Below are 57,671 nucleotides of genomic sequence, written 5' to 3' on the forward strand. Positions count from 1 at the left end.
TGGACGCGGTGGAAGCCGCCAACGACGCGCAGAAGCTGCGCCTGGTGGAGAAGGCTGTGGCGCGCTTCGGCGAGGACCTGTCCGGATGCCGCTTCGCGCTGTGGGGGCTGGCCTTCAAGCCCAACACCGACGACATGCGCGAGGCGCCGAGCCGGGTGATCGTGGCCGAGTTGACGCGCCGTGGCGCCGAAGTGGTGGCGTACGACCCGGTCGCCGTCGAGGAGGCGCGCCGCGTCATGGGCGACAATCCGCGTCTGCGCTTCGCCGAGGACATGATGAGCCCGCTCGACGGGGCCGACGCCCTGCTGATTGTCACCGAGTGGAAGATGTTCCGCGCACCGGACTTCGAGGCGATCCGCGCTGCGCTCAAGGCCCCGGTGATCATCGACGGGCGCAATATGTACGATCCGGCCTGGCTGCGGAACCAGGATTTTGAATATTTGGCTATTGGTCGTTGACACCCTCCTAGCTGACCCGCTGCCAGTATCCTTGAGGGAACAGCCGCCGGACCCTACAACCTCCTCAACATCATTTGCTGGTCGGAAGATCTACGGAACTGAAACAATAGTCCCCGACTGCTAAGTTGTTGAATTAAAATTATTAATTGACAAATATATTTACAAAGCCAATATGCGCGAAAAAGTATCAATATACATCCCAACAAAGAACAGAATTTCATTATTAAAAAGAGCCATTGAATCCGTCCATAGGCAAACCTATAAGAATATTGAACTAATAGTTGTTGATGATGGATCGAATGACGGAACAAGAAAATATCTACTCGAAGCACAAAAAAACAACCGGCTTAAGGCGATACTACAGCCTGAAAGTTTTGGGGCTTGCGTAGCTCGAAATACAGCAATAAACAACAGTACCGGTCACTTCATAACGGGCCTTGACGATGACGATTACTTCTTATCAAAGGACAGAATAACCACTTTTGTTGAACAATGGCATTTGCTCACAAAAGGAGAATCAAAAATTGCCGGCCTTTATGACAGCGCCAAAATAAATACGCCTCAAGGTATAATTGATAGCCATACTGACGAAACTTCAAGCTATAAAAAATTACGACAAAAAAACAATATAGGCAATCAAGTTTTTGCTCCAAAATCCCACTATATTAAATCTGGGAATTTTGATCCCTCCATGCCAGCATGGCAGGATTGGGACCTATGGTTAAGAATGTCGAACATGTTTGGCGAATTTATCAATATCAACCATTTCAGCTACATGGTGGACGAAACGCATGAATTCAATAGAATAACCCAAAAAAGCGAAGACAAAATAAGAATCGCATTAATGCGCATTCACTCAAAAATGGGAAATGTTTCACTACGCGAAAAGTCATCCTTGCTCGCGGCCGCCCTCGCCTACCCTCAAGTACAGCCGCGTCTGAGCGATTTAGTTATATTGATTATTACTGGCCGATTATATACTGCTATCAAAGCAACCAAAAAAATAATAACGCCATCAATATGAAATCATTGATTATTTCCCAATCGGACAACTCTGGCGGTGCCGCCCGAGCAGCCTACCGCCTGCACCGAGCCCTGCTGCAATCCTGTATTGAGTCGCACATGCTAGTGCGAATAAAAAAAACCGATGACTGGACAGTAAATGGCCCAGCCAGCAAAGTAGCTAAAGCGCTTGGCATGCTACGCATGCCTATGGGTTTACAATTCAACCGGTTGCAAAACAGTGCAAACGGCAACCTGCACAGCGGCAATTGGCTATCCTCGCATTGGAGCTCTCGACTCAACACCTGTCACGCCGATGTAGTAAATCTACATTGGGTAGCAGGTGAAACAATGTCCATTGAAGATATCGGTCGGATTCAAAAACCAATAGTCTGGACACTTCATGACATGTGGGCGTTCTGCGGTGCAGAGCATGTCACCTCTGATGATAAACATGCTCGCTGGCGTGCAGGGTATGACCGTAATAATCGCACGCTAGGTGATAGTGGAATCGACCTGAATCGAATAGTCTGGCAACGTAAACGAAAAGCCTGGAAGCACCCCATGCATATCGTCACCCCCAGCACTTGGTTAGCCGATTGCGTTCGTAACAGCGTCCTGTTACGCGACTGGCCTGTGTCAGTGATCCCCAATGTGCTCGACACGGAATGTTACCAGCCACTCAACCAAGCTTTTTGCCGACAAGTCTTGAGGTTGCCGAATGACAAAAAAGTCGTTTTATTTGGGGCAATGGGCGGAGGCAACGATCCAAACAAGGGTTATGACCTTCTACTGGAAGCACTCCAGCGACTAGCCATACAGATCAATCCGGAAGGGATTGCCTGCGTCGTGTTTGGGCAGAGTGAGCCAGAGCAGCCCCCGTCACTTCCATTTCCAACTTACTGGATGGGCCATATCCATGACGACACTACGCTAGCGCTACTGTACAACGCAGCAGATGTGATGGTGGTACCCTCACGGCAGGAAAACCTCCCACAAACCGCGACAGAACCACAGGCCTGTGGTTGTCCGGTTGTTGCATTCGACTGTACTGGCCTCCGCGATGCCATAGAACATCAACAGACCGGCTTCCTCGCGCAAGCCTATGATCCAGCCGATATGGCTAACGGCATTGCCTGGCTCCTACAGAACAAAGAGCACAGGCAGCGTCTTGGCATGGCCGCACGCCAACGCGCAATACAGTTGTGGTCGCCTAAGGTAGTGGTACCACAATACATCAACCTCTACCGACAAGCGATTGAATCGTACAAGGACAGCAGATGAAAAAAGCCCTCATCACCGGTATTACTGGTCAGGATGGTTCCTACCTTGCCGAGTTTCTTTTGGAAAAGGGTTATGAAGTCCACGGCATCAAGCGCCGTGCGTCCTCATTCAACACCCAGCGCGTCGATCATATCTATCAGGACCCGCACATCGAGAATGCCCGCTTCAAGCTGCACTATGGCGATCTGACCGATAGCAGCAACCTGACCCGTATCATCAGCGAAGTGCAACCTGATGAAGTGTATAACCTGGGTGCACAGTCGCATGTAGCTGTCAGTTTCGAATCCCCGGAATACACTGCCGACGTCGATGCCATGGGCACGCTGAGACTGCTGGAAGCGATCCGTTTTCTGGGTTTGGAGAAGAAAACCCGCTTTTATCAGGCATCGACTTCGGAACTGTATGGTCTGGTGCAGGAGATTCCGCAGCGGGAGACGACTCCGTTCTATCCCCGCAGCCCCTATGCGGTAGCCAAGCTGTACGCCTACTGGATCACGGTCAACTACCGCGAAGCCTATGGCATGTATGCCTGTAATGGCATTCTGTTCAACCATGAGTCCCCACGCCGAGGCGAGACCTTCGTCACCCGCAAGATCACCCGCGGCCTGGCCAATATCGCGCAGGGCCTGGAAAGCTGCCTGTACATGGGCAATATGGACGCTTTGCGCGACTGGGGCCATGCAAAAGATTACGTCAAGATGCAGTGGCTAATGCTGCAGCAGGAGCAAGCAGAGGATTTCGTCATCGCCACCGGGGTACAGTACAGTGTGCGCCAATTCATTGAATGGTCCGCTGCCGAGTTGGGCATCTCGCTTCGTTTCGAAGGCCATGGCACGGATGAGGTGGGGATCGTGACGGCTATCCAGGGCAACAATACTCCTGCCTTGAAGGAAGGCGACGTCATCGTTCGCGTCGATCCGCGCTACTTCCGTCCAGCGGAAGTGGAAACCTTGTTGGGCGACCCGACGAAGGCCCGCGAACGGCTGGGGTGGGTGCCTGAAATCACGGTGCAAGAAATGTGCCGTGAAATGGTGGCAACCGACCTGCAAGAAGCCAAGCGCCATGCGCTGCTCAAGAAACATGGCTTCGCAATTCCGGTCAGCACCGAGAATTAAACTCTCCCTTAGCCGCAACACCTTTGAACCTTGCCAAGGCCGGCACAAGCCAGTTGCTTGCACCGGCTGAGACTCACAGACACGTTATGACTACCAATCTCGATGCCCGTATTTTCGTTGCAGGCCACCATGGCATGGTCGGCTCCGCCATCGTTCGCCGTCTTGAACAGAAAGGGTGCCGCAATCTTGTCACCCGCAGCCGGACCGAACTGGATCTTACCTGCCAAACATCCGTTGATCGTTTTTTTGCCGAAGAGAAAATCGATCAGGTCTATCTGGCGGCAGCTCGGGTTGGGGGCATTCATGCCAACAATACCTACCCGGCCGAGTTCATCTATCAGAATCTGATGATCCAAGCCAATGTGATCCATGCCGCCCACACCCACAACGTTCAGAAATTACTGTTTTTAGGCTCAAGCTGTATCTACCCCAAGTTGGCCGAGCAACCGATGGAGGAGTCAGCTCTTCTCACGGGGGCACTTGAGCCCACTAATGAGCCGTACGCCATCGCCAAAATCGCCGGTATCAAATTGTGTGAGAGCTATAACCGTCAGTATGGCCGTGATTACCGCAGCGTGATGCCGACCAATCTGTATGGCCCAGGCGACAACTACCATCCGGAAAATAGCCATGTGATCCCGGCTCTTATCCGTCGTATCCATGAGGCCAAGCAAGACAATGCTCCGGAGGTCCTGGTCTGGGGCAGCGGCATGCCCAAGCGTGAGTTTTTATATGTAGATGACATGGCCAGTGCATCTGTACATGTGATGGAGCTGCCTCCAGAAGTTTGGAAAAAACATGTCTCCCCGATGTGTTCTCATATCAACGTCGGCAGCGGCATAGACTGTACAATTGGAGAACTGGCTCAGACCATTTCTCAAGCTCTTGGCTATAAGGGCGAAATTAAATTTGACATCAGCAAACCAGACGGAACACCTCGGAAGCTTATGGATAACCAACTATTAAATAGCCTTGGGTGGAAAATTGAAATTGATTTAAATCACGGCATCTCTATGGCATATCGTGATTATATGTTGAACAACATCAAAAAATGAGGCCTCTTCATTGTAGATTTCAATTACAGACTTTCAAATACACCTTCCACATGGGATAAATATTTTATCAGAAGCCCAATATTACCGGTAATATCATATACTTACCCTTAAAATCACTTCCGCATAATTTTATTAAGTAAAATATAACCACACTAAGCCAATAGAATATTTTCATCTTGCATAATTAAAAAATTCTCATCATTAGCCATTTTCGTCATATTGCTATATGGCCCAGCATGAAATGCAATCCACATAAAGTAAGGAGGTCAATTCATTGATTAGCATCGTAAGCGTTACTTACAACAATGCAATTGGGCTACATCAAACATTGACAAGCCTAGTAAAATCCAAATGTACCCCACATGAGGTCATCGTGATCGATGGAGGATCACAAGATGCCACATTTACTGTTATCTCCGAATTTTCGGACTTATTACCAATAAAATTTTATTCATCAAAAGACGCTGGAATTTACGATGCCATGAATAAGGGGCTTTCCCTCGTTTCTGGCGATCTCATTCACTATCTTAATGCCGGCGATACCATTCAGGGAAACATTTACAGTAACGTCAAGGGCCCTTGCCGTTTGCCTGTCAGGTTAACAGATGAAACCGGCCAGGATTTGGGCTATGCCACTACTGGCCTTGGCGGCTATGGCTACTGTCATCAGGGGGTTATCTTTCCCGCCAAACACGAGCAGTACCAATTAAACTACTCCATAGCAGCCGATCTCGACCTGCTGATCCGGACTTTTCCCGATGGCGTTTTAAATTTGCCATTAATACGGGGAGGAGAAGTCATTTATGATCTTTGCGGCGTTTCTGCCAAGCGGCGCTGGAGCCGAGACAAACAAATTGGCGAAATACTTTTCAAGCAAAAGAAATATGTCGCGTTCTTCTTGTTTTCATCTGCTGCCGGGGCAAAATATCTGATGTCCAAGTCGATACGTAGGAAAATAAGACAATTATTTTCGAGAAAATGATATGGCACTCGTTTCCATCATCACGCCTGTTTTCAACGCAGAAAAATGGCTACCTGGATTGTTCGCCACCGTACAGGCTCAGAGCATGCATGACTGGGAGCATATCCTGATCGATGATTGTTCTGGTGATGACTCGCTGAACATCATGCGCTCCTATGCCGCGTCCGACTCCCGCATCCGCGTGATTGCAAGTGACCAGAATGGCGGCCCAGCCAGGGCCAGGAATATAGGGATACGTGAGAGCCGAGGGCGTTTTTTGACATTTCTCGATGCGGATGATGAATGGATATCCACCAAACTCGAAAAGCAAATCGGTTGGATGCAGCAAAACCATGTGGGCATGTCTTATCATGATTATCGACACATGTCTGAACAGGGCGACCTGATCGGAAAGGTTGTGAGCGGTCCAGATTCACTTGATTGGCCCACCCTGCATAAACGACGTGGTGTAGGTTGCTTGACCATGGCCTTCGACCGGCGGAGCTGCCCTCTTCCTGTGTTCTCTGAGGATATGGGAAAGTTGATTGCTGAAGACTTCTTGGCGTGGGCTGACATCCTGGCCAAAGGGGTCATTGCTAGACGCTTACCTCTCGACCTTGCTCGCTATCGGGTAATGGCTAGCTCCCGCTCGGGAAGAAAGTGGGATGCCGCCAAGTCTGTCTGGTCCATTTATCGTAACATTGAGAAAATTCCTCCAGCGCTAGCTATGTGGTATTGGGCCAGCTATGTCATTGATGCCTATCGTATCCACAAGCGTGCGAAGCCTATCTATTCAACTAAATCGATAGCCAAACTATGATTCCTGTGATTTTATCTGGCGGATCAGGTAGCCGGTTGTGGCCACTATCGCGCAGCTTATTCCCCAAGCAGTTCTTGCCCCTGATAACGGAAGAAAGCATGCTCCAGCAAACGGTGCTGCGACTGATGGGCATAACGGAGTGCGAACGGCCGATTCTGATTTGTAATGAATCGCATCGATTCATCGTAGCCGAGCAATTGCGACAGATCGATATCAAGGCTGAAGCGATCATCCTCGAATCAGTTGGCCGCAACACCGCCCCCGCAATTGCCATTTCCGCTCTGGCCGCCATGCAGCACGGCAAGGACCCGCTGCTCCTCGTCCTCGCGGCAGACCATGTGATCGCCAACACGGGGGCCTTTCACACCGCCGTAGCTACCGCGCGCAGGGCTGCCGAAACCGGAGCGCTAGTGACATTCGGGATTGTTCCCAGCCATGCTGAAACAGGCTATGGCTATATTGAACAGGGTTCCCATTCCGATTGGCGCACCGGCGGTGATTTGCCACCGGGTGTCCACCCCGTCGCTCGTTTCGTCGAAAAGCCGAATCTCTCGACCGCGCAGTCTTATGTCGAGAGCGGACGCTACCTGTGGAACAGCGGGATGTTCCTGTTCCGCGCCTCCGCGCTGATTGCTGAGCTTGAGCAGCTAGCGCCCCAGATTCTGTCGGCCTGTCGCTCCTCCCTGGCCACAGCCAAGGCAGACCTGGATTTTCTGCGCCTGGACAGCGAAGCATTTGCGTCTTGCCCCGAAGACTCCATCGACTACGCTGTGATGGAAAAGACCGATAAAGCGGTAGTGGTTCCGCTGGATGCGGGGTGGAGCGATGTGGGGTCGTGGAATGCCTTGTGGGAAGTGTCCGAGAAGAATCCCGATGGTAATGTGATCAAAGGTGATGTACTCGTCGTGGACAGCCAGGATAACTATCTACACAGCGCCAATGGCCGCTTGATAGCAGCTGTCGGCATCAGCGACCTGGTCGTAGTGGATACCGAGGATGCGGTCATGGTTGCCCACAAGGGGCAGGTGCAGCAGGTCAAGAAGATTGTCGACCAGCTCAAGGCGGATGGCCGCAAGGAAGCCGCCCAGCACCGCGTGGTATACCGCCCGTGGGGTTGCTACGACAGCATCGACAACGGCGCTCGCTACCAGGTGAAGCGCATTACGGTGAAGCCCGGCGCCAAGTTGTCGGTTCAGATGCATCACCACCGCGCCGAGCACTGGGTGGTGGTATCGGGCACGGCCAAGGTACTCAACGGCGACAAGGAAGTCCTACTCACGGAGAACCAGTCGATCTATATCCCCGTCGGTGTGGTGCATGCCCTGGAAAACCCGGGGAAGATCCCTCTGGAGCTGATCGAGGTGCAATCCGGTGCTTACCTGGGTGAGGATGATATCGTACGCTTCGAGGACAAGTATGGCCGTATATGAGGAGCTAATTAGCCCCATCTAACTTATCCCGACCGATAAAAAAACCCGCCTTGCGGCGGGTTGTAAGCTAGGTCGAACATTCTTTTTCTTACCAAACCTGCAGGTACTCCAGCATGCCTTCGGCGGCCTGACGGCCTTCGAAGACGGCACGGACCACCAGGTCGGCGCCGCGGACCTGGTCGCCGCCGGCAAAGATCTTGGCGTTACTGGTCTGGTACTTGTATTTGGCGCGACCCGAGGCCAGGGTGCGGCCGCGTTCGTCGACAGAGATGGAGTGGCGTTCGAACCAGTCGGCGGCTTCGACCTGGAAGCCGAAGGCGATGACCACGTGGTCGCACTCGATGACCTCTTCGCTGCCCGGCACGATTTCAGCGCTGCGGCGGCCCTTGGCGTCTGGAGCACCGAGGCGGGTTTCCGCCAGCTTAAGGCGCAGGCTGCCGTCGGCGGCTTGCTCGATGCCCAGCGGCTGGCGGTTCCACAGGAACTCGACGCCCTCTTCCTTGGCGTTGCCGACTTCGCGCTTGGAGCCCGGCATGTTGGCTTCGTCACGGCGATAGGCGCAGATCACGCGCTCGGCACCCTGGCGGATGGAGGTGCGGTTGCAGTCCATGGCGGTATCGCCACCGCCCAGCACTACCACACGCTTGCCCTTCACCGAGACGGGGGTTTCATCGGCCGGCAGGGTGCCCAGGTGCTGACGCACGTTGTTGACCAAGAACGGCAGCGCTTCCAGCACGCCCGGCAGGCTTTCGCCATCGAAGCCGCCCTTCATGTACTTGTAGGCACCCATGCCCATGAACACGGCGTCGTACTGTTCCAGCAGCTCTTCGATCTGGATGTCACGGCCGATTTCGGTGTTGAGGCGGAATTCGACGCCCATGCCTTCCATGATCTCGCGACGGCGCTTGACCACGGTTTTTTCCAGCTTGAATTCGGGGATACCGAAGGTGAGCAGGCCGCCGATTTCTTCGTAGCGGTCGAATACCACCGGCTTGACGCCGTTGCGCACCAGTACGTCGGCACAGCCGAGACCAGCGGGGCCGGCACCGATGACGGCGACTTTCTTGTCGGTCCACACCACCTTGGACATGTCAGGGCGCCAACCGGCCTTATAGGCTTCGTCGGTGATGAACTTCTCGATGGAGCCGATGGTCACGCCGCCGAAACCGCCTTGTTCGAGGGTGCAGGCGCCTTCGCACAGGCGGTCTTGCGGACAGACGCGGCCGCAGATTTCCGGCAGGCTGTTGGTCTTGTGGGAGAGTTCCGCCGCTTCGAACAGGCGGCCTTCGTTGACCATCTTCAGCCAGTTGGGAATGAAGTTGTGTACCGGGCATTCCCATTCGCAATAGGGGTTGCCGCAGGACAGGCAGCGCCCGGCCTGTTCGGCTGCATCGGCGCTGTTCAGCGGCCGGTAGATTTCCTTGAATTCGATCTTGCGCACCTCGGCTTGAACCTTGTCGCCGGGGTTGCGCGTGAGCGTCATGAACTGGAATACGTCACCCATGGTGGCTTCCTCTTGCCGGGGCAAGGCGTGCTAACGCACGCCGCCCGCTAACTATCATATCTGTGTGATTCAGTGCAGCTGCCGAAAGGGATGGGGCCTTGCCCCATCCGCGATCAATCCTTCAGCAGGCTATCGAGCTTGGCGGCCTTGGGCTTCACCAGCCAGAAGTAGTCGACGTAATCGTCGAAGTTTTCCAGCATGTTGCGGCCGATATCGGAACCGGTGTATTCGACGTGTTTGGCCAGCTTGTCGAGCAGGAAGGCACGGTACATGCCCATGGCCTCGCCGTTGATCAAGTGGATGTCGATCAGCTCGTTGTTGTAGCGGTAAGCGAAACGCTCGTTGGGGTCGTAGACGAAGGCGAAGCCCCCGGTCATGCCGGCACCAAAGTTGTAGCCGGTTTCGCCCAGCGAGATCACGCAGCCGCCGGTCATGTATTCGCAGCAGTGGTCGCCCGCGCCTTCGATCACTGCCAGCGCGCCGGAGTTACGCACGCCGAAACGCTCGCCGGCGATGCCGGAGGCGTACAGCTGGCCACCGGTGGCGCCGTACAGGCAGGTGTTGCCGATGATGATCGATTCGTGCGACTTGTACGCCGCGCCTTTCGGCGGATAGACCACCACACGGCCACCGGCCATGCCCTTGCCGACGTAGTCGTTGGCGTCGCCTTCCACTTCCAGGTGCAGGCCGGAGGCGTTCCACACACCGAAGCTCTGGCCGGCCGAGCCGGTGAACTTGACGGTCAGGCAGCCTTCCGGCAGGCCGGCGGCCCCGTGCACCTTGGCGATTTCGCCGGACAGGCGGGCACCGATGGAGCGATGGATGTTCTCGATCGGGTATTCCAGACGCAGCATCTGCTTCGAGTGGATCGCAGGCAGGGCATCCTTGAGGATGGCTTCGGCCAGCTCGCCCTTGTCGAACGAGGGGTTGCGGTCATCGATGCAGAAGCGCGGTTCGCTGTCCGGGATGGTGCCCTGATTGAGCAGCGGTGACAGGTCGAGGCGCTGCTGGCGCTCGCTTTCGCCCGGCAGCAGGTCCATCAGGTCCATGCGGCCGATCAGTTCTTCCATGCTGCGCACGCCGAGCTTGGCCATCCATTCGCGGGTTTCGCGGGCGATGAACAGGAAGTAGTTCATCACCATTTCCGGCAGGCCGATGAAGTACTTGGAGCGCAGCTTCATTTCCTGCGTGGCAACGCCGGTAGCACAGTTGTTCAGGTGGCAGATACGCAGGTATTTGCACCCCAGCGCTACCATCGGGCCAGTACCGAAGCCGAACGATTCGGCGCCGAGGATGGCGGCCTTGACCACGTCGAGGCCGGTCTTCAGACCGCCGTCGGTCTGTACCCGCACCCGACCGCGCAGGCCGTTGGCGCGCAGCACCTGCTGGGCTTCGGAGAGCCCCAGCTCCCACGGGGTGCCGGCGTACTTGACCGAGGTCAGCGGACTGGCGCCGGTGCCGCCGTCGTAACCGGAGATGGTGATCAGGTCGGCGTATGCCTTGGCCACACCGGCCGCGATGGTGCCGACACCCGGTTCGGCCACCAGCTTCACCGATACCAGCGCTTCGGGGTTGACCTGCTTGAGGTCGAAGATCAGCTGTGCCAAGTCTTCGATCGAGTAGATGTCATGGTGCGGCGGCGGCGAGATCAGGCTGATACCCGGCTTGGAGTGACGCAGCTTGGCGATCAGCGGCGACACCTTGTCGCCCGGCAGCTGGCCGCCCTCGCCCGGCTTGGCGCCCTGGGCGACCTTGATCTGCAGCACTTCGGCATTGACCAGATAGTGCGGGGTGACACCGAAACGGCCGGATGCCACCTGCTTGATCTTGGACATTTTCTCGGTGCCGTAGCGCGAGTGGTCTTCCCCACCTTCGCCGGAATTGGAGCGGCCGCCGAGTCGGTTCATGGCGGTGGCCAGCGCTTCGTGCGCTTCCGGCGACAGCGCGCCCAGCGACATGCCGGCGGAGTCGAAACGCTTGAGGATGGCCTCGATCGATTCCACTTCGTCGACCGGGATCGGGTTGTCGGCGAGCTTCAGTTCCATCAGGTCGCGGATCATCGCCACCGGGCGCTCGTTGACCAGCTCGGCGTACTTCAGATAGGCGTTGTAGTCGTCGTTCTGCACTGCCTTTTGCAGTTGCATCACCACGTCCGGGTTGTAGGCGTGGTATTCCTCGCCATGGACGTACTTCAACAGACCGCCCTGGGTGATGGAGCGCATCGGGTTGAAGGCCAGGCGAACCAGCTTCTGCTGGTCGTCTTCGAAGTCCTCGAAGTTGGCGCCGGAGACACGGCTCACCGTGCCCTTCAGGCACAGGTCGACGACTTCTTCGTGGATGCCGACGGCTTCGAACAGCTGGGCGCCACGGTAGGAGGCAACGGTCGAAATACCCATCTTCGACAGTACCTTCAAGAGACCCTTGTTGATGCCCTTGCGGTAGTGCTGCAGCGCTTCGTTGGTTTTCAGTGCCACCTCGCCCGACTGCACCAGTTCGGCGATGATCTGGTAGGCCAGGTAGGGGTAGACGGCGGTCGCACCGTAGCCCAGCAAACAGGCGATCTGATGGGCGTCGCGCGCGGTGCCGGTTTCCACCACGATATTGCTCTTGCAACGCAGACCGGCGTCGATCAGCGCGTGGTGCACGGCGCCGGTGGCAAACAGCGCATGGATCGGCAGGCGGCCTTCGCCGAGGGTGCGGTCGGACAGCACCACGACCACGGTGCCTTCACGTACGGCATCGACCACGTGCTGGCAGAGCCGCTCGATGGCCGCCTTCAGGCCTCCCTCGGACGGGTCATAGCAGAGGTCGAAGGAGGTCGACTTGAGGTAGGCTTCCGGGCGCGTGGTGACGCGCACGAATTTCTCGTGGGACAGCACCGGCGAGCGCACTTCGAGACGCTTGGCGTGCTCGGCGCTCTCTTCGAACATGTTACGCTCGGGACCGAACACGGTGTTGAGCGACATCACCACTGCTTCGCGGATCGGGTCGATCGGCGGGTTGGTCACCTGGGCGAACTGCTGGCGCAGGTAGTCGAACGGCGAGCGGACTTTTTGCGACAGCACGGCCATCGGGGTGTCGTCGCCCATCGAGCCGATGGCTTCCTGAGCGTCGTCAGCCAACACGCGCAGCACCTGGTCGCGCTCTTCGAAGCTGACGTTGAACAGCTTCTGGTACTTGAGCAGGTCGTCCTTCGGCATCGCTTCGAGCGAGGAGTCGTCCTCGATCGATAGTTCGAGGTACTTGCCGCTGTCCTTGATCCACTGGCGGTAAGGCTTGGCGCTCTTGAGCTGAGCGTCGATGTCTTCAGGCATCAGCAGTTCGCCGGTGGAGAGGTCGGCTGCGAACAGCTGGCCTGGCTTGACGCGGCCCTTGCGCACGACGTCTTCCGGCTTGTAATCCCACACGCCGACTTCGGAGGCGATGGTAAGGATGTTGTCCTTGGTCAATACCCAGCGCGCCGGACGCAGGCCGTTGCGGTCCAGCAGACAGGCGGCATAGCGGCCGTCGGTCAGCACGATGCCGGCTGGGCCGTCCCACGGCTCCATGTGCATCGAGTTGAATTCGTAGAAGGCGCGCAGGTCCTTGTCGGTGGAATCGACATTCTGCCAGGCCGGCGGCACCAGGAGGCGCAGCGCGCGGAACAGCGGAATGCCGCCCATCAGCAGGCCTTCGAGCATGTTGTCGAGCGACATGGAATCGGAGCCGTCGGTCTGCACGATCGGGCGGATGGCGTCCATATCGAGGTGCGGCGTCGACATGATGCGCTCGCGCGCCTGGGACCAGTAACGGTTGCCCTGGACGGTGTTGATCTCGCCGTTGTGGGCGAGGAAGCGGAACGGCTGAGCCAGCTTCCACTGCGGCCAGGTGTTGGTGGAGAAGCGCTGGTGGAACACCGCCAAGCTGGCTTCGAAGCGTTCGTCCTGCAGATCGAGGAAGAACTTCGGCAGGTTTTCCGGCGTCACCAGGCCTTTGTACGACAGGGTGTGCGGCGACAGGGTCGGCAGGTAGAAATAACCGTCTTCGGCCTTGTTGGCCTTCTCGGCCTGACGGCGCGCCATGTAGAGGCGGCGCTGGAACGTGGTGTCGTCCATGCCGAACGGACAGTTGACGAACACCTGCACGATGGAAGGCAGGGTCTTGATGGCGTACTCGCCACAAGCCGAGACGTCCACCGGCACGGTACGGAAGCCGGTGACTTCGAGCTCCTGCGTTTCGAGGTATTCTTTCAGGCGGCGCAGGCTGCGCTGGCCCTGTTCCTGTTCCGGGTGATGGAACACCAGGCCCGCTGCATAGCTCGCCTTGAGGGCGATGCCGGCCTCGTGGGCGACTTCACGCAGGAAGCCATCGGGTTTACGGAACAACAGGCCGCAACCGTCGCCCGATTTGCCATCGGCAGCCACCGCACCGCGATGGGTCAGTTTGGCGAGCGAGGAGATTGCGGTCTGCACCAGCCAATGGCTCGGTTTGTCCTCCAGTTGGGCGATCAAACCAAAGCCACAGCTATCCTGCTCGAAATCCGGGCGGTACAAGGTGCCCTGCAGCCATTGCTGTCTTTCCATACCATCTACCTGATTATAATGTGAAGCGAATGTCTTTGATTCTAAGGTCAAGGCGCGCCCTCCTGCAACCGCTTTTTGTGCGGCGCATAATTACTTTTAAATCAAAGTGTTACGATATTTTTTTTGACAAAAAAATTGGAAAATCCGGATTTTTTCAAAGAATTATTTTTCATCTTTGTGACACGGATTTTCATATAAACGACACAAAAAGCACCATTTTGGTGCCATGCGTGGTGCAAGTGCATCACCTTGGTTCATACAATGTCTGACAATATACAATCTGGCCATGCCCAGCCCTAAACCCTCCGCCGCCGCCCTGGATTTCGTCCGGCAGTTGGCCGATCAGGCATTCGCCCGATCGGCGGGCGCGCCGCTGATCAATGGCAACACTATTGACCTGCTTTTCGACAGCCGCGAGAACTTCCCGGCCTGGGAGGCGGCACTGTCGGGAGCCTGCGATTCGATCCTGATCGAGATGTACATTTTCGCCGACGACGCCTTCGGCCAACGCGTCAGGGACATCCTGCTCGAGCAAGCCACCAAAGGGGTCCAGGTGCGCCTGCTGGTCGACTGGCTGGGCAGCTGGAAGGCCCACATGCGCGGCTTTTTCAAGCCCTTGCAAGCGGCTGGAGCCGAGGTGCGGCTCTACAACCGCCCCAGCCTGTCGGGCAGCAGCCCACTTGGACGGAACCATCGCAAGCTGATCATTGTGGATGGAGCGGTGGCCTTCATTTCCGGGCTCGGCATCAGCTCACGCTGGGAGGGCAAACCGGCCAAGGGGGAGGAACCCTGGCGCGATACTGGTGCACGGCTCTGCGGGCCGGTGCTGCAGGATGCCATCGACGCCTTCGCCGACAGCTGGGCCAGTTGCGGCGAGGCGCTGGACGAATCGCTGCGCCAGGCGAGCCGCAGCATGATCGGCGGCAGCGTGGCGGCGCGGCTGATCGCCACCACCCCGGCCACCGCCAACCTGATGCGGCTGGACCTCTTGATCGCCAGCTTCGCACGCCGCTCGCTGTGGCTGACCGATGCCTATTTCATGGGCACCAGCACCTACCTGACGGCATTGCAGAACGCGGCCAAGGATGGCGTCGATGTGCGGCTGCTGGTGCCGCGCTCGAGCGATATCGGCTGGATCGCGACGGTCTCGCGCACGCTGTACCGGCCGCTCTTGGAGGCCGGGGTGCGGGTGTTCGAGTGGGACGGACCGATGATCCACGCCAAGACAGCGGTGGCGGACGGACGCTGGGCGCGCCTGGGCTCGTCCAACTTGAACCTGTCGAGCTGGCTTGCCAACCGCGAAATCGACGTGGCCGTGGAGGATGAAGACATCGCCGGCAAGCTCGCCGACAAATTTCTCGACGACCTGGAGCACGCCACCGAGGTGCGGCTGTCGGCTCACCGCCACCGCCCGGTACTGAGCCGCCCACGCCAGCGCGACTACCAAAGCCTGCTGTTGCCCAAACCTGGTGCAGCCGCATTGGGCGCCTCGGCGGCGGCGCGCCAGGCGGCGCGCATCGGCGATGCGCTGGGGGCGGCGGTACGCGGCACGCGCACGGTCGAGGCCAGCGAAGCCAGCTCCTTCCTGACCATCGGCGCGGCGCTGCTGCTGCTGGCCCTGGTCAGCGCCCTGTTCCCCTACCTGATCGCCGGCCCGCTGGCGCTCTTGCTGATGCTCTCGGGCGGGGCGGTGGTGCTGAAGGCGCTGGGACTGTACAGGGCACGGTGGAAAAAAAAGCGACAATCGCCGGGCACCTTGGAGCCTCATCCGGAGTCTGACGATAAACCGCCCCCGGGGGGCTGAAATGCCCGTTGCACGGCCGATTCCGGGCCCCGTGCCGGCCCGGCGCAGAGGGTCTTGGCCAGCCTGATCCGGCGTAGCGGCGAAGCGCGCAAAACCGCGCTTTCCGTAGTGCAACATTGTTCACGATTATCCGCTACACTACGCGCTTTTCTTTCGGGTTGACCTAAGCCGGCTGGCGAAACGATTGCCAAAGGGCGGGTTTAGCGTCGTGCGTCCTCAGTGACAAACCGACGGTGAACGCCCCCCTACCAATCCCATGCGTACCGCGGTGCTAAGCGCCCTTTTCCCAGCGTGCCGGTGACGTTCCGGTACGCCGTGTATGAGGACACAGGCATGCGTTTCCACTTCCCCATCGTCATCATCGACGAAGACTTCCGTTCCGAAAACACCAGCGGCTCCGGCATCCGCGAGCTGGCCGCTGCGATGGAGAAGGAAGGCATGGAAGTCGTGGGTTATACCAGCTACGGCGATCTGACGTCGTTTGCCCAGCAACAGAGCCGCGCCGCCGGTTTCATCCTGTCGATCGATGACGAGGAGTTCGGCTCCGGTACGCCGGAAGAAGCGCTCGACGCGTTGGCCCACCTGCGCAACTTCGTGGCCGAGATCCGCCGCCGCAACCCGGACATCCCGCTCTACCTGTACGGCGAGACGCGCACCGCGCGCCACATCCCGAACGACATCCTGCGCGAGCTGCATGGTTTCATCCACATGCACGAGGACACCCCGGAGTTCGTGGCGCGTCACATCATCCGCGAAGCCAAATCGTATCTGGACACGCTGGCGCCGCCGTTCTTCCGCGCCCTGGTGCATTACGCCCACGACGGTTCCTACTCCTGGCACTGCCCGGGCCACTCCGGCGGCGTGGCGTTCCTGAAGAGCCCGGTGGGCCAGATGTTCCACCAGTTCTTCGGCGAGAACATGCTGCGCGCCGACGTGTGCAACGCGGTGGACGAACTGGGCCAGCTGCTGGACCACACCGGCCCGGTCGCCGCGTCGGAGCGCAATGCGGCGCGCATCTTCAGCGCCGACCACCTGTTCTTTGTCACCAACGGCACCTCGACCTCGAACAAGATCGTCTGGCACAGCACCGTGGCGGCGGGCGACATCGTGCTGGTGGACCGCAACTGTCACAAGTCGAACCTGCACGCCATCATGATGACCGGGGCGATCCCGGTGTTCCTGATGCCGACGCGCAACCACTACGGCATCATCGGCCCGATTCCGAAATCCGAATTCCAGCTCGACAACATCAAGAAGAAGATCCTGGCCAACCCGTTCGCGCGCGAGGCGCTGGAAAAGAACCCGAACGCCAAGCCGCGCATCCTGACCATCACCCAGTCCACCTACGACGGCATCCTGTACAACGTCGAGGAGATCAAGAGCATGCTGGACGGCGAGGTCGACACCCTGCACTTCGATGAAGCCTGGCTGCCGCATGCGAGCTTCCACGATTTCTACGGCGACTTCCACGCCATCGGCGAGGGCCGTCCGCGCTGCAAGGACTCGATGATCTTCTCCACCCAGTCCACCCACAAGCTGTTGGCCGGCATTTCGCAGGCCTCGCAGATCCTGGTGCAGGACCCGCAGAACCGCCAGCTCGACACCGCCTGGTTCAACGAGGCCTACCTGATGCACACCTCGACCAGCCCGCAGTACGCGATCATCGCCAGCTGCGACGTGGCGGCGGCGATGATGGAACAGCCGGGCGGCCAGGCGCTGGTGGAGGAGTCGCTGGTCGAAGCGCTGGACTTCCGCCGCGCCATGCGCAAGGTGGACGAGGAGTACGGCCACGATTGGTGGTTCAAGGTATGGGGCCCGAACGAGCTGTCCGACGACGGCATCTGCGACCCGGCCGACTGGGAACTGGAGCCGGACGAGCGCTGGCACGGCTTTGCCGGCATCGAGGAAGGCTTCAACCTGCTCGACCCGATCAAGGCGACCATCCTGACACCGGGCCTGGACGTGGACGGCAGCTTCGAAGAGATGGGCATCCCGGCCGCCATCGTCACCAAGTACCTGACCGAGCACGGCGTGGTGGTGGAGAAGACCGGCCTGTACAGCTTCTTCATCATGTTCACCATCGGCATCACCAAGGGCCGCTGGAACACGCTGATCTCGCTGTTGCAGCAGTTCAAGGACGATTTCGACAAGAACCAGCCGATGTGGCGCATCATGCCGGAGTTCATCGCCAAGCACCCGCAGTACGAGCGCGTCGGCCTGCGCGACCTGTGCCAGCGCATTCACCAGCTGTACAGCAAGCACGACATCGCCCGCCTGACCACCGAGATCTATCTGTCCGAGATGGAGCCGGCGATGCGTCCGGCCGACGCCTTCGCCAAGATGGCGCACCGCGAGATCGAGCGCGTGCCGGTGGAGGAACTGGAAGGCCGCGTCACCTCGGTGCTGCTGACACCGTACCCGCCGGGCATCCCGCTGCTGATCCCGGGCGAGCGCTTCAACAAGACCATCGTCGACTACCTGCGCTTCGCCCAGGAGTTCAACGGCGAGCTGCCGGGCTTCGAGACCGACGTGCACGGCCTGGTGGCGATGGAAAAGAACGGCAAGAAGGTGTACTGCGTGGATTGTGTGAAGCAGTAAGCCGCGTACTCCCGGAAAACCAACGGCCTCCCCTGCGGGAGGCCGTTTTGTTTTCTTCACAGCACGACGTTATACCAAGACAACCTGTACCGCCTCGGCAATCGCCCAGCTATCCTCAAAGATTTCATAACGTCGGATCAGTCCATCAGCGACGTCGAAACGCATGACGAAACTGCCGTCGTATTCGCTGCCTGTACGATAACGATAGGCAAAGCGGCCTCGCACCAGCACTTCGTTTTCGGCATCGAACCAGCGCAGCGGTTCAAAGCACAACGGTTCCGCCTGGGTTGCAATCAGGGCGAGCACCTCTCGCACCGCGGCGCGCCCTCTTCTCTGCCCGGCCCAGGGCACCCTGGCCGGATCGCCCGGGATGTGCCATTCCACCTCCTCGGCCAGCAGTTCCTCGCGCAGCACGCCCTGCTGCAGCCCTTGCAGAAAGCCCCGCACCACGGCCATTGGGGCGAGCGGAATGGTGGCCTGGACATGCTCACGAAACGCCTCGCGTGCGGTGAACAGCGCGTTGAGCGCCGCCGGGAAGCCGGCATAGAGACACATTTGTTGCAGGGTTTCGAGAATCTCCTCGCGGGTAAGGCCGACGTTCAAGGCAGCGTGCAGGTGCACCTTGAGCTGCGGCTGGGCGTGGCCGATGGCCGCGAGTGCGGCGATTGTCGCCAGTTCGCGCTGGCGCAGGCTGAGGCCAGGGCGGTTGTAGACCTCGCCGAAACCGAACTCGATGATCTGGCGGGCAAAATCGGGGGCGATATCTTGCAGGGCAGCCACCACCGCCTCGCCGGCGGTATCGTCGACCTCGCGCAGGCGCTGCCAGCCACGTTGAAATACTTCGTCATGTCGAGATGCTTGATCGTGCAGGTTCATGCGCTCATTCCTTGTCGAGTTGGTAGGACAACGGCAACGAGGCTTCCCATCCGCGGTAAATGTCGATCTTGCCCTGCAGCAGTTGGAGAGTGGACTGCAATACGGCGATCTCCTCGGCCACCTTGTCGGCATGCGCGGCCAGCAGTTTGCGGCGTAGCGCCAGGCTCTCGGCCGTGTTGCCGACGCGGCGCTGCTCGGCATACGCCAGCATGTCGCGCAGCGGCATGCCGGTCGCCCGCAGGCGCAGCAGGAATTCGAGCCAGCGCAAGTCCTGCTCGCGGTAGCGGCGTTGTCCACCAGGACCGCGTGGCACAGGATCGAGCAGGCCGATCTTTTCGTAGTAGCGCAGGGTGTGTTCGGTCAGGCCGGTCTGGGCGGCGACCGCGCCTATGGTCAGCATCGTCATGGCTCGGGATCATAAAAGTTGGAGTGCACTCCAACGCAAGCGGGAAATGGTAGAAACAGAAGCGCGAGTAAAGTGCGGCCTGTCGCCGCGAACCGCACCTGAACGACTCTAGCGAAAGCAACGCTCGGCAGTTGGGCTGCCGAGGAGAATCGAAGCAGCAGGAAAACCCCCGTTACCAGCCGTTCTCCAGCGCCAGCTGGGCCGGGGCCGACAGCCGGCTCAAGGCATAGCCCATGCTCTTGAGCCGGCGATGGGTGTCTTCCACCATCTGCGGGCTGCCGCAGATCATGATGCGCGAGCGCTCGGGCGACAGCGTCACGCCGGCGGCGCGCTCCAGGCTGCCGTCGGCCAGCATGGCCGGGATGCGTTGCGACAGGGTGCCGGGGAGCGTTTCGCGCGTCACCACCGGCAGGTACTGCAGCTTGTGACCGTGTTCGGCCCACAGCGGGTGCTGCCGCAGCGCCGCGATCTCGGCCTGGTAGCTCAGCTCCGCCGCCTCGCGCACGCTGTGCACCAGCACGATGTGACGGAAGCGCTGCCAGACCGCGGTCTCGTGCAGAATGGAGAGGTAGGGCCCGAGCGCGGTGCCGGTGGCGAGCAGCCACAGGTCTTTGCCGTCGGGGAAGCGATCGGTGGTGAAGAAGCCATTCGGGGTCTTGTCGACCAGGATCTGGTCGCCGACCTCGAGCCGTGCCAAGCGCGGCGTGAACTCCCCTTCTGGCACCACGATGGAATAGAACTCGAGGTAGTCGTCCCAGCTCGCCGAGACGATGGAATAGGCGCGCCAGACGAAACCGGTCTCGGAGATCTGCAGGCCGAGCCGGGCAAACTGGCCGGGGGTGAAGCGGAAGGCGGGATCGCGGCTGAGACGGAAGCTGATCAAGCGGTCGGTCCAGTGGTGTTTCCACAGGATGCGCTCGGCGGTGTACTTCGCGGCGGGAGCTGGCATGGCGGTTCTCCGTAATGTCCGACTATTTTACTCGGATATTACCGCAAGCCACATCCTTATGCCAGCGAGGTTAGCCGAAGGGAGGGGTGGAGCTTAGTCGGCCAGCAGCTCAAGCAGTTGCGGCAGCGCCGCGATCGCCTGCACGCCGGGCGGTGGCGCAACGCCGGCGGCATTGAGCCAGATGGCGCCAAGCCCGGCGGCCTGGGCCGAGTGCACGTCGTTGGCGAGCGAGTCGCCGATCATCCACAGCTCGTGCGGCGCCACCCCCAGCTCGGCCGCGATGCGGCGATAGAACGCCGGGTCGGACTTGGTCAGGCCCAGCTCGCGGCGGCAGAACACCCGCCCGATCAGGTCGTCCAGACCGACCCGTGCCAGCGCGAGGCGCACTTCGTCGGCGCTCGACTCGGCCGCATTGGTGGCGACGTGGCACGGCAAGCGGCCGGCCAGCGTCGCCAGCGTATCGTACGCGCCGGGCATGGCGCGCACCTCGGGCCAGCGCCACATGCTGCCCGCCTGTCCGGGCAGGTCGGCCATCAGCGTATCGCCCCAGTCGAACAGCAGATGGAGGGGACGCTTCATCGCCCACCCCGCTCGCACGCAGATTGGCCGAAGAGCCCGGCACGGGCGCAGCCGGGCCGGTTGCTGCCGCGCGTCCGTTCCCCGGGTGAGGCGCGTCTCCTCTGCGCAGGAGGGCGGTGCGGCACGGATCGATGTCTCCGCTCTCAGGCCAGGGCCTGGGCCAGGTCGGCCAGCAGGTCGTCGATGTCTTCGATGCCGACCGAGAAACGCAGCTGGCCTTCGCGGATGCCCAAGGCGGCCTTCTGTTCCGGCGGCATGCCGCCATGCGACATGGTGTAGGAATGATTGACCAGCGACTCCACCCCGCCCAACGATTCGGCCAGCAGGAAGTACTGCAGGCGCTCGGCCACGCGGCTCGCCGCGGCACGGCTGTCGTCCTTGAGGTAGACCGTGACCACGCCGCCGAAACGTCGCATCTGGCGCCGCGCCAGCTCGTGTTGCGGGTGATCGGCGAGGCCGGGGTAGAACACCTTCTCGATGGCCGGGTGCGTGGCCAGGAAGGCGGCCACGCGCTCGGCGTTGTCGCAGTGGCGCTCCATACGCAGGTGCAGCGTCTTGATGCCGCGCAGCGCCAGGAAGCAGTCCTGCGGACCCGGCACGCCGCCGGTGGCGTTCTGGATGAACTTGATCGACTTGGCCAGTTCGGCGTCCTTCACCGCCACCAGCCCGAGCAGCACATCGGAGTGGCCGCCCAGATACTTGGTGGCGGAGTGCATCACGATGTCGGCGCCCAGATCGAGCGGGTTCTGCAGGTAAGGCGTGGCGAAGGTGTTGTCGACCGCCACCTTGACGCCGTGCCGGTGAGCGCTGGCGGCCAGCGCGGCGATGTCGACCAAGTTGAGCAGCGGGTTGGTCGGCGACTCCAGCCACAGCAGCCGGGTAGCCGGGGTGAGCGCGGCGGTCAGGCTGGCCGGGTCGGTCAGGTCGGCAAAACGCACCGTGATGCCGGCCGGCGCCATGACCTTGGTGAGCAGGCGGTAGGCGCCGCCGTACAGGTCGGCCACCGCCAGCACCTCGTCGCCCGGCTGCAAGGTAGCACGCAGCACAGCGTCGATGGCGGCCATGCCGCTGCCGAAGGCGAAACCGTGCGTGGCGTTTTCCAGCGCCGCAAAGCAGGCTTCCAGCGCCGCGCGCGTCGGCGTGCCGGTGCGCGCGTAGCCGAACTCCAGCGCCTCGCCGACATGGTCGTGAGCGAAGGCCGAGGTCTGGTACACCGGCGGCATCAGCGCGCGGTTGTGCTGGTGGTGGTCGTAGCCGCTGTGGATGGTCTTGGTGGCGAATTTCATGGAGAGCCTGCGCGTATCGCGTCCCGGGATTCTAGAGATGGCCGAGAACTTACCGCCGTACGCCGGCGCGCTTCGCCGGCGACGGCGGGGCAGCCCCGGCGTCGGTATTTTCAGATCGGCAAACCGCCGTCAACGGCGGTAAGCCTGGGCCAGGCGCAGCTCCAGGCGCTTCTGCACCTGTTCGAACAGCGCGCTCATCGCCCAGTAGATGGCCGCCGCCATCAGGTACAGCGGCAAGGGCTGGAAGGTCTGCGCGATCACGTCCTTGGTCGCCATCATCAGCTCGGACACGGTGATCACCGAGACCAGCGAGGTGTCCTTGATCAGCGAGATCAGGCTGTTGGCAAGGCTCGGCACCGCCAGCCGCAGCGCCTGGGGGGCCACCACGAAACGCATGGCCTGCCACCAGTTCAGCCCCAGCGACTGCGCCGCGTCCCACTGTCCGCGCTCGACCCCTGCAATCGCGCCGCGCAGGCTTTCCGACAGGTAGGCCGCCACGTTCAGCGTCAGCGACAGCACCCCGGCGGTGACCGGCTCGAACTCGATGCCGACCGACGGCAGGCCGTAATAGATGACGAAGATCTGCACCAACAGCGGCGTGCCGCGCATCACGCTCACGTAGAGCGCCAACAGCGGCGCCAACAGCGGCACGCGGGCGATGCGAACCAGCGCCACGACAAAGCCCAGCAGCAGGCCCAGCACCATGGTGCTGAGCGCAAAAAACACGGTGTACCCCGTCCCCTTGATCAGTACCGGCAGCGCCTGCCGCGCCAGTTCAAGCCATTCCATCGCTCATCCTCAAAAACAGCGACGCCCCCGCAAGCCGCGGGGGCGTCCAGTGCGACCATCGACGGCCGGAGCGTCACCAGCCCGGCGTCACGCCGCGGCTCAGCGCGCGCCCGGAGCCTTCGACACGTCGATCCCGAACCACTTCACCGAGATTTTCTTGAAGGTGCCGTCCTTGTGCAAGGACGTCAGCGCGCCGTCGATGGCGGCCTTGAATTTCGGGTTGCCCTTGGCGAACGGGATGCCCATCTGCGTGGTCGTGCCCACCGCGGCGCCGGCCTTCAGCGGCAGCTTGGCTTCCTTGATGGCGAACGGGATCAGCAGGCTGTCGTTGATCGCGGCGTCGATACGGCCGGAGGCCAAATCCTGGAAGATTTCCGCGGCCGACGGGTAGAACTTGGACTCGATGCCGCCCTGCGCCTTGACCATATCGGCGTAGTTGCTGCCCTGGGTCACGCCCATCTTCAGGCCCTTCAGGTCGTCCAGCGACTTGAACGTCCGCTTCTCGTTCTTGCGCACGATCAGCTGGGCGCTGGAGATGGTGTACGGCTGCGAGAAGTCGAACACTTCCTTGCGCTTGTCGGTGATCGACACCTGGTTCATCACCACGTCGAACTTGCCGCCCTGCAGACCGGCCAGGAGGCCGCTCCACTCACCGGTGGTGAATTCCGGCTTCACCTTGAGTTTCTGCGCCAGCGCGGTGCCGAGGTCGACCTCGAAGCCGGCCAGCTTCTGGTCCTTGTCCTTGAAGTTGAACGGCGGGTAGGTGCCTTCCAGCGCGATCTTGAGCGTGCCGCGCTGTTGTACGGTATCGAGCAGGTCGGCGGCGAAGGCGTGCGAGGTGGCGCCGATCAGGGCCAGCAGAGCGATCAGTTTCTTCATTTTAATATAACCTTTAGTTTCAAATTAAAGAAACAACATAACACATGGAACTATAACAACCCCCAACGGCATTGCCTAGCCCGCGCCAAGAAAAAAACCGCCACCCAGGGGGATGACGGTCTTCGGCGCATGGCGGGCAACCGCCTCAGACGTTGAACAGGAAGTTCATCACGTCGCCGTCCTTCACCACGTACTCCTTGCCCTCGGAGCGCATCTTGCCGGCTTCCTTGGCCTTGGCTTCGCCGCCGCAGGCGATGAAGTCGTCGTAGGAGATGGTCTGGGCGCGGATGAAGCCGCGTTCGAAGTCGGTGTGGATCACCCCGGCCGCTTGCGGCGCGGTGTCGCCGACGTGGATGGTCCAGGCGCGCACTTCCTTCACCCCGGCGGTGAAGTAGGTCTGCAGGCCGAGGAGCTTGTAGGCGGCGCGGATCAGGCGGTTCAGGCCCGGCTCCTCCAGCCCCATCTCGGCCAGGAATTCGGCCTTGTCGGCGTCGTCGAGCTCGACGATTTCCGATTCGATCGCCGCGCACAGCGCCACCACCGGAGCGCCCTCCTTGTCGGCCAGCGCCTTGAGCTTGTCGAGGTGCGGGTTGTTGTCGAAACCGTCCTCGGCCACGTTGGCGACGTACATCGCCGGCTTGATGGTCAGCAGGCAGAACGGCTTGAGCAGCGCAACCTCTTCCGCGTCGAGGCCCAGCGAACGCGCCGGCAAGCCTTGGTCCAGATGCGCACGCACTTTCTCCAACACGGCGATCAGGCGGATCGCGTCCTTGTCACCCGACTTGGCCTTCTTGCCGTCGCGCTGGATCGCCTTTTCCACCGTGGTCAGATCCGCCAGGGCCAGTTCGGTGCCGATGGTTTCGATATCGGCGATCGGGTCGACCTTGCCGGCGACGTGCACCACGTTGTCGTCGTCGAAGCAGCGCACCACGTTGACGATGGCGTCCGTCTCGCGGATGTTGGCGAGGAACTGGTTGCCGAGGCCTTCGCCCTTGGAGGCGCCCGCCACCAGGCCGGCGATGTCGACGAACTCGACGATGGCCGGCTGGATCTTCTGCGGGTTGATGATCTTGGCCAGCTCGGCCAGACGCGGGTCCGGTACCTCGACGATGCCGACGTTGGGCTCGATGGTGCAGAACGGATAGTTGGCCGCTTCGATGCCGGCCTTGGTCAGCGCATTGAAGAGGGTCGACTTGCCGACGTTGGGCAGGCCGACGATGCCGCACTGGAGACTCATGACTGCGTTCCTCTCGAAAATCTTTGCAAAGGTTGGCCGAAGCAGGCTTGCGGCCGGAAAATTACTTGGCGGCGGTATGCAGGGTTTTCATCGCGCCCGGCATGTCGCCGGCGATGGCCTGCGGCAATACCCGGAGCGCCGCCGCCATGGCGTCCTCGATGGCGCCCTGTTCTTCGCTGCGCGGCTTCTTCAGCACGAAGCCGACCACCTCGCTGCGCTCGCCGGGGTGGCCGATGCCCAGCCGCAGACGCCAGAAGTTCGGCGAGCCAAGGCGGGCGATGATGTCCTTCAGGCCGTTGTGGCCGCCGTGCCCGCCACCCTGCTTGAAACGGGCGGTGCCGGGCTCGAGGTCGAGCTCGTCGTGCACTACCAGGATTTCCTCCGGGGCGATCTTGTAGAAGCGCGCCAGCGCCGCCACCGCCTGGCCGGACAGGTTCATGAAGGTCATCGGCTTCAACAGCCACAGGTCGCTGCCGCCCGGCTGCGGCGCGCGCGCCACTTCGCCGAAGAACTTGCCTTCGCCTCTCAGCGCCGCCTTGTGCTGCCAGGCCAGTTCGTCGACCAGCCAGAAACCGGCATTATGACGGGTTTTCTCGTACTCCGGGCCAGGGTTGCCCAGCCCGACGATCAATCGAATCCCGGACATGATTGCATTCCAATAAAAAAGCCCGTTGCGAGGCCGTCAGGCAACGCAACGAGCTTGATCGTGCACGACCGCGGAATTACTCGGCGGCAGCGGCACCGCTGGCGGAGGCCACAGCCTGGTCGCCACCGCGAGTCAGGGCGGTGATTTCCACGCCTTCCGGCAGCTTCAGGTCGGACAGGTGAATGGTCTGGCCAGCCTGGATGGCGGACAGGTCCACTTCGATGAAGGACGGCAGTTGGGCCGGCAGAGCGCGCACGTCGACTTCGGTCAGCACGTGCGAGATCTTGGCGCCTTGCAGCTTGACGGCTTCGGACGCATCGGCACCGACGAAGTGCAGCGGCACCTTGACGTGCATCTTCTCGTTCAGATCGACGCGCTGGAAGTCCATGTGCAGCACCAGCTGCTTGTACGGGTGCATCTGGTAGTCACGCAGCAGCACGGCCTGCTTCTCGCCGTCGATCACCAGGTTCAGGATGCCGGTGTGGAAGCCTTCTTCCTTCAGCGCGTAGTAAACCGGGTTGTGTTCCAGCACCACGGAAACCGCTTCGGTGTTGGCGCCGTATACCACGGCCGGCAGTTTGCCGGCGTGACGCAGGCGGCGGCTCGCACCCGTACCCAGCTGTTCACGCTTGGCAGCAATCAGTTCGTAAGACATGAGTAAAACTCCAGTTCAAGTGAATGGCACCGTGTGGCCGCGACCAGCCACACGATGTTTACGGCAGGCAGGCGCCCGTCGAAACCAGGTCCTCGTTGAAGAGGTAGGACACCGACTCTTCGTTGTTGATGCGGCGCAGCGTCTCGGCCAAGAGGCCGCCGATGGAGGCCACGCGGATGTTCTGGCAGGCCTTGGCTTGCGCCGACAACGGGATGGTGTCAGTCACCACCACCATGTCGATGTCGGAATTGGCAATGCGATCGATGGCCTGGCCCGAGAAGATGGCGTGGGTGGCGTAGGCCAGCACGCGCTCGGCACCGCGCTCTTTCAGCGCGGAAGCGGCCTTGCACAGGGTATTGGCGGTATCGATCATGTCGTCGACGATCAGGCAGGTACGGCCCTGGACGTCGCCGATGATGTTCATGACTTCGGCCACGTTGGCCTTGGGACGACGCTTGTCGATAATGGCGAGGTCGGTATTCAGCGCTTTGGCCATGGCGCGCGCGCGCACCACGCCGCCGACGTCCGGGCTCACCACGATCAGGTCTTCGATGCGCTGCGAGCGGACATCCTTCAGCAGCACCGGGGTGGCGTAGACGTTATCCACCGGAATGTCGAAGAAGCCCTGGATCTGGTCGGCGTGCAGGTCGACGGTCAGCACGCGGTCGATACCGGCCGACGTCAGCATGTTGGCGACCAGTTTGGCGGAGATCGGCACACGCGCGGAACGCGGGCGGCGATCCTGGCGGGCATAGCCGAAGTACGGGATGGCGGCGGTGATACGACCGGCGGAGGCGCGCTTGAGCGCATCGGCCATGGTCAGGATTTCCATCAGATTGTCGTTGGTCGGGTTGCAGGTGGACTGCAGGATGAACACGTCGCGACCGCGCACGTTTTCCAGCAGCTCTACAGCCACTTCACCGTCGCTGAACTTGCCCACGTCGGCACGGCCGAGCGAGATGTCCAGATGCTTGACCACGTTCTGGGCGAGTTCCGGGTTAGCGGTCCCGGTGAAAACCATCAAACTGTCGTATGCCGCCATAACTCGTTATGCCTTAGCTGAATAAAGAAAAAGCGTGTAAGGGAAACTTACACGCTTTTATTCTCGTTCTCTATATTGTAGAGATTCTTGGCTGGGGAGGTAGGGATCGAACCTACGAATGCCGGAATCAAAATCCGGTGCCTTACCACTTGGCGACTCCCCAGTAACTGGGCTAGATGCTGCCGAACAACGGGTGGACCGAAAGGCCTCTTGCGACAAATCCGTTGTACTTCTGCGACAGCGTCTTATAAACTTTATCGGCTTCGTTTTCCGAATCGCACTCCAGAAAAACACAACTTCCGGAGCCTGTCATCAGCGGCGAACCGTATTTCTCAAGCTCGCTTAACGCTTCGTTTACCGCTGGGTACTTACTCGTCACAACCCGCTGCAAGTCGTTTCGTCGTTGCTGCGTTGTTTCGAGGATTCGCATTATGCTGATACCGGAATCCCTTGTCAACAGTTCTGACGAAAAAATTTCAGCAGTCGGTACATGCACCCCCGGATGCAGCACCACGTACCACTTTTCCGGCAGCTCCAGCTCGGTCAGTTCCTCGCCGATGCCGGTGGCAAAGGCGTTGCGGCCGAAGATGAAGACCGGCACATCGGCCCCCAGCTTCAGGCCCAGCTGCATCAGGGTTTCGCGCGGCACAGCGGTCTGCCACAGCGCGTTGAGCGCCAGCAGCACGGTGGCGGCGTCGGAACTGCCGCCGCCCAGACCGCCGCCCATCGGGATGCGCTTGGTGAGGCGGATCGAGGCGCCCAGCGGGGTGCCGCTGTGCTGTTGCAGCAGGCGTGCCGCGCGCACCGTCAGGTCGCGCTCGGCCGGCACGCCGTCGATCGGGTTCAGCAGCTCGATCACGCCGTCGTCGCGCACCGCCAGTTCGACGGTGTCGCTGTAGTCGATGAAGCGGAACACGGTTTCCAGCAGGTGGTAGCCGTCGGCACGGCGCCCCACCACCTTGAGCATCAGATTGAGTTTGGCCGGAGCCGGATAGGCATGGAAGACGGCGGTCATGTCGGAAGAACTCGAAAACGGAATGTGGAGAAAACTCAGAACCGGTTCAGGCTCTGTCGCGAACAGCTCAACGAAAGGAAAAGCGGCGCAGGAACGCAATGGCCATGGAGTGCATGGAAATCATGGCGGCGCGAATCTCCACCGGAGCCGCGCACGCGCAGAGCGACACATACGCCCCGGGGATCGCGCAGCAAGACCATGGACAGGTTCTCAGCGCCAGGCGTGCACGACCAGGCGGATCGACAGCCGGTCGCGCTCCATTTCGACCCGCTTCGGGTACGGGCCGGGCTGATCGGCGTCGCTGACGAAACGGATGGACCAGCCCTGCTGATGCAGCACACCGTCGGCGGAGACGTTCTGCGGCCAGTCCGGCGCCGCCTGGCCACGAATCCACCAAGCGAGGTTGGAGAGCGGCAGCGGCCAGCCCAGCGTCTTCTCGGTCAGGCTTTCCACGTCCGCCGCCTGGTAGGTCTTGCCGTCGGCCTGCAGCGTCACGCCGTTCGCGTCGCGCTCGACGCGCGCCACGGTGGAACCGATCGGGCTGTTGATCGACAGCTGGTCGCGTACGGCATCGTGATTCCAGTCGAAGTTGGCGACCTGCCCCTTGCCGTCGGCCTTGACTGACAGCCGGCCGGAGATCGAAAACGGGGTATCGCGCGGCAGGGTCGCCTCGGCTTGCGGCCGGAACGCGACGTCGCGCGTGGCGCAGCCGGTCAAGAGCAGGCCGCACAGGCCCAGTGCCAGCCAGCGGCTCATGGCTGCTCCAGGCGGTGCACGGTGTTCTTCAGCATTTCCAGGCTGGATTCGCTGCCGGTGGCCTTCTGCCACACCGCGCGCGCTTCGTCGCGACGGTTGAGCTGCCACAGCACCTCGCCGTAATGTGCCGCGATCTCGGCGTCTGGCGACACCGCGAAGGCACGTTCGAGGTGCTCGCGCGCCGGCTCGAGACGGCCCAGCTTGAACAACACCCAGCCCATGCTGTCGAGCACCATCGGGTTGTCCGGCTCGGCCTGCAGGGCTTTCTGGATCAGGCCCAAGGCTTCCTGATAGCGCGTGGTGCGGTTGGCCAGCGTGTAGCCGAGGGCGTTGAGTCCCTGCGGGTCGTCGGGTTTTTCCTTGAGATAGGCGCGCAGGTCGCTCTCGGCGCCGTCGACGTTGCCCATCAGATCGGCCACCAGGGCCCGTTCGTAGAGCAGCTCCGGGGTGCCCGGGGCTTCTTGCAGCGCCTGGCTCAAGAGGGCGTGCGCCAGGTCGTACCGCTTGGCCTCGCGGGCGATCTGCGACTGCGCCAGCACCACCTGGACGCGGCCGGCGCCGCCGATCTCGAGCTTCTGCAGCCGGGCGATGCCGGCATCGGCGTTGCCGGCGGCGGCGTCCAGCTCGGCCAGGCGCCCCTGCGCCGGCAGGTACTGCGCGCCCTGCCCCACCGCTTCGTACCAGCGCCGGGCGCTGGCGACGTTGTCCTGCTCTTCGGCCAACTGGCCGAGGGTGTAACGGATGAAGTCGCTTTCGGGGTGTTTTTCCGCCAGCGCCGCTTCCAGGTGCTGCTTGGCCACAGGCAGATCACGCTGCTGCAACGCCAGCAGGCCGGCGCCGTACAGCAACTCGGCGTTCTTGGGCTGGGTCCGGAGCAGTGCCTCGAAGGCGCGGCGCGCTTCGTCGAAACGCTTGGCGCCGACCAGCAGGCGCGGATAGGCCATCTTCAGCTCCAGCCCGGCTTCGGGGCGCCGGTCCAGTTCCTTGTTTAGGAAGGAGATTGCGGCGTTGAGATCGCTGCGGCGCAGCCGGTCGGTCTGCCATGCCACCGGCAGATCCCATTTGGGAGCGATGCGCGCCAGGCGGTCGAGTTCCTGCTCGACCACGGTGTCGTTGCCGACCTCCGCCGCCACCGCGAGCACCGCGAAGCGTGCTTCCGGCAGATCGGGGTAACGCTCCGCCAGTTGCTGGATCAGTTGGTAGGCGCCTTGCTTGTCGCCCTGCAGCGCGGTGAGCCGCGCCAACTGCACAAAGACGGCGCCGGCCCGCGCCGGCTCGCGCTTGAGCAGCTCTTCCACCAGGGGCCGGCTTTCGGCCAGCTTTCCTGAGCGCAGCAGGGTGATCAGCAGCTGTTCGCGCGCGGTGTCGGAGTCGGGGTCGAGCTCGACCCACAGTGTCAGCGCCTCGGAGGCGACCTTGAGCTGGCCGGAGAACAGCGCGAACTCGGCGGCACGCTGCGCCAGGCGCGGGTCGCGGGTCTGCCGTGCGAGGTCGAGATAGGTGACCGCCGACGCCCCCGCCGCGCCACGTTGGGCGGCGATCTCGCCGGCCAGCACGCCGAACAGGATGTGGCTGTCGAGTTCGACCTTGGGCAGCTTGGCGTCGGCCGCGGCGGCTTCAGCCTTGGCGGCTTCGACACCGTCACCGTCGTCGTCGGGCGCGTTGTCCGTCGCCTCTGCCTGGGGGATGGCCGGCGCCGCGGTGCGTTCAGGCGGACGAGTCACCGCGCAGGCGGACAGCAGCAGCACCAGGAGGAGGGGAAGGGTTCGGTTTAACGGTTTCATGTGCGTGGAATCTTGACCCGGCGAAAGCGTAGAATACCACGCTCATTGATATTATTGATGGCCGTGGAGCGTGGAATAACATGCCAGAATTACCTGAAGTGGAAACCACCCGGCGCGGGGTCGAACCTCACCTCACCGGCGCCACCGTGACCGACGTCGTGGTACGTGAGGGCCGCCTGCGCTGGCCGGTGCCGCCGGCGCTGGCCGCCACCCTCAGCGGCCTGCCGGTACTGGCGGTGCGCCGCCGCGCCAAGTACCTGCTGCTGGAGTTCGCCAGCGGCACGCTGCTGGTGCACCTTGGCATGTCCGGCAGCCTGCGGCTGGTGGCGGCCGACACGCCGCCGCAAAAACACGACCATATCGATCTCATCCTGGACGGGCGCACGGCGCTGCGCTATCGCGACCCGCGCCGCTTCGGCGCCATGCTGTGGCACGTGGGCCCGGTGGAGTTCCACCCGCTGCTGGCGGAACTGGGACCGGAGCCGCTCGGCGACGCGTTCGACGCCGACACGCTGTACCGCGCCAGCCGCGGGCGCACGACGTCGATCAAGCAGTTGCTGATGGATAATCATGTGGTGGTGGGGGTGGGTAACATTTATGCCAACGAGTCCCTGTTCGAGGCCGGCATCCGTCCCGGGCGTGCCGCACGCCGCCTGACCCATGCCGACTGCGAGCGCCTGGCTGTGGCCATCAAGAGCATCCTGGCACGCGCAATCGAGGCCGGCGGCAGCACGCTGCGCGACTTCGTCGGCGCCAGCGGCCAGCCCGGCTACTTCCAGCAGACCTACGCGGTGTACGGTCGCGCCGAGGAGCCCTGCCACACCTGCGGCTCATTGATACGTCAGATTCGCCAGGGGCAGCGGAGTTCCTACTACTGTCCGCATTGCCAGCCATGGTAGAGTCGGAGCATCGCCTTCCTTCCCCATCCTCGCCGTTGCCAATGCGCCCGACCCGCCCCACTTCGCTACCCACCCGCTGTTTCCGTCTGGCCCGCATGGGATGGCACATCGCCATCGGCCTGGTCATCGTCGCCACCCGCTTCCCACGCCTGGCCTACGCCGAGCGGGCGGTGGTGACGCAACGCTGGTCGCGCCAGTTGCTGAAGATCCTGGGGATAACGGTGGAGGTGGCGGGCGACTCGCCCGGGTTCTACCCGAACAATACCTTGCTGGTGGCCAACCACGTGTCGTGGCTGGATATCTTCGTGCTGAACAGCGCGACGGTGTCGCGCTTTGTCGCCAAGCAGGAGATCCGGCGCTGGCCGGTGGCGGGCTGGCTGGTCGCCAGTGCCGGCACGGTGTTCATCGACCGCAACAGCCGGCGCGATGCCAGCCGCGTCAACCAGCACTTGGCGCGGGCGCTGGAGAACGGTGGCTGCATGGCGGTGTTTCCCGAGGCGACCACCTCGGACGGCAGCGTGCTGCTGCCGTTCAAGCCCTCGCTGTTCGAATCGGTGCGCCAGTCGCGCGGCACGGTGCAGCCGGTGGCGCTCAATTACCGCACGCCGCACGATACGCCGTGCACCGCCGCCGCCTACGCCGGCGACACCACCTTCATGCAGAGCCTGCGCATGATCCTCGCCACCCCGGCGATACGGGTGGAACTGCGCTACGGCAGCCGCATCAGCGCCGACGGTGCCAACGGCAGCGAGCCGACCCGCTTCCAGTTGGCCGAGGCGGCACGTGACGAGATCGTGCGCGGGCTCAGGATAACGCCTGCTCGGCCGGACACGGCAGCGAGAACACCTGCCGATCCTCCAGCCTGAGCGCGGTGAGGCTGCCGCCCCACAGGCAGCCGGTGTCGATGGAGAGGATGTCTTCGGTGACGTAGAGGCCGAGCGCCGACCAGTGGCCGCAGATGATCGGGGTGCCGGCGCTGCGCCGCCCCGGGGCATCGAACCACGGCAGCAGGTTGGCCGGCGCCTTGTCGAGTTCGCCCTTGAACGCGAGGTCGAGCTCGCCGTCGCGCGTCACCAGCCGCATGCGTGTCATCGCGTTGACCACCAGCCGCAGCCGGTCCATCCCCTTGAGCTCGTCACTCCAGCGCGTCGGCTTGTTGCCGTAGAGACGCGACAGGAACTCGCGGTAGCGCGGCCCGGACAGGCTGTCCTCCACCTCTTCAGCCAGGCCCATCGCCCGGTCGACGGTCCATTCCGGCATCAGGCCGGCGTGCACCATGGCAAAGCCCTGCTGTTCGATCATCAGCGGCTGGCAACGCAGCCAGTCGAGCAGCAGCTTGCCGTCGCTGGCGTTGAGGATGTCGAGCAGGGTGTCGTCGGAGCGCACCTTGCCGAAGCCCTCGGCCACCGCCAACAGGTGCAGGTCGTGGTTGCCCAGCACGATCTGCACCTTGTCGCTGTGGCGGAACACCCAGCGCAGCACCTCGAGCGACTCGGGGCCGCGGTTGACCAGGTCGCCGGTCAGCCACAGTGTGTCGCGCCCCGGGTTGAATTCGATCTGGCGCAAGAGCTGCTGGAACGGGCCGAAACAGCCCTGAATGTCGCCGATTGCGTAGGTTGCCATAGTTAACTGTCCTCGATTGGCAGACCAGAAGGGAAAGGCTGTCTGCACAAGCACGATGATACCGCATGCTACAATGCCCGGCCTGCATTACCGATTTGCGACGCGCCCCGCCCTGCCGCGCCCTCAGAGCGGGAGATGAAAATCGTCCCACAGGGATTCCCTGCGGTCATCGCCGCGCCCCCAGGCCGGTTCGAGAAGCACAGCCGTACACGCGGTACGGCGAGCATCACAGGGCCGGAATGGGGGCGCGCAGCAGAGTTATTCACAAACTCTCCGGAAACGTCATGTCCGCACCGCAACTCAATCCGCCGCAGCGCGCGGCCATCCATTACCTCGACGGCCCGCTCCTGGTGCTGGCCGGCGCCGGCTCGGGCAAGACCCGGGTGATCACCTTCAAGATCATGCACCTGATCCGCGAGGCGAAGATGGATGCGCGCAACATCGCCGCCATCACCTTCACCAACAAGGCTGCGCGCGAGATGCTGGAGCGCGTCACCAAGCTGATGACGCCGGCCGAGGTGCGCGGACTGACGGTGTCGACCTTCCACTCGCTGGGCATGCAAATCCTACGCCAGGAAGCACCGCACCTGGGCTACAAGCCGCAGTTCTCGATCCTCGACGCCTACGACGCCGGCAAAATCATCTCCGACCTGCTGCGCACCACCGCCAAGGACGAGGTGCGCAAGGTGCAGAGCCAGATTTCGCTGTGGAAGAACGACTTCAAGAGCGCCGAGGAGGCGCTACAGTTGGCCGAGAACGAGTGGGAGCGCATCTGCGCCACCACCTACCTCGCCTACCAGGACACCCTCACCGCCTACCAGGCGATGGATTTCGACGACCTGATCCGGCTGCCGGTGGAACTGTTCCGCAACAACGAGGAAGTACTGCAGAAGTGGCAGCACAAGCTGCGCTACCTGCTGCTCGACGAATACCAGGACACCAACACCTGCCAGTACCAGTTGGTGAAGCTCCTGACCGGGGTGCGCGGCATGTTCACCGCAGTGGGGGACGACGACCAGAGCATCTACGCCTGGCGCGGCGCCAACATGGAGAACCTGCGGCTGCTGCAGCAGGACTTCCCCAGGCTCAAGATCATCAAGCTCGAGCAGAACTACCGCTCCACCGCGCGCATCCTGCGCGCCGCCAACTCGGTGATCTCGAACAACCCCAAGCTGTTCGAGAAGCAGCTGTGGAGCGAACTGGGCCTGGGCGAGCCGATCCACGTGATCCGCTGCAAGGACGAGGAGCACGAGGCCGAGGTGGTGGTGCAGCGCCTGCTGGCGCACAAGTTCGAGTGCCGCACCGAGTTCAAGGACTACGCCATCCTCTACCGCGGCAACTACCAGGCGCGCATCTTCGAGCAGGCCTTGCGCAACCAGCGTATCCCCTACCAGATGTCCGGCGGCCAGAGCTTCTTCGACAAGGCCGAGGTCAAGGACGTGATCGCCTACATGAAGCTGATCACCAACCCGGACGACGACCCGGCCTTCATCCGCGCCCTGACCACGCCCAAGCGCGGCGTCGGCGCCGGCACGCTGGAGAAGCTCGGCGCCTGGGCCGGCGAGCGCAAGAAGAGCCTGTTCGCCGCCGCGCACGAGGAAGGCTTCCGGCTGCAGGTACAGCACGCCCAGCTGGAACCGCTGACGCAGTTCTGCGACTTCATCAGTCACCTGCAGTACCGCGCGCTGCGCGAACCGGCCGGCGAACTGGCACAGGAGATGCTCAAGGCCATCGGTTACGAGGCCTGGCTGTACGACAGCGAGGACAGCCCACGCGCCGCCGAAACCAAGTGGAAGAACGTGCAGGAGATGGTGGCCTGGCTCGCCAAGAAGGGCGAGGCCGACAACAAGAACCTGATCGAGCTGACCCAGCTGATCGCGCTGATCACCATGCTGGAGGGGCGCGACGAAGGCGAGCTGGACGCCGTGCACATGTCGACGCTGCACGCCTCCAAGGGCCTGGAGTACCCGCACGTGTTCCTGGTGGGCTGCGAGGAAGGCATCCTGCCGCACAGCGAGTCGGTGGAAAACGGCATGATCGAGGAAGAGCGCCGGCTGATGTACGTCGGCATCACCCGCGCCCAGAAGAGCCTGACGCTGACCCACTGCGTCAAGCGCAGGCGCGCCGGCGAGTGGCAGTTCGTCGATCCGTCGCGCTTCATCGACGAGATCAATGGCGACGACCTGCGCCATTTCGGCAAGCCGGGCGCCGAGCCGGTGGTAAGCAAGAGCGAGGGCAAGTCGCGGCTGGCGAGCCTGAGTGCGATGCTGGAAGGCAAGAAAGGCAAGGGCGGCGCCGAATAAGGCACCACCCTTGATAGTGAAGACTTAGCACCGGTTCACGATCTTGCTGCGCGTCCCTGATCGGGGCTCATGTGCACTGCGTGCGAATCTATCGCTGGGCAAATCCCTGCGTGCCGATCTTCGATTGGCTCAGCGAGAGATTTGCACGCAGAGATTCTCCTTAGCGATCGGAAATCCTCATGTACTACTTGTACATGAGGCCCATGGCTGAACGAGTCTCTGCAGGAGACTCGCACGCGCAGAGTACTGCCGGCGCTCAAGATGCACAGGCACAGCCGCCTAATGATAATGAGCTCTCACCAGCGCGCCGGCAGGTGCTCCCTGATGGCCGCAGCATCGAGGTGGGTCAGTTCCTGCGACACCTTGAGCGCCACCATGCGCTCGACCTCCTTGGGCAGACACTCGCCCAACTGGCCGAGGAAGTGCGGCGGCGCCACCAGCACCAGCCGCTCGAAACTGCCGTCGGCGCGCCCCTGCATCAGGGCGTTCGCCAGCTTGCGGGCGAACGCGGCGGCGCCGTGCTCCTGCGGGTCGCTGCGCGTCACCATCGTCCGGTGCCCGCCGCGCGGCGGTTCGGCATGGTTGCCGCCCGCGGCGGCCTCCCCCTCCTCCGCGCTGATTTCCGCCGTTTCCGTCAGCTTGTGCCCGCCGGCCTCGGGCTGGAAAATCCGTGCACGCCGGCTGTCGGCGACGACAATCCATGAAACGTCCATATCGCTCCCTCCACTCAAATTGGCGGTCTTGACGCCCCCTATCGCCAGGCCGCAGCCTGTCGTCCGTATTCGCCGCTGGCCGCCATACTCTCTCCGGCACGGCAAAACAGCGGCTGTTTCTAGGGTTATAGTGCATACATGCCACGCCCCCCGAAGTCCCTCAAGCACTGCGAATTCCGCTTCTATGAGGAGCTGAACGATTTCTTGCCGCCCGCCCGGCGTAAGGTCAGCTTCCGCCATGCCTTCACCGGCAGCCCTACCGTCAAGGACCGCATCCAGGCGCTGGGCATCCCGCACACCGAGGTCGACCTGATCCTGGTGGACGGCGTGTCGGTGGATTTCCAGCACCATCTGCACGGCGGCGAACGGGTAGCGGTCTACCCGACCTTCGAGCGCTTCGACCTCGCCGAGCTGAACCGGCTGCGCCCGGCGCCGCTACGCCACCCCAGCTTCGTGCTCGATGTCCATCTTGGCCGGCTGGCGCGCTACCTGCGCCTGCTCGGGCTCGATACGCTGTACCGCAACGACTGGCCGGACGAGGAGCTGGCGCAGGTCGCGCTGGCCGAGCACCGCATCCTGCTCACGCGCGACATCGGGCTGCTGAAGCGCAATGCCGTGACGCACGGCGCCTTCCTGCGTGCCATCGTGCCGCGCGAGCAGTTGGTCGAAGTGTTGGAGCGCTTCGATCTGTGGCGTCAGTTGCGGCTGTTCAGCCGTTGCTCACACTGCAACGGCGCCATCGAAGCAGTGACGCGCGCCAGCGTCGCCGCCGAGACCCCGCCGCGCGTCTACGCCTACCAGCGCCACTTCTACCGCTGCCAGCGCTGCCGCAAGCTGTACTGGGAGGGAAAGCATTGCGACCGGCTGCGCCACTGGCTGGAGCCGCTGCTGCGGGAACACGGCCTGAGCTGGCCCGGCTCGGAGCAGGCGCCACGCGGCTGAGGCGGCCCACGCTGGTCGGAAGGCTTCGGGCGCGGCGGCGAGGCATAAAAAAACGCGCCTTGAAGGCGCGTTTTTCTTGTATCCGCAAAGCGTTGGCCGGCTTACTTGGAGTTGTTCACCATGTATTCCACGGCGGCCTTGAATTCTTCGTCGCTGCCGGTGAAGCCACCCTTGGGCGGCATGGCGTTCAGACCCTTGGTGGCGATCTTCACCACTTCGTCCAGGCCCGGCTTGAGACGCGGTGCCCAGGCGGCCTTGTCGCCGAACTTCGGCGCACCGGCGGCACCGGTGGAATGGCAGGCGGTACAGACGCTGTCGAAGATCTTCTTGCCGGCCACGTTCGGGTCGAGCGCCGCACCGCCTTCACCGCCGACTTTCGGCTCGGTGAACTTGGCGCCGCCGGCGTTGGCCATGTAGGCCACGGCGCGCTTCACTTCGTCGTCGCTCAGGTCGGCGGCGCCGCCCTTGGCCGGCATGGCGTTGAAGCCACCCAGCGCGTGCTGTACCAGGGTGTCGAAGCCCTTGGCGATACGCGGCGCCCAGGCGCCGGCGTCGCCGAACTTGGGCGAGCCGGCCAGGCCGGTGCCGTGACAGGAAATACAGATGCCCTTGAACACCTGTTCGCCGTTGCGCATGCCCGGGGGCGCGTCGCTGGCGACGGATTCGCCGACCGGTTTCAGGCGAGCGGCTACCGCTTCCTTGGTCATGACTTCGGCATCCACGTTGAAACCACTGGTTGCCAGCTTGGCCAGCAGCCAGATCGCCACGACCAGAAAGACAACGACACCGATCAGGACCTTGACAACCTGTCCCGGGGCCATCCCGTTCCCATTACTCATTCCGAGCCTCGCCTGAAATATTAATGACAATGAAGAAATCAGGGGCATTATACGAGAACCCTCTCGGCATGGCAAAAGCCCCTCACTGGACGTGCCAGGGCAGTTAAGCTATCATCCGCCTGCTCTGCAAAGCACCCGTAGCTCAGTTGGATAGAGTGTCAGCCTCCGAAGCTGAAGGTCGTTGGTTCGATTCCAATCGGGTGCGCCAGGAATTCAAGAGGTTAGCGAGACCAACTCGCTAGCCTCTTTTCATTTTCTCGTCGCCACAGCCCCGCCAGCCAGTCCGGGCTCTCCGTCCACGCCCCCTCCCCGGCAGCTCGATGTTGAGCGTCAGCACGCCTTCGGCAGCGTTGGCGGCGCGTGGCTCAGCCCCTGCAGTGGCGGCCGTCGGCGCGTGGCCGAGCTTCTGGCGGAATGAGCATGGCCCGCCCCCTCACCCCAGATACGCGAAACGTCCCTGCAGCTGCGGCAATACCGGCGCGCCGTCGAAGCGTGCCTCGCGCGGCGGCGGCAGCACGCTGGCATCAAGGCAGTAATCGAGCGTCATGCGCATGTAGTCGTAGCTGTTGCAGATCACCGCGTGCAGGTGGGCGAAGTCGCGCTCGGTCGGGTGGTTGCCGAGCAGGGTGCTGATGATCTCGAGCGCCTCCCAGGGGTGGGCGTCGTCGTACTGCGCGTGCAGCTTGAGCCAGCGCATCGCGCGGACGCGCTCGGCCGGGGCGAAGCTCTGCTCGTAGAGGTCGCGCGAGCACACCTTGACCGCCCATTCGCCGGTGGCGCCCTCGATCGCGAAGTTGGTGGCCGCCATGCCCAGCACCAGGGTGTCGCGGTCGCAGGTGTGCCAGCACCAGTGGCACAAGGCCAGCATCGGCACCGGCACCGGGCTGAACATCAGGTCTTCGCGCGTCACACCGCTGGCCAGCGCCCATTCCACCCAGTGCTCGGCGTGGCTCTGCTCGACGCGGATGTTGCGCACCAGGTAGCGGCGCGCCATGTCCTGTCCGCGCGTGCGGCCGTAGCGGATCTTCAGCAGATTGAGCGCCATGTACTGCGGGAACTGCTCGATCACCGGCCACACCCCGATCAGGAAGTGATGCAGGATGGCGGTATCGAGCTCGCCGTCGCGCAGGCGGCGGAACAGCTCGTGCTCGACCACCTGGCTCTTGCTCTCCTGGCACAGGCGCACCAGCTCGCGTGCCCATGGCGGATAGCTGTCAATCTCCTTGAGCGGGCCCACCCGGACGAATTCGTCGCTCATGTTGGATCTCCTCACACGTTGTGCTGCGGACAACCGGGCCGGCAGCCGGCCGCCACGGGCGGCACCTCGTCCTGCCCGGCAGCGGGAAATTGCTGGGCGAGCACCTCGGCCAGCGGCAGCGGTCTCGCCACGCCGTAGCCCTGGGCGTAATCGACCCCCATGCGTTTGAGCGCCTCCAGGATGCCCTGGTGTTCGACGAACTCGGCGATGGTCTGCTTGCCCATGACGTGGCCGATGTGGTTGATCACCTCGACCATGGCGTGGTCGATGGGGTCGTCCAGCATGTCCTTGACGAAGCCGCCGTCGATCTTCAGGTAATCCACCGGCAGGTGCTTGAGATAGCCGAACGACGACATGCCGGCGCCGAAGTCGTCGAGCGAGAAGCGGCAACCCAGCTGGCGCAATTCGCGCATGAATTCGGTGGCGCAGGCCAGGTTGGCGATGGCGCTGGTCTCGGTCACCTCGAAACACAGATGCGCCGGATCGATGCCGCTGCCGGCGAGTTCGGCACGCAGGAAACCGAGAAAATCGTCGTCGCCGAGCGAGGCGCCGGACAGGTTGATGGCACAGGTCCACTCACTGCCCGGCGAGGTCTGCGCCGCCAGCATGGCCAGCGCCGTGCGCACCACCCAGCGGTCGATGGTCGCCATCAGGTTGTAGCGTTCGGCGGCCGGGATGAAGGCGCTCGGCGGCACCAGCATGCCGTACTCGTCGAGCAGCCGCAGCAGCAGCTCGAAGTGCGGTGCGGACGAGCCGTCGCCGAGCGGGACGATGGTCTGCGCGTAGAGGCGGAAGCGCTCGTCTTCCAACGCGCGGTGCAGGCGTTGCACCCACTCCATTTCGCCGTAGCGGGTGGTCAATTCGGCGTCGTCCGCGGCGTACAGCTGGACCCGGTTGCGCCCCTTCTCCTTGGCCATGTAGCAGGCCACGTCGGCGGCGCGCATCACCTCCTTGAGCGTGGTTGGCACCCCGGAAATGTGCACCACCCCGATGCTGGCGCTGATGGCAAACGGCTGGCCGCTCCAGCTGAAGTGCAGGTCGCACACGGTCTGGCGCAGCTTCTCGGCGACCTGCAGCGCCGCTTCGGGCGGACAGTTCTGCAGCAACACGCCGAATTCATCGCCGCCCAGGCGCGCCAGGGTGTCGTCCTCGCGCAGCTGCTGGGACAAGAGCACGCACACCTGGCGCAGCAGTTCGTCGCCGGCGGCGTGGCCGCAGGTGTCGTTGACCACCTTGAACTGATCGAGGTCGAGGTACATCAGCACGTGATACTGCTGGCGTCCGACGGTGACTTCCAGCAGCCGGGTCAGGCGGCGCTCGAATTCGTGGCGGTTGGTGAGCCCGGTGAGGGCGTCGTGGCTGGCCTGCCAGGACAGGCTTTCGATGTACAGGCGTTCGCGCGTCATGTCGTGGAACACCAGCACCTTGCCGGCCCCCCCGCCCTGGCTGTCGAAGATCGGGGCGCTCACCATGCACACCGAGACGCGCGAGCCGTCGTGCCGCTCCAGCAGCAGGTTGCGCCCGGCGCCGGGCTGTGCCGCCTCGTTGAGCAGGGGCTCGAGACGGACCGGCCGCTCCGGCGACAGCCCCTCCTCGAACAGGCAGCACAAGGCGCCCAGGCGGCGGCCGTGCGCCTGCGCCAGCGGGTGGCCGATCAGTTGCTCGGCCACCGGGTTGAGGTAGTCGACCTGGCCGCCGCCGTCGAGGGTGATGACGGCGTCGCCGATCGAGGCCAGGGTGACCTGGGCGCGTTCCTGCTCGGCGTGCAGGGCGCCTTCGGCCAACTTGCGGTCGGTGATGTCGAAGATCGAGCCCGACATGCGCACCGCCCGCCCGGCGGCGTCGCGCAAGGCCTGGCCGCGCGCCCGGAACCAGCGATAGCCGCCGTTGCGGGTGCGCAGGCGGTACTCGACGTCGTAGCCGCCCTCGCCCGCCAGGTGCCGCTCCAGCCGGTCCCGCGTCGGCACCGTGTCGTCCGGGTGCAGATGCTCCCAGAAAGCGCCTATGGAGCCTTCCAGCTCATGCTCGGCCAGACCCAGCATGGCTTTGAAACGCGGCGAGTAATAGACGCTGCCCTCGACGATGTTCCAGTCCCAGATGCCGTAGTCGCTGCCATTGACCGCGAGGGCGAGACGCTCCTCGCTCTCGCCCAGAGCCTGCTCGAACAGCTCGCTCTGGCGGATCAACTGGCGCGTGCGCAGCAAGGCGAACAGGATCAGGACGGTGGCGCTGACCAGGTTGACCGCGGCCAGCAGGCGCTGGATGACGCGTCCGCCCTCCGCCAGCACGTTGGAGAAGGCGTTCTCCAGCGGCGTGACCTCCCGGTTGATCTCCTGGATCTGGAGCTTGAGCTCGACCGCTTGCGCCGCGCTCAGGGCGCCGCTCGCCCGGCCCTGGCGCAAGCGCTGGGCCACCTGATCGAGCTCGCCCAGCAGGCGATCACCCTCGGCCCAGTAGGCGATGGCCTGATCGAGATAGCTGACGCGGCGAAAGCGCAGGAACAGCCAGATCAGCTCGGGGATGTCGTCCGGGTCGTTGGCCCCCTGCAGGAACCCCACGGCGGCGGCGGCGGTATCGGGATCGGGACGATCCAGCGCCTGGCGCGCCTTGCTGTCGGCCAGCGGCACGCGGATGGCGTCGCGGTATTGCTGGTAAGCCAGCTCCGAACCGGTCTCGGCGTAGCGCTCGAGGTAGTAGACCGCATCCTTCTGCCCCTTCGACCACAGGCTCTCGCCGGCGATGTAGGCCCGTACCGCCGACAGCACGTTCTGGCTCAGCCCGCCCAGCAGCACCAAAAGCAGCACGGCCACGACGAATGGCCAGGCGAAACTCAGCAGGCGGCGGTTGGTACTGACGCGGGGTGGTTGCATGCCAGTTTTCCAGGGTGGGTGGAGAAAAAGCGCTGCCGGCGAAAGCAATCAGGGGAAAGTGGCAAAACGGTGCCAAACCCGTTTCATCAGCGTGCCATACAGCCCCCTTGTTTGGCCTGTACGCCGGAGATCCGCACCTGCGCGCATGAAGATTCCGGACGTCATCGACGATATCCTGCCACAGCGGCTATGCCATACAAACTGGAATCTGCATGGCATGCCGCTATGAAGAAGATATAGTCACTGCCAACCAAAATGCATAGCCAGCGACGTGGCCGCACCGGGGGTCGGCCAGGCTGGCACCGGGTCGGATCGCGGGCAGCCGGGGCCACACAAACCGCAGGGGAAAGGCCGCCGCACCGCCACGGAGCGGCGGCAGCGCCGTGCGGCATCAACCGCGCTCGTCGGCCGGAACGGTGGACAGCCCCTGTTGGCGACGCGCCGGCCAGGTGCCGCTGAGCATCACCAGCGCCGCGCCCACCAGGCCGGCCAGCGGATGCGACCAAAGCGGCAGGTGACGGGGCCTGCTCACCAAGGCCGTATCCCCCAGCAGCATCGAGCCGCCGATCCAACCCAGCCGGCCGCCGCCCAGCGTGATCACCAGTGGGAAGCGGTCCATCAGCTTGAGCACGAACTGGCGGCCCCAGACGATGATCGGAATGCTGATGGCGATGCCGAACGCCACCAGCCCAAGACGGCCGCCCGGCGCAGGCGCAAAAAAGGCAGGCTCACAGGCCTGCCTGTCGTTCCCGGCATGGTCCGAGTCAGAGCGGATGACGCAGTGCGGCCAGGGCGGCCTCGACGCGGGCGGTCTGATTCCCCCAGTAGCCCAGCCGGCTCAGGCAGTCGATGGCCACCAGCGCGGCGTCGATCATGAAGCGCTGGTCGACGATCAGCTGCTCCACCTCGGCGAGCTCGAGCAGCACGTGCCCGGCCACCTCGCCGTCCTGGTTGCAGGGGATCTCGCCATCGTTCAGCCACAGGTCGAAGGTGTACAGCCATTCGCGGTGCAGGCCGCGCTGCACCGGGCGCTCCGCCAGGAGACGGGTGGCGGGACGCAGCAGCTCCAGGCGGTCGGCCGGAATACCGGCCTCTTCCCAGCCCTCGCGCTCCAGCGCCAGCGCGATCGACTCGCCGGCGGCGATGCCGCCCCCCATCAGGTTGTCCATGCGGTTGGGATCGACCGCCTTGTCCGGACTGCGCCGGCCGATCCACATGCGGAGCGCGCCGTCGGCGCCGCGCGTGAGGCCGTTGAGATGGACAGCGCGGCTGGTGAGGCCGAGCGGGCGGAAGGCGGCGCGTTCCAGCTCGAACAGCGGGGTGCCGTCGAGGCGGAACGCGGTGAAGTTCTCGTTGCGCCAGCCGTTGAGCCAGCCGGCCTGCTGCCAGCGCTGCGCCGCGGCGGCGAGTTCGCGGCTGAAGTGGGCGTAGTCGCCCGTCAGGGTACAGGACAGACCGTGCTCGTCGGCGACGAACAGCGCCGCCTCGCTGGCGAGCAGACGTTCGCTCCAGGCGGCGTTGACGCTGCCCAGCACCTCACCGTCGATGACGAGTTCGGTAAAGGCCGATCGGTCGTAGCGGGTGACGCCGGACAGGTAGTCCAGCACGGCTTCCACTTGCATGGGTCCTCCATGACGCTGTTTTAGTCGAAACAGCCCGCCATGTTACGGAAGTTTCAAGCAGTTGGCTCGGATTTCTGCACGGTTCGAGGCGCCACGGCCCCAAGCCGATGCCCCGCCCCACCCCTTGCCGCATCGCCGCCCGCTGGGCGTGCGCCGCGTGAGGACGCGCCCGGGGTTACGGCCGCACCATGGCGCCCCTCGTCCGCCGGGGCCGGCCTCAGCCCTCCGCGAGGCGCTCGGCCAAACCGGAAGCGCGCTCGGGGGCGCGTTCCAGGGCGGCGCTCCACACCGCCGCGCTGCCCTGCACCGCGAAGTCGCGCCGTGCGCGGGTGATCGCGGTGTAGACCAGGGCGCGGTTGAGGTTGGCCGAAGCCGCCTCGGGCAGCGCCAGCCAGACGCGCTCGAACTCCGAGCCCTGGCTCTTGTGCACCGTCATCGCGAACACCGTCTGATGTGCCGGCAGTCGCCCCGGCGCGATGTCGCGCCAGCCGCCGTCGGCCGTAGGAAAGGCCACGCGCAGGCCGTCGGCGCGCTGCACCGTGAAGCCGATGTCGCCGTTGAACAGGCCGATGCCGTAGTCGTTCTCGGTGATCATCAGCGGCCGGCCAGGGTAGTTGTCGCGCTCCGGCGACTTGCGCCCGGCCGCTTCCAGCCGCGCTTCGACGGCGCGGTTGCAGGCGTCGACCTGGCGCCGCTCCGCCGCCAGCACCATGAAGCGGCCGAACTCGCGTTGCAGCTCGGACGGCGCGGCGCCGGCGGCGACCGCGGCGAAGTAGTCCTGGCGCGCCCGCCACAGCCCCTCGGCGAGGTCGCCGGGCTGCCAGGCAACGTCGGGGCGGGCGGCGTCGTCGAGCACGGCAAGCGCTTGGGCGGCATCGCCGGCATTGACCGCGCGCGCCAGCGCGCCGATGCCGCTGTCGGCGGCGAAGCGGTGGCTGTGCGTCAGCAGCACCACGCTGTCGGCCAGCGCGTGCGGGGTGGTGGCGAGCCCGTCCGGCAGCGCGCCGCAGGCCCGGGCGAGCCAGGCCAGCGTGTCCGGGCGGTAGCTGACCGTGCGGCACAGTTCGCCCAGCACCGCGCCGGGGTCGACCGAGGCGAGCTGGTCGCGGTCGCCCAGCAGGATCAGGCGCGCGTGTGGCGGCAGCGCGTCGAGCGTCTTGGCCATCAGCGCGAGGTCGATCATCGACGCCTCGTCCACCACCAGCACGTCGAGCGGCAGCGGGTGGCCGGCGTGGTGGCGCGGCGTGGCGAGCCCGGGGCGCAGGCCGAGCAGGCGGTGCAGCGTCTGCGCGCTGTCGGGCAACTGGCGCCGCACCGCGGCGTCGAGCGCGAGCTGCGCGCTGGCCCCCTGCACCGACTCGGTCAGGCGCGCCGCCGCCTTGCCGGTGGGTGCCGCCATTGCCATCGCCAGCGGGCGCGGCGACAGCTCGGCCAGCGCCGCCAAGAGGCGCACCACGGTGGTGGTCTTGCCGGTACCGGGGCCGCCGGAGATCACCACCAGGCGCTGCCGGACCGCCAGCGCCGCGGCCAGCTTCTGGCGGTCCGGCAGCGCCGGGTCGGCGGCGGGAAACAGCCGCGCCAGCACGCCGGCGAGGCACGCCGCGTCGACGTCGAAGGGCGAAGCCGCGAGCGCGGCAAGACGGCGCGCCAGGCGCTCCTCGTCGTGCCAGTGGCGCGCGAAATAGAGTCGGCCGGCCCGGTCCAGGATCAGCGGCGCGTAGTCGCCGGGCCGGCCCAGCAGCGGCGAGGCCGGCAAGCGCGCGGCGCGCGCGCCGAGCGGCAGGCAGACGTGGCCGGCCTGGTTGGCGGCGGCGAGCTGCTCCACCAGCGCCGCCAGCTCGGCACCGGCGGCGGGGTCGAGCCGGGCGAATAGCGGCAGCAGCTGGGCGGCAAGCGGATTGTCGGGCGGGGTCGGAATCATGGGGCGTCAATCGTGCTCGGGTTTGTCATTACCATTCTTGTGCTCGCCGTTCCTGCCGCCGCCCTTACCCTTGCCGTTTTCCAGGCGCGCCTCCAGCGCGTCGCACACGGTACGCAGCACCTTCAGGCGGGCGAAGTACTTGTTGTTGGCCTCCACCAGCGTCCACGGCGCCTGGCTGGTGCTGGTGCGGTCGATCATGTCGCACACCGCGCGCTTGTAGTCGTCCCAGCGCTCGCGGTTGCGCCAGTCCTCGTCGGTGATCTTGAAGCGCTTGAAGCCGGTTTCCTCGCGCGCCTGGAAGCGCTTGAGCTGCTCGTCCTGGCTGATGGCGAGCCAGAACTTGAGCACGATGGCACCGTTTTCGGCCAACTGGTGCTCGAAGTCGTTGATCTCGTAGTAGGCGCGCATCCAGTCGGCTTCGGCGGCGAAGCCCTCGACCCGTTCCACCAGCACGCGGCCGTACCAGCTGCGGTCGAAGATGGTGCTGCGGCCCTTGCCCGGCGCGTGGCGCCAGAAACGCCACAGCCAGGGCTGGGCGCGTTCTTCCTCGGTGGGCGCGGCCACCGGCACCACGCGGTAGCGGCGCGCGTCGAGCGCCTGGGTGATGCGGCGGATGCTGCCGCCCTTGCCCGCCGCGTCGTTGCCCTCGAACACCAGCACCAGCGAGTGGTGGGCAAAGCGCGGATGGCGCGTCAGGCGGTTGAGGCGGCCCTGCAGCTCTTCCAGCTTCACCAGGTACTCGTCCTTGGACAGCGCCTGGTCGAGCGCCAGCGTCTCCAGCAGCAGCTTGTTGTCGAGCGGCGGCACGATCGGCGCGCTCTCGCTGCGCGCCAGATAGGGGTGGTCGAGCTGCAGGCGCTGGCGCAGCGCGGCCAGCAGCACCTGGCCCACGGTGAGGCTGCGGTAATTGGCGTCCTGGCCGTCGATCATCACCCACGGCGCATAGGCGGTGTTGGAGAGCCGGATCATGTGCTCGGCGCTCTTCCGGATTTCCGCGTACTGCTCGTAGTGCTGCCAGTCGCCGGGGCTCACGCGCCAGGCAGTGGCGGGGTCTTTCTCCAGCGTCTTCAGGCGCTTCTTCTGCTGCTCGCGCGTCAGGTGGAACCAGAACTTGATGATCAGCGTGCCGTCGTTGACGAGCATGTGCTCGAAGCGCTGCACCTCGGAGATCTGGCGGTCGAAGCGGTCCTTGCTGCTGTTGCCGTCGAGGTAGTCGAACATCGCGTCCGAGTAGTAGGAGCCGAAGAAGATGCCGAGCCGGCCCTTGGGCGGCAGCTCGCGCCAGTAGCGCCACATCCACGGCCGCGCGCGCGCCTCGTCGTTGGGCTGGTCGAAGGCCACGGTGTCGATCAGGCGCGGGTCGAGCCACTCGTTGAGCAGGTTGAGCGTCTCGCCGCGCCCGGCGCCGTCGATGCCGTGGATCAGCACCAGCACCGGGAAGTCGCCCTTTTCCTTGAGTTCGTACTGCACGTCGAGCAGCGCCTCGCGCAGGGCCGGCAGCGCCGCCTTGTAGCTGTCCTTGTCGATGCTGTGGCCGATTTCCGCCGATTCGAACATGAGGTGGTTTTCCTTTTCTTGATTCAGCCGAACAAGGCATCGAGTTGCGCGATCAGCCGCTCGCCCGGCTGATCGCGCCACACCCCGCCGCCCTCCGAGGTGAGGCCGCGCAGGTAGAGGTAGCGCACGCCGCCGAAGCGGGCGCCGAAGTCGATGCCGCGCGCGGCGAGGTAGCGCCTGAGCGCCACGCAGTAGAGCAGGTATTGCAGGTAATAGTGTTCGCGCGCCACCGAGGCCAGCAAGGCGTCGTGGTGGTAGGCGGCGGCGTCGTGGCCGAGGTGGTTGGATTTGTAATCGACCAGGTACCAGCGCCCGTTCGCCTCGCACACCAGATCGATGAAGCCCTTGAGATAGCCGACCACGCGGTAGAAGTCGAGCGCAGCGGCGGCGTCGCGCAAGGGTTTGGCCAGTCCGTTGGCGGGGTCGGTCAGCACGCCGACCAGCGCCGCCACGTCGAGGCGGTCCACCGGCAGGGTGAATTCGAGTTCGACCAGGCGTCGCCCGGCCGGCACGTCGGCGAGGCACACGCCCTCGTCCAGCGGCACGGCGAGCGTGCGGCGCAGCATGTCGAGTGCGGCTTCCTGCCAGTGCAGGGCGAAGCCGGCGCGTTCCAGCTGCTCGACGGCGGCGGCGCGCAGCGTGTCGTCATCCGCGGCGAAGTCGATGCGTTCCAGCATGGCGTGCAGGCAGGTGCCGGCGCGTGCTCCACGCGGAAAGGCGAAGCGGTCGAAGGCGGCGCTGTCGTCGTCGGCCAGGGCCAGTGCACCACGGTCGTGGTCGGGTGCTTCGGCCTGGACCGGCGCGGCGTGTGCGCTGGCGGTCAGCGAGGTGAAGCTGGCGACGCGCCACGGGGTGTAGAGCTTGCGCGTGAACGGCTGCGCGGCGAGCGCGGCATCGGCGTGTTCGGGCGGTGGCAGACGCAGCGTGAGTGGGCTGGCGTCGAGGCGGCCGATTTCACCGCTGTGGGCGGCACTCAAGCTGGCCAGGTCGGCCTCCAGCGTGGCGGAGTTGAGGGCAAGCTGCTCCAGCTCGGGCAGGGTGCGGGCATCGCGGCCGTGCAGCAGCCAGGACAGCGCCGCCGTGGCCATGCCCTGCACCCAACCCCAGGCCAGGTATTGGCGGTACTGCGCCCGGGTCAGCGCGACATACAAGAGGCGCAGCTTTTCGGCCAGGGTTTCGCTGCGCGCGAGCAGGCGCACGTCGTCGTCGGCGACGCTGTCGGGCGCCAGCCAGGAGGTGCCGTCGCGGCGGAAGCGCCAGAACGCCGTCTCCTTGGCGTCGAGCTTGCCGTCCCACAGGAAGGGGCAGAACACCACCGGGTACTGCAGGCCCTTGGAGGTGTGGATGGTGACGATCTTGACCAGCGCGGCGTCGCTTTCGAGGCGCAGCAACGCCTCCTCGCCGCCGGGTGGATCGGCCACGCGACCCTCGAACCAGGCCAACAGCGGTGCCATGCCCTGGCGCTCCTCGCTCTCGCGCTGCAGCAACTCGGCGAGATGGGCGAAATTGGTGAGGCGGCGCTCGCCGTCGGGCAGTGGCAGCAGCCGTTCGGCCAACCTTTCGCGGCCGAAGAAGCCGCGCCAGGCCGCCATGAAGCCGTGCTCGCGCCAGCGCCGGTGGTCCTCGGCGTTGGCGGCGAGCTGCTCCTCCCAGGCCGGTTCGTCGTCGACGCGCGCCAAGAGTTGGGCGGCGTCGAGGCCGAACAGCTCGCTGGCGAGCGCGCTCCTCAGCCGCCCCTCGCTGGCCGGCTCGGCCCAGGCGCGCAGCAAGGCCAGCAGGTCCTGCGCCTCGGCACTGGCAAACACGCTTTCCTGCGTCAGCGCCACGCTGGCGACGCCGCGTTCGGACAGCGCCTGGCGCACGCGCTCGCCCTGGCGGTGGGTGGCGACCAGCACCGCGATGTCGCCGCCGACCAATGGACGTTCCCGCTGCTCGGCGACCAGCCGCGCCCGTCCCTGCCCTGCCAGGGTCAGCAGGCGCGCGATCTCGTCGGCGCTGGCCTCGGCCGCCGTGTCCATCGCCACTTGCTTGCTGGCGCCCTTGGCGGTGGCGGAGAAGTCCAGCCACTGGAAGGTGAGCGGCGCTCGTCCGTCGTCCACATCCAGCTGCCAGCCGGAGGATGGCGCGGCGTGTACCGGCGGGTAGTCGATGTCGGCCAGCACGAAAGGCTTTTCACGAGCGAACAGCGCGTTCACCGCCGCTACCAGCGGCTCGGCCGAGCGGCGATTGGTGTCGAGCGTGTAGTGGCGCGCGGCGTCGGCGCGGGCGCTGAGGTAGGCGAAGATGTCGGCACCGCGGAAGCTGTATATCGCCTGCTTGGGGTCGCCGACCAGGAACAGCGGGCAGTCGCGGCCGACGAAGCAGGCGCGGAAGATGCTGTACTGCACCGGGTCGGTGTCCTGGAATTCGTCGATCAGCGCGACGCGGAAGCTGCGCGCCACGTGCTCGGCCAAGAGCGGGCCGCTGTCGGGGTGTTCTAGCGCGGCGGCGAGGTCGGTCAACAGGTCGTCGAAACTGCGCGTACGTTCGCTGGCGCGGCGCCGCGCCAGTTCGGCGTTGACCCAAGCGATCAGTTCCAGCTTGAGCGCGGCGACGTGTGCCGCGACGTTGGCCAGGTGGGCGTCCCAAACGGCGAGCCAGACGGCGACGGCGTCGAACAGCGGGTGTGCCGGCGCGGCAAAGCCCTTCTTCATGCCCTTGGCCAGCGCGGGCGGGGTGAGCTTGTCGAGGCGCTTGCGGTCGTCGCTCGAAAGCAGTGGCAAGCCGCTGTCGGCGGTCCATTGCTGCAGCCGCCGCACCAGTGTCTGTTGCTGCGCCGGGCCGTAGATATTGGCCTTGAAGCCTTCGGTGGCGCACAACAGTTCGAGGCCACCCTGCACCAGCTCGGTGTCGCCGGCCAGGCGCTGCCAGGCGGTGTCGGCCGCGGCGAGCGAGTCGGCCAGCGGCGTCAGCGCTGGCGCGAGGTTGTGCAGGTAGGGCTTGGCGAGGAAGGGACGCACTTCGGCGAGCCAGCTGTCCGGCGTCTCGCCGGCTTCGGCCAGCACCCGTGCCAGCAGCACGTCGGCCACCACGCGGCGGCGCCAGAAGTCGTCCACCACCTCGGTCAGCCGTTCGGCGTCGTCGGCGATCAGCTCGGCGGTGAAGGTCTGACCGCTCTCGAACGCAGCGTCGGTCAGCACGCGCTGGCAGAAGCCGTGGATGGTGTAGATGGCGGCGGCGTCGAAACCGGTGATGGCGGCAGTGAGGCGCTGACGCGCCAGTTCGCGCGCGGCCGGTTCGGCGAAGCGCTGCGCCATCGCCGTGAGGAAGCCGTCACGCGTCGGCGTGCCGTCGAGCACGGCGGCCAGTTCGGCCAGGCGATGGCGCAGCCGGTCACGCAGCTCGGCGGTGGCGGCCTTGGTGTAGGTCACCACCAGGATCTGCTCGATGGAGGGCGGCGGGGCGCCGTCGCGTTCCTCCAGCAGCAGCCGGGCGTACAGCGCAGCGATGGTCCAGGTCTTGCCGGTGCCGGCCGAGGCTTCGATCAGGTTGACGCCGGTGAGCTCGCAGTGGAGCGCGTCGAGCGCGTGCGGGGTCATGCTTCGTCTCCTTCGGCCGCGCCCTGCAGGCGCTCGGCCAGCGGCAGCAACAGGGTGTCGGCCAGCTGCGCGAACAGCGGATCGGCCAGCGGGTCGAGATGGCGGAAGGCGAGGCGGATCGCCGCTTCGTCCTTCTGCGGGGTCTTGCCGGGGTAGGACGGATCCCATTCCGCCAGCGCCTTGTTCATTGCCTGCTCCGGTGCTTCCGGCTTGGCGGCGAACGCCTGGGCGTAGGCCCAGCTGGTGCGGGCGAAGAACGGCAGCGGAAGGTTCTGCCCCTGCTGCCAGCGGATAAGCCACGGCCGCAGCAGCTCGGCTGCCTCGGGCTCATCGTGCAGTTCGACTACGCCCTGTTCATCGTACAGCGCCGAGTACGGTTCCACTCCGGCTGGACGGGCGGCACATAGCATCAGGTGCGTGAGCCACAGTTCGATCAGCTCGCCGGCGTAGGCCTTGCGCGCCACCACGCGCAGCTGGCCGGCGTCGCGCAGGCCGGCCAGTTCGCCGACCACGGTGATGCCGTCCAGCGTCAGTTCGATACTCTCCGGTGCACGCAGTGGCTGCGCCAGTTCCGGCGGCAAGCGGCGGGCGAAGCGCACGCTGGCGGTGGTTTCCTCGGCGAGCCAGGCCTGCCCCAGTGCCGCGGGCGGCAGCAGGCCAGCTCCGACCAGCTTCTCCTTGACCGGGGTAAGCGGACGCGACGCCACCAGCGCGCCAACCAGTTCGCGGCGCAGCGTCTCGCGCGTGTCGCGCTCGACGGTGAACGGCTCGCGCACCGGCACGTCCTCGGCACTGCCGGCGAGCTTGACGCCGAGCCGGTCGGCCAGCCAGGCGCGTGCCGGGTGGCGCCAGAAGCGCAGCAGCTCGTCGAGGCGCAGCACCGTGGCGTCACCGCCCGGCAGCGCCACCGCGAACGGCGCCGGCGCATGGTGCGGGGCGGCCAGCGCGGCGGCGTAGCTCGGCTCGAAACTGTGGCGGCGCGGGTCGCGGCCGTCGAAGGCGGCGCGCGCGAACGGCTGCAGCGGGTGCTGCACCACCGCGATGGCGTGGCCGGCCATCCTGGCCAGGGTATCGAGCAGTTCGGCCACCAGCGGCGAGGGCGGCAGCGGCTCGTCGGTGCGCACCGAGCGCCCGACCCAGGACAGGTAGAGCGCCTCGCGCGCCGACAGCAGCGCCTCGAGGAACAGGTAGCGGTCGTCGAAACGGCGCGAACGGTCGCCGCGCCGCGGGTGGCGCGCCACCAGGTCGAAGCTGACCGGGCGCTCGTCGCGCGGGTAGGCGCCGTCGTTCATGCCGATCAGGCACAGCACGCGAAACGGGATCGAGCGCATCGGCACCATGGCGCAGAAGGTCACACCGCCGGCGAGGAAGCCGGAGGGTGCCGACAGCGTCAGGCGCCGCATCAGCCAGTCGCGCACCACCGCCAGCCCGACCGGGGCGTCGAAGGCGGCGAGCTGGGCGTCCTCGGCGAGTTCGGCCAGCGCATCGAACAGCAGCGTCAGCGCGGCCTCGCCGGCCTCGTCCACCGCAAACAGCGCCTCGACCGCGCCCTGCAGCCGCGTACGCCAGACCGCGGGGCTCGCCGGTTCGGCCCAAGCGCGGGCGCAGCCGTCGAGCACGTCAAACAGCTGACCGAAGCGCGCCAGCGTCTCGGCCAGTTGCCCTTCCGCCCCGGCCGCCGGCAGCAGGCCGCCGAACAGCGGCGAGGCGTCGCCCGCCAGCGCAGGCGGCAGCACGGTGCCCAGCAGCAGGCGGTCGAGCCCCCAGCGCCAGGTGTAGAGCGGGTCGGCCGGCAGCCCGAGCGCCGCCTTGTGCGCGGCGTCGCGCCCCCAGCGGATGCCGGATTCGCGCACCCATTGCTGCAGCAGCGGCACCTCGGCGTCGGTGAGGCCGAAGCGCGCCAGCAGCGCGTCGCAGTCCAGCAGTGCCAGCACCGCGTCGGCGCTGAAGCGCGAATCGGCCAGCCGCAGCACCGCGGCGAAGGTGGCCAACAGCGGCTCCTCGCGCTCGATACGGCGGTCGGCGATGGTGTAGGGGATATTGGGCGCGTCGTCGCGTTGGCCGAACACCGCGTCGATGTAGGGCGCATAGGCGTTGATGTCCGGCGTCAGCACCGCAACGTCGGCCGGAGTCAGCGTCGGGTCGGCGGCGAAGCGCGCCAGCAGGCGGTCCTTCAGCACCTCCAACTCGCGCATCGGGCTGTGCACGGCGTTGAGTTCGATCGAGTGGTCATCGGGTGCCGGCAGCGTGGGCGCCTCGCCGGGCGGCGTCAGCGTCAGGATGTCGCGCTGCAGCCGCGCCAGCAGCGTGTCGCCATCCGGTTCGAGGAACAGCGGGTGGCCCTCGGGAATCTCCTCGGCGATCTGGTCGAAGAAGTCCCGCCCCTGCTTGCCCAGCGAGGCCAGCAGTGGGTGATCATCGTGCGCCTCCATGCCTTGTTGGAACAGCTTGAGCTGGCCGCGCGCGTCGACGATGTCGCCCCAGTAGGCCTCGCACGGGTTGAGCAGGAACACGCAGACGTCGGTCAGCGCCGCCAGGCGCTTGATCATGGCCAGGTACATCGGCGCCAGGCTGGCGATGCCGAACAGGCTGACGCGCTCCGGCAGGTGCTCCGGGCGCAGGCCACCGAGAAAGTCGTCGAGCAGGCGCACGCGGTGGCGGCCGGGGTCGGTTTCGGCCAACCTTTGCCACAGCGCCGCCTGCCACGCTTCATCCTCGCCCAGGTCCAGCAGCTCGCCGCGCTCCCAGGCGCGAATCCAGTCCGGGCGGAACACCAGGTACTGGTCGAAGATGTCGGCGATCTTGCCGGCGAGCTCGAAGCCCGCCGCCTCACCGCCCTCCAGGTAGCGTTCGAGCGGCGTGAACGGCGCGCCGTGCAGGGTCGGCAGCAATTCCAGCAGCCGCCACTGCAGCACCTCGGGCGCGAACGACGACTTTCGCGGCAGCCCCGGCAGCACCGCCTGCATCAGGCGCCAGGCGAAGGCCGCCGGCAGCACGAAATCGAGGTTGGCGGCGATGCCGGCGCGCCCGGCCAGCTCCAGCGTCAGCCAGCGCCCCATGCCGCGGCTCTGCACCAGCACCGTCTCCGGCTGGAACGGGTCGGACAGGGGCATGGCGCGGCTCATGCCGGTGAACAGTTCCCCCAGCGCTTCGAGGCGGTTGGACTGGTAGAGGTGCAGCATGGCGATGACGGATGCTTGGAAAAGAAGGCATTCAGTGTACCATCCGGGAACCGCCGCTCCGTCACTGCGTCACAACGCAGTCACCAGAACCTAATACCAATAGGCGAGCGAGCCAAAGCAGGTTGAGTGCCGTCGGAGCGCAGGAACCGGAATGGACACGGCGTCCATGAGGATTCCTGATCGCCGAGCCAATCCCTGCGCGCCAATCTATCGCTGGGCAAATCTAAAAATTTGCCCGCAAAGATTGGCTCAGCGATGGATTGGCACGCAGAACCGCCGGCACTCAAGATGCAAAGGCAGAGCCGCCTAATGCGGGAAAAAACATGTCGACGTACACCCTCATCAAGCACGCCCACATGGGCTGCGCCTACCTCTCCATCCTGCTGTTCACCGTGCGCGGCGGGCTGATGCTGGCCGATTCGCCGCTGCTGCGCGCCAAGCCGCTGCGCATCCTGCCGCACGTGGTCGACACCCTGCTCCTGACGCTGGGCATCACGCTCGCCGTGCAGGCCCACTTCCTGCCCACCCAGCAGGACTGGCTGATGGCCAAGATCGTGCTGCTGCTGGTCTACATCGGGCTCGGCACCGTGGCGCTCAAGCGCGGCCGCACCAAGGCCATCCGCACCACGGCCTTCGCCGCCGCGCTCGCCACCGTGCTGTGGATCGTGCTGATCGCCAAGACCAAGATGATCTGGCCACTGTGAGAAGAGCCTGTTTCAGAGCCAAGGCAGGTTGAACGCCACCGGAGCACCGAAACCGGAATGGACACGGAGTCCATGAGGATTCCGCATCGCTGAGCGCATCTCTGTGTGCCAATCTCTCGCTGTGCCAATCAAAGATTGGCACGCAGGGATTTGTTCAGCAATGGATGCGCACGCAGCCCGCCGGCGTTCAAGATGCCAAGGCACAGCCGCCCAATGGGACAGGTTCTTGGCCGAAGCTTGACCCAGAGCAATGGCCCCACCGCCCCGCTCTGCTACTGTCCCCCGGTTTACGTTTCCTGGCGTTAACCGATCATGACCCTGCCCGAACTGGTGTGCCCCGCCGGCAGTCTCCCCGCCCTCAAGGCGGCGGTCGACAACGGCGCCGATACCGTCTACATCGGCCTGAAGAACGACACCAACGCCCGCAACTTCGCCGGGCTCAACTTCGACGACAAGAGCGCCCGCTCCGGCATCGACTACGCCCGCGCGCGCGGGCGCAAGGTGCTGATGGCGATCAACACCTACGCCCAGGGCGGCAACGTGTCGCGCTGGCACCGCGCCATCGACGAGGCCGCCGACCTCGGCGTCGACGCCGTGATCCTGGCCGATCTCGGCCTGATGGACTACGCCGTGCGCCGTCACCCCGACCTGCGCCTGCACCTATCGGTACAGGGTTCGGCCACCAACTACGAAGCCGTCAACCTGGCACGCGAGCTGTTCGGCATCCGCCGCGCCGTGCTGCCGCGCGTGCTGACGCTCGACCAGGTGCGCCACGTCATCGAGCACACCGACGTCGAGATCGAGGTGTTCGGCTTCGGCAGCCTGTGCGTGATGGTGGAAGGCCGCTGCCTGCTGTCGTCCTACGCCACCGGCGAATCCCCCAACACCCACGGCGTGTGCTCGCCCGCCAAGCACGTGCGCTGGGAACACGGCGAAACCTCGCTCGACGCGCGCCTGGGTGGCGTGCTGATCGACCAGTACGGCAAGGACGAGCCGGCCGGCTACCCGACGCTGTGCAAGGGCCGCTTCGCGGTGCAGGGCGACACCTACTACGCGCTGGAAGAGCCGACCAGCCTCAACGTGATGGCCATGCTGCCGCAGATCATCGACATCGGCGTGGCGGCGATCAAGGTCGAAGGCCGCCAGCGCAGCCCCGCCTACGTCAGCCAGGTGACGCGCACGCTGCGCGCCGCGCTCGACGCCGCCGGCCGCGAAGCGCAACGCTTCAGCGTGCGCCCCGCCTGGCAGCAGGAACTGGGCAAGCTGTCGGAAGGCCAGCAGCAGACGCTGGGCGCCTACAACCGCCCGTGGAAATGATGGAACCGACGACCATGACCCCCCTGAATCTCAAGCTCACCCTCGGACCGGTGCTGTTCTTCTGGTCGCGCGACGAAATCTTCAACTTCTACAGCGAAGCCGCGGCCTGGCCGGTCGACACCATCTACCTGGGCGAAGTAGTGTGCTCGCGCCGCCAGCAGCTGCGCACCCAGGACTGGATCGGCCTGGCGCACGACCTGGCCGACGCCGGCAAGGAAGCCGTGCTGTCGAGCCAGGCGCTCTTGGAAAGCGAATCCGACCTCAAGCGCCTGCGCAAGCTGATCGACAACGGCCGCGTGCGCATCGAGGCCAACGACCTCGGCGCGGCACGGCTGGCGCGCGAGCAGCGCCTGCCCTTCGTCGCCGGCCCGCACCTCAACATCTATAACGGCGAGACGCTGGCGCTGATGCAACGCCTCGGCGCCTACCGCTGGCTGCCGCCGGTGGAAATGGACCGCGCCACGCTGGCCGAGGTGCTGCAACACGCCCCGGCGATCGAGACCGAAGTGTTCGCCTGGGGCAAGCTGCCGCTGGCGTTCTCGGCACGCTGCTTCACCGCGCGCCATTACAACCTCAACAAGGACGACTGCCAGTTCCGCTGCCTCGACCACCCGGACGGCCTCACGCTGACCACGCGCGACGGTCAGGATTTCCTCACCATCAACGGCATCCAGACCATGTCGGCCGGCTGCCAGTCGCTGCTGCCGCACCTGGCGGGCATGGCGGCCGCCGGCGTCAACGCGGTGCGCGTCAGCCCGCAGGCGCAGCACTGCGCCGAAGTGCTGCAGGCGTTCCGCGCCGTCATCGACGGCCAGGCCGCTGCCGGCGAGCTGCTCTCCGGGCTCGCGGCA

At 64.4% G+C, this 57,671-nt stretch carries 44 protein-coding genes and 2 tRNA genes (1 of these 46 running past the window's edge); 18 read left to right on the plus strand and 28 right to left on the minus strand.

The genetic code is table 11. The features are described 5' to 3' along the window. The 8 genes from B9N72_RS03215 to B9N72_RS03250 form a co-directional block, all read left to right on the plus strand. On the plus strand, positions 1-458 hold a 458-nt coding region (locus B9N72_RS03215), incomplete at its 5' end, for a UDP binding domain-containing protein (protein ID WP_143477731.1). Positions 459-630: 172 nt separating this feature from the next. Then, positions 631-1,482: a glycosyltransferase gene (locus B9N72_RS03220; RefSeq protein WP_085275003.1), complete on the plus strand. Its 852-nt coding sequence runs from the start codon at positions 631-633 to the stop codon at positions 1,480-1,482. Next, positions 1,479-2,744 (plus strand): glycosyltransferase family 4 protein, encoded by a 1,266-nt coding sequence (locus tag B9N72_RS03225; protein WP_085275004.1) that lies wholly within the window; start codon positions 1,479-1,481, stop codon positions 2,742-2,744. Before B9N72_RS03220 ends, B9N72_RS03225 begins: the two co-directional genes overlap by 4 nt. After that, the gene (gmd, locus tag B9N72_RS03230) at positions 2,741-3,859 is read left to right on the plus strand and encodes a GDP-mannose 4,6-dehydratase (protein WP_085275005.1); all 1,119 of its coding nucleotides are present in this window, start codon (positions 2,741-2,743) and stop codon (positions 3,857-3,859) included. Before B9N72_RS03225 ends, gmd begins: the two co-directional genes overlap by 4 nt. A gap of 86 nt (positions 3,860-3,945) precedes the next feature. After that, the gene (gene fcl / locus B9N72_RS03235) at positions 3,946-4,914 is read left to right on the plus strand and encodes a GDP-L-fucose synthase (protein WP_085275006.1); all 969 of its coding nucleotides are present in this window, start codon (positions 3,946-3,948) and stop codon (positions 4,912-4,914) included. 274 nt (positions 4,915-5,188) lie between these two features. Then, positions 5,189-5,896: a glycosyltransferase gene (locus tag B9N72_RS03240; protein ID WP_085275007.1), complete on the plus strand. Its 708-nt coding sequence runs from the start codon at positions 5,189-5,191 to the stop codon at positions 5,894-5,896. A 1-nt stretch (position 5,897) separates the two neighbouring features. Then, positions 5,898-6,695 carry a glycosyltransferase family 2 protein gene (locus B9N72_RS03245; protein WP_085275008.1) on the plus strand — a complete coding sequence of 266 codons (798 nt, stop codon included), beginning with the start codon at positions 5,898-5,900 and terminating at the stop codon, positions 6,693-6,695. Next, on the plus strand, positions 6,692-8,125 hold the full coding sequence (locus B9N72_RS03250; protein WP_085275009.1) for a mannose-1-phosphate guanylyltransferase/mannose-6-phosphate isomerase: 1,434 nt from the start codon (positions 6,692-6,694) through the stop codon (positions 8,123-8,125). The genes B9N72_RS03245 and B9N72_RS03250 overlap by 4 nt, the downstream gene beginning before the upstream one ends. Positions 8,126-8,213: 88 nt before the next feature. On the opposite strand, the gene B9N72_RS03255 is transcribed toward B9N72_RS03250, so the two are convergent. Both B9N72_RS03255 and gltB read right to left on the minus strand, forming a co-directional pair. Then, positions 8,214-9,629 carry an FAD-dependent oxidoreductase gene (locus B9N72_RS03255; protein ID WP_085275010.1) on the minus strand — a complete coding sequence of 472 codons (1,416 nt, stop codon included), beginning with the start codon at positions 9,627-9,629 and terminating at the stop codon, positions 8,214-8,216. Positions 9,630-9,742: 113 nt separating this feature from the next. After that, positions 9,743-14,191, minus strand: coding sequence for a glutamate synthase large subunit (gene gltB, locus B9N72_RS03260; RefSeq protein WP_085275011.1), 4,449 nt, complete (start codon positions 14,189-14,191; stop codon positions 9,743-9,745). Positions 14,192-14,477: 286 nt separating this feature from the next. On the opposite strand from gltB, the gene B9N72_RS03265 reads away from it, so the two are divergent. Together B9N72_RS03265 and B9N72_RS03270 are read left to right on the plus strand one after the other, a co-directional pair. Continuing rightward, positions 14,478-15,995 carry a phospholipase D-like domain-containing protein gene (locus B9N72_RS03265; RefSeq protein WP_085275012.1) on the plus strand — a complete coding sequence of 506 codons (1,518 nt, stop codon included), beginning with the start codon at positions 14,478-14,480 and terminating at the stop codon, positions 15,993-15,995. 333 nt (positions 15,996-16,328) lie between these two features. After that, entirely contained in the window at positions 16,329-18,593 is a 2,265-nt protein-coding gene (locus B9N72_RS03270; protein WP_085275013.1) for an arginine/lysine/ornithine decarboxylase, read from the plus strand. A gap of 69 nt (positions 18,594-18,662) precedes the next feature. On the opposite strand, the gene B9N72_RS03275 is transcribed toward B9N72_RS03270, so the two are convergent. The 15 genes from B9N72_RS03275 to B9N72_RS03345 all read right to left on the minus strand — a co-directional run bounded on the left by B9N72_RS03275 (position 18,663) and on the right by B9N72_RS03345 (position 31,492). Further along, positions 18,663-19,469, minus strand: coding sequence for a carboxymuconolactone decarboxylase family protein (locus tag B9N72_RS03275; protein ID WP_085275014.1), 807 nt, complete (start codon positions 19,467-19,469; stop codon positions 18,663-18,665). A gap of 4 nt (positions 19,470-19,473) precedes the next feature. Then, positions 19,474-19,875: a MerR family transcriptional regulator gene (locus B9N72_RS03280; protein ID WP_085275015.1), complete on the minus strand. Its 402-nt coding sequence runs from the start codon at positions 19,873-19,875 to the stop codon at positions 19,474-19,476. Positions 19,876-20,047: 172 nt separating this feature from the next. Then, positions 20,048-20,824: a ferredoxin--NADP reductase gene (locus B9N72_RS03285; protein ID WP_085275016.1), complete on the minus strand. Its 777-nt coding sequence runs from the start codon at positions 20,822-20,824 to the stop codon at positions 20,048-20,050. A 93-nt stretch (positions 20,825-20,917) separates the two neighbouring features. Further along, positions 20,918-21,403, minus strand: coding sequence for an HAD family hydrolase (locus B9N72_RS03290; protein WP_085275017.1), 486 nt, complete (start codon positions 21,401-21,403; stop codon positions 20,918-20,920). A 143-nt stretch (positions 21,404-21,546) separates the two neighbouring features. Beyond that, positions 21,547-22,689, minus strand: a complete 1,143-nt coding sequence (locus B9N72_RS03295; RefSeq protein ID WP_085275018.1) for a trans-sulfuration enzyme family protein — start codon at positions 22,687-22,689, stop codon at positions 21,547-21,549. Positions 22,690-22,818: 129 nt separating this feature from the next. Further along, positions 22,819-23,478: an amino acid ABC transporter permease gene (locus B9N72_RS03300; RefSeq protein WP_085275019.1), complete on the minus strand. Its 660-nt coding sequence runs from the start codon at positions 23,476-23,478 to the stop codon at positions 22,819-22,821. 99 nt (positions 23,479-23,577) lie between these two features. After that, on the minus strand, positions 23,578-24,357 hold the full coding sequence (locus B9N72_RS03305; RefSeq protein WP_085275020.1) for a transporter substrate-binding domain-containing protein: 780 nt from the start codon (positions 24,355-24,357) through the stop codon (positions 23,578-23,580). A 145-nt stretch (positions 24,358-24,502) separates the two neighbouring features. After that, a complete protein-coding gene (ychF, locus tag B9N72_RS03310) occupies positions 24,503-25,594 on the minus strand; it encodes a redox-regulated ATPase YchF (protein WP_085275021.1) in 1,092 nt (363 codons plus the stop codon). A 61-nt stretch (positions 25,595-25,655) separates the two neighbouring features. After that, positions 25,656-26,240 (minus strand): aminoacyl-tRNA hydrolase, encoded by a 585-nt coding sequence (gene pth / locus B9N72_RS03315; protein ID WP_085275022.1) that lies wholly within the window; start codon positions 26,238-26,240, stop codon positions 25,656-25,658. Positions 26,241-26,316: 76 nt separating this feature from the next. After that, positions 26,317-26,895, minus strand: a complete 579-nt coding sequence (locus B9N72_RS03320; protein ID WP_085275023.1) for a 50S ribosomal protein L25/general stress protein Ctc — start codon at positions 26,893-26,895, stop codon at positions 26,317-26,319. A 58-nt stretch (positions 26,896-26,953) separates the two neighbouring features. Beyond that, positions 26,954-27,937, minus strand: coding sequence for a ribose-phosphate pyrophosphokinase (locus B9N72_RS03325; RefSeq protein ID WP_085275024.1), 984 nt, complete (start codon positions 27,935-27,937; stop codon positions 26,954-26,956). 88 nt (positions 27,938-28,025) lie between these two features. Further along, a tRNA-Gln gene (locus B9N72_RS03330) sits at positions 28,026-28,100 on the minus strand. A gap of 9 nt (positions 28,101-28,109) precedes the next feature. Further along, a complete protein-coding gene (ispE, locus tag B9N72_RS03335) occupies positions 28,110-28,952 on the minus strand; it encodes a 4-(cytidine 5'-diphospho)-2-C-methyl-D-erythritol kinase (protein WP_085275025.1) in 843 nt (280 codons plus the stop codon). A gap of 210 nt (positions 28,953-29,162) precedes the next feature. After that, a complete protein-coding gene (gene lolB, locus B9N72_RS03340) occupies positions 29,163-29,708 on the minus strand; it encodes a lipoprotein insertase outer membrane protein LolB (RefSeq protein ID WP_085275026.1) in 546 nt (181 codons plus the stop codon). Beyond that, positions 29,705-31,492: a tetratricopeptide repeat protein gene (locus tag B9N72_RS03345; protein ID WP_085275027.1), complete on the minus strand. Its 1,788-nt coding sequence runs from the start codon at positions 31,490-31,492 to the stop codon at positions 29,705-29,707. Before B9N72_RS03345 ends, lolB begins: the two co-directional genes overlap by 4 nt. Before the next feature lie 80 nt (positions 31,493-31,572). Here B9N72_RS03345 and mutM point away from each other — a divergent pair, with 80 nt between their 5' ends. Together mutM and B9N72_RS03355 are read left to right on the plus strand one after the other, a co-directional pair. Next, a complete protein-coding gene (gene mutM, locus B9N72_RS03350) occupies positions 31,573-32,391 on the plus strand; it encodes a bifunctional DNA-formamidopyrimidine glycosylase/DNA-(apurinic or apyrimidinic site) lyase (RefSeq protein WP_085275028.1) in 819 nt (272 codons plus the stop codon). A gap of 41 nt (positions 32,392-32,432) precedes the next feature. Next, a complete protein-coding gene (locus B9N72_RS03355; protein ID WP_085275029.1) occupies positions 32,433-33,257 on the plus strand; it encodes a lysophospholipid acyltransferase family protein in 825 nt (274 codons plus the stop codon). Here B9N72_RS03355 and B9N72_RS03360 read toward each other — a convergent pair. Next, positions 33,196-34,014, minus strand: a complete 819-nt coding sequence (locus tag B9N72_RS03360) for a symmetrical bis(5'-nucleosyl)-tetraphosphatase (RefSeq protein WP_085275030.1) — start codon at positions 34,012-34,014, stop codon at positions 33,196-33,198. The genes B9N72_RS03355 and B9N72_RS03360 overlap by 62 nt on opposite strands. A gap of 284 nt (positions 34,015-34,298) precedes the next feature. On the opposite strand from B9N72_RS03360, the gene B9N72_RS03365 reads away from it, so the two are divergent. Then, positions 34,299-36,317: a UvrD-helicase domain-containing protein gene (locus B9N72_RS03365; RefSeq protein ID WP_085275031.1), complete on the plus strand. Its 2,019-nt coding sequence runs from the start codon at positions 34,299-34,301 to the stop codon at positions 36,315-36,317. Positions 36,318-36,613: 296 nt separating this feature from the next. On the opposite strand, the gene B9N72_RS03370 is transcribed toward B9N72_RS03365, so the two are convergent. Further along, positions 36,614-37,030: a host attachment protein gene (locus B9N72_RS03370; RefSeq protein WP_085275032.1), complete on the minus strand. Its 417-nt coding sequence runs from the start codon at positions 37,028-37,030 to the stop codon at positions 36,614-36,616. Positions 37,031-37,168: 138 nt separating this feature from the next. Here B9N72_RS03370 and B9N72_RS03375 point away from each other — a divergent pair, with 138 nt between their 5' ends. Next, positions 37,169-37,972, plus strand: a complete 804-nt coding sequence (locus B9N72_RS03375) for a Mut7-C RNAse domain-containing protein (protein WP_085275033.1) — start codon at positions 37,169-37,171, stop codon at positions 37,970-37,972. A 101-nt stretch (positions 37,973-38,073) separates the two neighbouring features. Here B9N72_RS03375 and B9N72_RS03380 read toward each other — a convergent pair whose 3' ends face one another. Further along, a complete protein-coding gene (locus tag B9N72_RS03380) occupies positions 38,074-38,811 on the minus strand; it encodes a c-type cytochrome (RefSeq protein ID WP_085275034.1) in 738 nt (245 codons plus the stop codon). Between the two features lie 131 nt (positions 38,812-38,942). Between B9N72_RS03380 and B9N72_RS03385 the strand changes: the two genes are divergently transcribed. Beyond that, positions 38,943-39,019: transfer RNA gene (locus B9N72_RS03385), tRNA-Arg, on the plus strand. Positions 39,020-39,244: 225 nt separating this feature from the next. Here B9N72_RS03385 and B9N72_RS03390 read toward each other — a convergent pair. From B9N72_RS03390 to recC, 8 genes are all read right to left on the minus strand, one after another. Further along, positions 39,245-40,069 carry an iron-containing redox enzyme family protein gene (locus B9N72_RS03390; RefSeq protein ID WP_085275035.1) on the minus strand — a complete coding sequence of 275 codons (825 nt, stop codon included), beginning with the start codon at positions 40,067-40,069 and terminating at the stop codon, positions 39,245-39,247. Between the two features lie 11 nt (positions 40,070-40,080). Further along, complete coding sequence (locus tag B9N72_RS03395) at positions 40,081-42,939, minus strand: EAL domain-containing protein (protein WP_085275036.1); 2,859 nt, start codon at positions 42,937-42,939, stop codon at positions 40,081-40,083. 391 nt (positions 42,940-43,330) lie between these two features. Beyond that, entirely contained in the window at positions 43,331-43,756 is a 426-nt protein-coding gene (locus B9N72_RS03400; RefSeq protein ID WP_327078277.1) for a TerC family protein, read from the minus strand. Further along, the gene (locus B9N72_RS03405) at positions 43,704-44,561 is read right to left on the minus strand and encodes an NUDIX hydrolase (RefSeq protein ID WP_085275037.1); all 858 of its coding nucleotides are present in this window, start codon (positions 44,559-44,561) and stop codon (positions 43,704-43,706) included. Before B9N72_RS03405 ends, B9N72_RS03400 begins: the two co-directional genes overlap by 53 nt. Before the next feature lie 217 nt (positions 44,562-44,778). Further along, a complete protein-coding gene (gene recD, locus B9N72_RS03410) occupies positions 44,779-46,482 on the minus strand; it encodes an exodeoxyribonuclease V subunit alpha (RefSeq protein WP_085275038.1) in 1,704 nt (567 codons plus the stop codon). Between the two features lie 6 nt (positions 46,483-46,488). Then, on the minus strand, positions 46,489-48,039 hold the full coding sequence (gene pap, locus B9N72_RS03415; protein ID WP_085275039.1) for a polyphosphate:AMP phosphotransferase: 1,551 nt from the start codon (positions 48,037-48,039) through the stop codon (positions 46,489-46,491). A gap of 23 nt (positions 48,040-48,062) precedes the next feature. Then, positions 48,063-51,617, minus strand: coding sequence for an exodeoxyribonuclease V subunit beta (gene recB, locus B9N72_RS03420; protein ID WP_085275040.1), 3,555 nt, complete (start codon positions 51,615-51,617; stop codon positions 48,063-48,065). Further along, positions 51,614-54,799: an exodeoxyribonuclease V subunit gamma gene (gene recC / locus B9N72_RS03425; RefSeq protein ID WP_085275041.1), complete on the minus strand. Its 3,186-nt coding sequence runs from the start codon at positions 54,797-54,799 to the stop codon at positions 51,614-51,616. The genes recB and recC overlap by 4 nt, the downstream gene beginning before the upstream one ends. Positions 54,800-55,122: 323 nt before the next feature. Here recC and B9N72_RS03430 point away from each other — a divergent pair, with 323 nt between their 5' ends. From B9N72_RS03430 to B9N72_RS03440, 3 genes are all read left to right on the plus strand, one after another. Continuing rightward, positions 55,123-55,503 (plus strand): SirB2 family protein, encoded by a 381-nt coding sequence (locus B9N72_RS03430; RefSeq protein WP_085275042.1) that lies wholly within the window; start codon positions 55,123-55,125, stop codon positions 55,501-55,503. Between the two features lie 309 nt (positions 55,504-55,812). Beyond that, the gene (gene ubiU / locus B9N72_RS03435; RefSeq protein WP_143477732.1) at positions 55,813-56,820 is read left to right on the plus strand and encodes a ubiquinone anaerobic biosynthesis protein UbiU; all 1,008 of its coding nucleotides are present in this window, start codon (positions 55,813-55,815) and stop codon (positions 56,818-56,820) included. Positions 56,821-56,834: 14 nt separating this feature from the next. Continuing rightward, a protein-coding gene (locus B9N72_RS03440; protein ID WP_085275269.1) for a U32 family peptidase crosses the window boundary here: on the plus strand, positions 56,835-57,671 show its 5' portion. The gene runs 87 nt beyond the window's last position; only the first 837 of its 924 coding nucleotides appear in the window; the start codon lies at positions 56,835-56,837; its stop codon lies off the right edge, out of view.

Origin of the sequence: Pseudogulbenkiania subflava DSM 22618, assembly GCF_900177275.1 — a bacterium.
Taxonomy (GTDB): Bacteria; Pseudomonadota; Gammaproteobacteria; order Burkholderiales; family Chromobacteriaceae; genus Pseudogulbenkiania; species Pseudogulbenkiania subflava.

What these genes read in the sequence shown, in the direction of transcription:
- B9N72_RS03220 (WP_085275003.1), top strand. Translation starts at nt 631, where the DNA reads ATGCGCGAAAAAGTATCAATATACATCCCAACAAAGAACAGAATTTCA.
- B9N72_RS03225 (WP_085275004.1), top strand. Translation starts at nt 1,479, where the DNA reads ATGAAATCATTGATTATTTCCCAATCGGACAACTCTGGCGGTGCCGCC.
- gmd (WP_085275005.1), top strand. Translation starts at nt 2,741, where the DNA reads ATGAAAAAAGCCCTCATCACCGGTATTACTGGTCAGGATGGTTCCTAC.
- fcl (WP_085275006.1), top strand. Translation starts at nt 3,946, where the DNA reads ATGACTACCAATCTCGATGCCCGTATTTTCGTTGCAGGCCACCATGGC.
- B9N72_RS03245 (WP_085275008.1), top strand. Translation starts at nt 5,898, where the DNA reads ATGGCACTCGTTTCCATCATCACGCCTGTTTTCAACGCAGAAAAATGG.
- B9N72_RS03250 (WP_085275009.1), top strand. Translation starts at nt 6,692, where the DNA reads ATGATTCCTGTGATTTTATCTGGCGGATCAGGTAGCCGGTTGTGGCCA.
- B9N72_RS03255 (WP_085275010.1), bottom strand. Translation starts at nt 9,629, where the DNA reads ATGGGTGACGTATTCCAGTTCATGACGCTCACGCGCAACCCCGGCGAC.
- gltB (WP_085275011.1), bottom strand. Translation starts at nt 14,191, where the DNA reads ATGGAAAGACAGCAATGGCTGCAGGGCACCTTGTACCGCCCGGATTTC.
- B9N72_RS03265 (WP_085275012.1), top strand. Translation starts at nt 14,478, where the DNA reads ATGCCCAGCCCTAAACCCTCCGCCGCCGCCCTGGATTTCGTCCGGCAG.
- B9N72_RS03270 (WP_085275013.1), top strand. Translation starts at nt 16,329, where the DNA reads ATGCGTTTCCACTTCCCCATCGTCATCATCGACGAAGACTTCCGTTCC.
- B9N72_RS03275 (WP_085275014.1), bottom strand. Translation starts at nt 19,469, where the DNA reads ATGAACCTGCACGATCAAGCATCTCGACATGACGAAGTATTTCAACGT.
- B9N72_RS03280 (WP_085275015.1), bottom strand. Translation starts at nt 19,875, where the DNA reads ATGACGATGCTGACCATAGGCGCGGTCGCCGCCCAGACCGGCCTGACC.
- B9N72_RS03285 (WP_085275016.1), bottom strand. Translation starts at nt 20,824, where the DNA reads ATGCCAGCTCCCGCCGCGAAGTACACCGCCGAGCGCATCCTGTGGAAA.
- B9N72_RS03290 (WP_085275017.1), bottom strand. Translation starts at nt 21,403, where the DNA reads ATGAAGCGTCCCCTCCATCTGCTGTTCGACTGGGGCGATACGCTGATG.
- B9N72_RS03295 (WP_085275018.1), bottom strand. Translation starts at nt 22,689, where the DNA reads ATGAAATTCGCCACCAAGACCATCCACAGCGGCTACGACCACCACCAG.
- B9N72_RS03300 (WP_085275019.1), bottom strand. Translation starts at nt 23,478, where the DNA reads ATGGAATGGCTTGAACTGGCGCGGCAGGCGCTGCCGGTACTGATCAAG.
- B9N72_RS03305 (WP_085275020.1), bottom strand. Translation starts at nt 24,357, where the DNA reads ATGAAGAAACTGATCGCTCTGCTGGCCCTGATCGGCGCCACCTCGCAC.
- ychF (WP_085275021.1), bottom strand. Translation starts at nt 25,594, where the DNA reads ATGAGTCTCCAGTGCGGCATCGTCGGCCTGCCCAACGTCGGCAAGTCG.
- pth (WP_085275022.1), bottom strand. Translation starts at nt 26,240, where the DNA reads ATGTCCGGGATTCGATTGATCGTCGGGCTGGGCAACCCTGGCCCGGAG.
- B9N72_RS03320 (WP_085275023.1), bottom strand. Translation starts at nt 26,895, where the DNA reads ATGTCTTACGAACTGATTGCTGCCAAGCGTGAACAGCTGGGTACGGGT.
- B9N72_RS03325 (WP_085275024.1), bottom strand. Translation starts at nt 27,937, where the DNA reads ATGGCGGCATACGACAGTTTGATGGTTTTCACCGGGACCGCTAACCCG.
- ispE (WP_085275025.1), bottom strand. Translation starts at nt 28,952, where the DNA reads ATGACCGCCGTCTTCCATGCCTATCCGGCTCCGGCCAAACTCAATCTG.
- lolB (WP_085275026.1), bottom strand. Translation starts at nt 29,708, where the DNA reads ATGAGCCGCTGGCTGGCACTGGGCCTGTGCGGCCTGCTCTTGACCGGC.
- B9N72_RS03345 (WP_085275027.1), bottom strand. Translation starts at nt 31,492, where the DNA reads ATGAAACCGTTAAACCGAACCCTTCCCCTCCTCCTGGTGCTGCTGCTG.
- mutM (WP_085275028.1), top strand. Translation starts at nt 31,573, where the DNA reads ATGCCAGAATTACCTGAAGTGGAAACCACCCGGCGCGGGGTCGAACCT.
- B9N72_RS03355 (WP_085275029.1), top strand. Translation starts at nt 32,433, where the DNA reads ATGCGCCCGACCCGCCCCACTTCGCTACCCACCCGCTGTTTCCGTCTG.
- B9N72_RS03360 (WP_085275030.1), bottom strand. Translation starts at nt 34,014, where the DNA reads ATGGCAACCTACGCAATCGGCGACATTCAGGGCTGTTTCGGCCCGTTC.
- B9N72_RS03365 (WP_085275031.1), top strand. Translation starts at nt 34,299, where the DNA reads ATGTCCGCACCGCAACTCAATCCGCCGCAGCGCGCGGCCATCCATTAC.
- B9N72_RS03370 (WP_085275032.1), bottom strand. Translation starts at nt 37,030, where the DNA reads ATGGACGTTTCATGGATTGTCGTCGCCGACAGCCGGCGTGCACGGATT.
- B9N72_RS03375 (WP_085275033.1), top strand. Translation starts at nt 37,169, where the DNA reads ATGCCACGCCCCCCGAAGTCCCTCAAGCACTGCGAATTCCGCTTCTAT.
- B9N72_RS03380 (WP_085275034.1), bottom strand. Translation starts at nt 38,811, where the DNA reads ATGAGTAATGGGAACGGGATGGCCCCGGGACAGGTTGTCAAGGTCCTG.
- B9N72_RS03390 (WP_085275035.1), bottom strand. Translation starts at nt 40,069, where the DNA reads ATGAGCGACGAATTCGTCCGGGTGGGCCCGCTCAAGGAGATTGACAGC.
- B9N72_RS03395 (WP_085275036.1), bottom strand. Translation starts at nt 42,939, where the DNA reads ATGCAACCACCCCGCGTCAGTACCAACCGCCGCCTGCTGAGTTTCGCC.
- B9N72_RS03405 (WP_085275037.1), bottom strand. Translation starts at nt 44,561, where the DNA reads ATGCAAGTGGAAGCCGTGCTGGACTACCTGTCCGGCGTCACCCGCTAC.
- recD (WP_085275038.1), bottom strand. Translation starts at nt 46,482, where the DNA reads ATGATTCCGACCCCGCCCGACAATCCGCTTGCCGCCCAGCTGCTGCCG.
- pap (WP_085275039.1), bottom strand. Translation starts at nt 48,039, where the DNA reads ATGTTCGAATCGGCGGAAATCGGCCACAGCATCGACAAGGACAGCTAC.
- recB (WP_085275040.1), bottom strand. Translation starts at nt 51,617, where the DNA reads ATGACCCCGCACGCGCTCGACGCGCTCCACTGCGAGCTCACCGGCGTC.
- recC (WP_085275041.1), bottom strand. Translation starts at nt 54,799, where the DNA reads ATGCTGCACCTCTACCAGTCCAACCGCCTCGAAGCGCTGGGGGAACTG.
- B9N72_RS03430 (WP_085275042.1), top strand. Translation starts at nt 55,123, where the DNA reads ATGTCGACGTACACCCTCATCAAGCACGCCCACATGGGCTGCGCCTAC.